Here is a 57,671-nt window from a genome sequence, read left to right as displayed (position 1 = left end):
GTTTAAGCCTTAAAGCAATCGTTGTTCGTAAATCATCGGATGGTGACTTGGCGAAACGTGCTTCATTATTACGTCGTGACTCTATTCACGGTACCTTTGATGGTACGATTTCTGTAGATGAAGAAAACGAAGCAATCATTGCAAACGGTCAGTTCATCAAAGTGATTTATGCGTCAAGCCCAAGCGAAGTGGACTACACCGCTTATGGTATTGAAAATGCACTTTTGATCGACAACACAGGTAAATGGCGTGATGCTGAAGGCTTGAGCCAACACTTGAAATGTGCAGGCGTTGCACGTGTGGTATTAACTGCGCCAAGTAAAGGCGAAATGAAGAACGTTGTATTTGGTGTGAACAACACTGATATTTTAGATGAAGACAAAATCATCTCGGCTGCAAGTTGTACAACGAACGCAATTACACCTGTATTAAAAGTTTTAGACGACAAATACAAAGTATTAAATGGTCATGTTGAAACAGTTCACTCTTTCACCAATGACCAAAACTTGATTGATAACTACCATAAAGCTGATCGTCGTGGCCGTGCTGCAACGTTGAACATGGTAATTACAGAAACTGGTGCTGCAAAAGCAGTTGCTAAAGCTTTACCTGGCCTTAAAGGCAAGTTAACAGGTAACTCTGTACGTGTTCCAACACCAAACGTTTCGCTTGCAATCTTGAACTTAAACCTAGAGAAAGAAGTTGATCGTGAAGAAGTGAACGAATATATTCGTCAAATCTCAATCAACTCTAGCTTACAAGGTCAGATTGGTTATACAAACTCGACTGAAGTTGTATCAAGTGACTTTATTGGTTCTCGTACAGCGGGTGTGTTTGATGCGCAAGCAACAATCACTTCAGGTACTCGTTTAACCGCTTATGTTTGGTACGATAACGAAGTGGGTTATAGCTGCCAAGTATTACGTATCGCTGAACAAATGTGTGGCGTAAGCTATACAAAAATTCCTGCTGAAACAAATGCATAATTTGTTTGTAGCACGATAAATAAAAAAGCCCAGTTTGACTGGGCTTTTTTATTGACTGTACAGAATATATGCTGAATAAAACATAAAAATCGATGAGAATGATGGAAAAGGGACATAATTAATCAAGGAATCATTCATTGTTGCAGTTTAGACGTTTATTTATCGTATTTGCTTTAATTGTGGTGGCCAACTTGTGTGGTGTGTATATCGCAATGTGGGTATTCAAGCATTTTAATATTTATATTCCGTTGAAAAATCAAGATGTCGCCATCGATTTGCAAGAGCCTTTACAGGTGCGGGTAAAAATCAAAGATGCTTTAAATGTTGATGTAAATGGGCGTGTTGATGCAAAAATTCCAATCAATGAACACTTGAATGTTCCACTGACTCAAACACTCACACCACGGGTTTATTTTGATAATGTAGTTCCAATTAGTACCACGATTCCTGTTAAAGAAACGATTAAGGTGAATCAAAGTTTGCCAATCGATACCAAAGTTCAGGTCAAGATTTTAGGTAAAGATGTGACGTTGCCTTTGAAGGGCTCGATTCCTCTACAGCTTGATGTTCCAATCGATATTCAAGTGCCGTTACAGCAAAAAGTACATTTAAAATTTGATGCGCCTGTGCGTACCGTACTCAAGGAAAATTTAAATATTCCGTTGAAAGCGCAACTGAATGCCAATATTCCAATTCAAGGTAATTTAAATGTCCCGATTACCTCTGAACTCAATGCCACAGTGGATGTAAAAAATACCTTACCTGTCAAAATCGCACAGGGTGAATTAAAGATTCCGTTATCCACGATGTATTTAGATCGTGTCAAAGCTCAGCCTGTTGACGTACAAGCAACTCAACATGATGTAAAAGCAGGTGAGTAATGGAGATGCCCAAGACACTGAAAAGCCTGCTGATTAGTTTTGTGATTGTCACAACTCTGGTGGCGATCCTATTTTGGTTTTATTTAAATATTCAGGCATCTTTAATTGTTTCTGCGCAACAGGCAGATATTCGTTTACCTGAATCCTTGGGAACCAAGATCCAAGTAGGTGATCATTTAAGCGTGAAGTCGGAAGGTCAACTGAATACGGTATTGGACATCGATCGCACTCTACAGTTACCTTTAAGAGGGAAGTATTTGGCTGATCTAAGCTTTGAAGTCGAAACACCGATTACGGTGGATATCAATTATGAAACCACGCTGAAAGTGGATGAAGTTATGCCGATTGAAACCAGTACAGATTTGATCTATCAAAATAAACTATTACCCAAGTTTCCTTTGAGTCTGAATATTCCAGTGAAATTGGATATTCCTTTTCAACTCAAAAGAACCTATACCGTGCCAGTGAAAATTGTGTTTGACGGACCAGTATATTTTGCTTTTGATGAAACGGTCGATTTGCCAGTGAAGCATCAATTTAAGCCGAGTTTTTATATGAATGATGCGATTAATATGAGTAAAATTTCTTCCTTTGATGCGATCATGTATAACTCGGTACAGCAGACTACAGCCAATCTGGATATGCAAATGGAGTTGCCTTTGAAGAATGTGAGACCGTAGTTGCTTATATATTCCATCTACTGAATATTTTATGCTTGATATTGACGTTATTTTGCAGACCTTAAAATAGCGAAATGAAATGTTGAACGAATAATAAATTTAAAAAAATCAATTTGCTGATTTTTCTATTCGAGAATTTTATTAAAATGTGGCAAAATAGCCCGTTTTACAGAATTCAGAGGATTGGCACATGCGCTTTGTTGATGAAGCAGTCATTACCGTAGAGGCTGGCGACGGTGGCAATGGCGTAGCCAGTTTTCGCCGTGAAAAATTTGTCCCTTTTGGTGGTCCAGATGGTGGAGACGGGGGACGTGGTGGAAGTGTTTATATTCAAGCCGATGATGATACCAGCACGCTGGTAGATTATCGCTATACACGCCGATATCGTGCAGAGCGCGGTAAAAATGGTTCGGGTGCGAACTGTTCTGGCCGTGGCGGTGAAGACATTATTTTAAAAGTGCCAGTCGGTACAACCATTGTTGATACTGAATCAGGCGACATCATCGGTGACCTGGTTGCTGATGGGCAACGTGTAAAAGTTGCGCATGGTGGTGATGGTGGTTTAGGGAATACTCACTTTAAATCATCAACCAACCGTTCGCCGCGTAAATGTACACACGGTATCAAAGGTGAATATCGTGAAGTGCGTTTAGAGTTGAAAGTACTTGCCGATGTTGGCTTATTGGGTATGCCAAATGCCGGTAAATCGACCTTCATTCGTGCCGTGAGTGCGGCAAAACCAAAAGTTGCAGATTATCCATTTACCACAATGGTGCCTAACTTAGGTGTGGTCGATGCCGATCGTCATCGCTCGTTTGTTATGGCGGATATTCCTGGATTGATCGAAGGTGCGGCAGAAGGTGCAGGTTTGGGAATTCGCTTCCTGAAGCACTTGGCGCGTACCCGTATCCTGTTGCATATCGTTGATGTTCAACCGATTGATGGTTCAGATCCTGCGCATAATGCTAAAGCGATTTTGGGTGAGTTGGTAAAATTTTCACCAACTTTGGCAAAACTTCCAGTGGTTCTTGTACTAAACAAACTTGACCAACTCCCTGAAGAATCAAGAGAAGAGTGGTGTCAGCACATTCTTGATGAATTGCAATGGGAAGGTCCTGTATTTAAAACCTCTGGTCTTATGTCAGAAGGAACCAAAGAAGTTGTGTATTACTTGATGGATCAAATCGAACAACAACGTGAGCGCGAAGTTGAAGATCCAGAGTATGCAGCAGAAGTTAAAGCATTCCGTGAACAGCTTGAGTCTGAGACACGTGAGCAAACCATCGCAGCAAAAGAAGCGTATCGTGCTATGCGTAAGGCTCAGCGTGAAGAAGGCTTGGATGATGATGAAGACTTTGATGATGAAGACGATGGCGATGTAGAAAGCGTCTACATTCGTGACTAGTAAACCGAGGGAAAAATGATAGAAGTGGTCGATGGGCAACGTCAGCTCAATGCGTGTAAACGAATCGTTGTTAAAATCGGATCATCTTTACTCACTGCAAATGGGCAAGGTTTAGATTTAAGTGCAATTTCGCATTGGGCGAAACAAATTGCAGATCTACACAATGCTGGACATGAAATTATTCTCGTGTCTTCAGGTGCAGTTGCAGAAGGGATGGTACGCATGAAACTTGCGAGTCGACCCACTGATCTACCCAGTTTGCAAGCTTGTGCAGCCATTGGCCAAATGGGCCTGATCCATACTTGGTCAAGTGTACTTGATCAACATGGCATCCAGACAGCACAGGTTTTACTGACACATGATGATCTTGCTGATCGTCGTCGTTATCTCAACTCATGCGATGCTTTGCAGAACTTGATCGATTGGCGTGTGATTCCAGTCATTAATGAAAATGACACGGTTTCAACCGATGAAATCCGTTTTGGCGATAACGATACTTTGGCCGCGATGGTTGCAGGGCAGGTTCAAGCAGAATTGCTGATTATCCTCACGGATCAGCAAGGCATGTTTGATTCAGATCCACGCAGCAATCCAAATGCAAAACTGTTTTCAGCCGTTCGAGCGCTCGATGACAGCTTGTTTGAAATGGCTGGTGGCGGTGGTGTGCTTGGTCGTGGTGGTATGGTCACGAAAGTTCGTGCGGCACGTCTTGCGGCACGCTCAGGTTGTCCAACTTTAATTGCCAGTGGTGAAAGTGACCATGTGCTTGCTCGTTTAATGGCGGGTGAGATGTTGGGTACCTTATTTACCACTGATAATGATCGTGTCACAGCGCATCAGCAATGGCTAGCAGCACACTTACAAACTGCGGGCCGTTTAGTGATTGATGATGGTGCTGTTGAAGCCATTAAGCTTAAGCATCGTAGTTTGTTACCTGTCGGTGTGAAAGCGATTGAAGGGCATTTTGATCGTGGCGATGTGGTGGAGTGTGTTGATAAACATGGCGGTCGTATCGCGGTTGGGCGAGTGAATTTCAGTTCGCGTTCTGCGGAAATGATCAAAGGTTTATCTTCGGAAAAAGTCTATCAAGTTCTCGGTGAAGCACGTTCGTTAGAAATGATTCATCGTGATCATATGGCGATTTATTAAATTACCATCAATAAAAAAGCTCGCATCAAGCGGGCTTTTTTATATCTATTGTTTTTAAGTGGCTGGGTTCTAATGGGGGCAATGCTTTTTCTTCACCCATCATATAGGCATAATCTGCCAGTGAAAGCATATCCAGATCTTCTTCACTATTTCCATAGGCATAAATAGCGTGATAGTCATCTAAATTGTAGTTTTGCAAAATACGTATTTTCTTTTGTTCACAACTGCAATCTTCTGAGTTGTAACTGCCTGTCAAAAGTCCGTCTTGGGCTTCAGTTTGCGTGCAAATTAAATCAATATTCAGAAATTCACAGATTGGCGTCAGATAGAGATCGACTGAGGCAGACACTAAAACAATATGGTCACCACGTTGTTGGTGTTGTTGCAGTTGGCTCAATAAATCCTGATCCAATTTTTTTAACAGTTTTTGCGCATATTCTTGGGCTAGTTTTTCAACCACGTCAGCAGGAATATCTTTAAACATGGTTTCAAATAAACGTGGCCGCATGGCATGTGCAGGGTAGAGACGTAAATAATAGGCTTGAATCCATGGTAGGATTTTCAAGCCTCTTTTAATAATGTGACGCTTTGAAAGCGCAAAGAAAATAAATCCAGTGAAACTGTCTCTTGGATAAAGTGTCCCATCGAAATCAAATAAAGCAAGGTTTAGAGTTTTATGCGTTTCGCTCTTTGCATGCATGTTTCATATCGTCCATTTACGCGACTGGCGAACCAATTGGTATTGTAATCGCGGCTAAGTTTAGGGCCAGAAATAACGACTTCAGGCATAATTGCATAAATCGGTTCTTTATTGGTTTTATTTTGATACAACTTTTGAGCGGCTAAGTAAGTTTGCGTATCTTCGAACTTCTTCTCTTTTTCTTTCTTTAAATCTGCTCGAATTTGGCGCGGAGTAACCAGAATTTTATTGTTGGTAAATGCTGAGATTACTTCTTTTTCGGATTGGCTTAGTGCAGATTGTACATTCCCATCTTTATTGTAAAGTAATAAATCACCATCTAAATCAAGGTCTTTACCTTGTATAACTTCAAGCATTTTTTGAAAAGCAGCATTACGACTTGAATACATACCTGAGTTGTAATCAGCAAAACGATAGATGGCTTTGTCATAATCAGCAGAATATTCCATCAAACGGTGAATGCCATAATACAAACCACCATATTGGGTATACAGGTCATCACGCAGTTCGGCAATATTCCCACTTTGACGCTTATGTTCTTTGGCATAATTGATATGCACTTGCATTGAACCCAAAGTGGTAATTGGATTCATTTTCTCGCCAATGTCTTGTCCCACCAGTTTTGCAGCACCCGTTAACGCACTGACATGATAATGTTTCGACATATAGTCAAAAATTTCACGGTAGAGCAGGTCGAGTTCACGCTCAGTTCTGACTTTGCGCATTTGGCTCATGTAGTTATTTTCTGGTGAAGGTTGGTTTTTGAGTACATCCTCAAAATAACCTGCCACTGTGCCGCCAATGGTTTCACCCAGCTTGGCTTCAAATTTCTCTTTGAGTCGGGTATTGATTTCTTGAACGGCTTTTTCACCCAAGCCTGGTACAGCAGGATCAGCGACAAAGTTAGACTCTTGATCGACCACAGCCACAATACTGCATACATTTTGCTTGGTTTTTGGAATACTCAGTTGTTGCATGATATCAAAAATATCTTGCGACCAAGACTGACGATCATTTACGCGTGGTGGCAGCACTTTTGTAATTTGCTCAGCCTTCATTTCAGGTTCTTTATTATTTGACCACCAAGCATTATCACCACAAGCCGCTAAGCTTATGCTGATTGCCAATAGGCTAAATGTTTTGAATAGAGGACGAGTCGAAAACGATTGGTTCATAATGAAGACAACACCGCACAAAAAGATGAGCCGAACGGGCGAATGAAGTATACTATGTTGATCAGAAATTGTAAGAAAATATATGTATATTGGTCCATATCAACTGTCAAATAATTTGATCGTTGCCCCAATGGCTGGCGTAACAGACCGACCATTTAGAACACTCTGTAAGTACTTTGGTGCAGGACATGCGGTCAGTGAAATGATGACTGCGGATAAGACACTCCGTATGAGCAAAAAGAGTCTCTATCGGGCCAATTTTGATGGTGAGCTTGCACCTATCTCCGCACAAATCGCAGGTTCTGATCCTGAACAGCTTGCAGAAGCGGCACGCTATCAGGTGGCGAATGGTGCACAAATTGTTGATATCAATATGGGTTGCCCAGCTAAAAAGGTGTGTAACAAACTTGCGGGTTCAGCGTTATTACAAGATGAAGATCTTGTTGCGCGTATTCTTGATGCCGTAGTTTCCGCAGTGGATGTGCCAGTCACTTTAAAAACCCGATTGGGTTTTTTAAATGGCCATGAAAATATCTTGCGTGTTGCGAAACGTGCTGAAGAGGCGGGGATAGCAGCCTTAGCTTTGCATGGTCGTACCCGTGAAGACATGTATTTAAATACAGCACGCTATGAATTGATTAAGCAGGTTAAAGAATTGATTGATATTCCATTGATTGCCAATGGGGATATTGATAGCCCTGAAAAAGCCAAATATGTGCTGGACTATACTGGCGCAGATGCCATTATGATTGGTCGTGCTGCTCAAGGCCGACCTTGGATATTCCGAGAAATTGCCCATTATTTAGAAACAGGTGAGCATTTGGCTGCACCCGATATTGCGGAAGTCAAAGCTGTATTATTGGGACATTTGGCTGAACTGTACCAGTTCTATGGTGAATACTCAGGCTGTCGTATTGCGCGTAAGCATATTGCTTGGTACACCAAGGGTTTACGTTCAAGTAATGAATTTCGCCAGAATATGTATAAAGTTGAAAATACGGCTGATCAAGCCAAAGTGGTTGAAGGGTATTTTAATCAGTTGCTGGATCAAGGTTTACGTATGAGCGATGTACAAGTTGAACAAGTGAATTTATTAGAGATTCAATAATTATTGTTATTGATTAAAAAAAGCCTGTAATTCAAGTTGAATTACAGGCTTTTTTATTAAGATAAGTGAGCCGTGATTTTTTGCAGAATTTGCAAGATCACATCAAATTCACTTTGTAACGGTGTGCTTTTACGAGTCACTAAAGCCAAGGTGCGGCTTGGTGCAGCCTCAATCGCTTTCACATCAATCTCTTCATTGAAGTGAATCATGCTGTTTTTGAGTGCGATTTCAGGTAAAAGCGTAAAGCCAAGATCTGAAGAGACCATTTCAACCAGTGTTGGTAATGAACTGGCTTTTAAGCGATGATCATTCTTGCGCTCACCCACAGGGCAGGCACTTAAAGCATGATCACGTAAGCAATGTCCTTCCTCAAGCAACATTAAACGAGATAAATCTAAGTCATCTAATGAGTTGGCATTGGCAGCATTGGTGTCTTTCTTGTTGTATACAAGGAAGAGGTTCTCTTTTGCAATTTCAGCAACTTTTAGACTGCGCGTATCAAACGGAAGCGCAAGCACAATCATGTCTAAATTACCGTGTTCTAACTTCTCTACAATCTTCTCACTTTGAGCTTCATGCAAGTGTAGTTGGATTTTCGGCAATTGCTGATGAACTTCATCTAAGAGTTGAGTCAGAATAAAAGGTGCAATTGTTGGAATAATACCGAGATGTAAATCGCCCGTTAATGGTTCGCTCATCTCTCGACTTAAACGCATCAGGTCTTGGGCATCGGCAAGCAACACTCGCGCTCGCGCCACCACTTGCTCACCTAATGGGGTTAAACGGACGTTTTGACGATCACGCTCAACTAAGACGCCACCTAATAAACGCTCTAATTCCATGATGCCACCAGACAGTGTTGACTGGGTGACAAAGGAACGACGCGCTGCTTCAGTAAAATGTAAAGTTTCTGACAACGTAACTAAATATGATAGCTGTCTTAATGAGGGTAATGCAGCCATAGTGTCCTAGTGTGATGATCTAAAGTGGTGAGTAAACAAACCACTAAGTTGCGGAATGAAATGTGCAGGAATATCATGCCCCATTCCTTGAATTAATTCAAACTTAGCACCAGAAATTGCTTTTGCAACAGCTTTCCCGTGACTTGGCGGTAACAGGCGATCTTTTGATCCGTGTACAACCAAGGTCGGCTGAGTAATCGTCTTGTTCAATGGTAACAAAGAACCTGTACATAATATTGCTAAAAATTGTTGAAGTACACCCGCTGGATAAAAACTACGTCTATATAATTTGCGAATCGTTTGAATTGATTCGACTGGATTGACATAACCAGGTGAGCCGATAATACGGAAAACATTTAAACTATGATTAATAATTGTTTCTTCATCATGCCCTTCAGGTTTACCCAATAAGCTAAAAAGCTGCTTTGGAAAAGGGGGAGGCAAAAACGGTTGATTATTACTGGTAAAGAGTAAACCTATTTTTTCTACTTTTTCTGGATATTTCGCAGCAACAATCTGTGAAATCATTCCGCCCATTGAGGCACCAATAATGTAGGCTTTCTCTATGCCTAATTGATCAATCAGCATCGCTACATCGTCGGCCATATCATATAAGGTATAAGGTGCACCTTCATTGCTCAGACCAAACATGAAGCGGCTCATCAGTTTCATGGTATTTAGTCGTTTGCCTTTATTGCGAATTTTAGAAGATAGACCGATATCACGATTATCAAAACGAACCACGCGGAAACCTTGGTCGATTAATGCCTTACAGAAGAAATCAGGCCAAAACAGCATTTGTGCGCCTAAGCCCATGATCAGTAAGATCGTTGGATGCTCTGGATTACCGCCCATTTCAACATGTAGTTCAATGCCATTGCCCAAAGTAACTTTGGTTTCCTGCATAAAAGAAGCATAGGGCGACACGTTAAATTGGAGGGCACTGTTCATGATCTTCGTTCCAAATAGTATTCTTCTTATTGCTCAGAGAGTTTGAAGGAAATTCTATTCTCAACAAACTCTCGTATTTAAACCTTAAACTTGCGCTGGAATCAAGTCTGGAACCAGCTTGGTGAGCGTTAAACGTTGTTTGCCTGCCGTTGCGCCTAACAGAACAAAACCTCTCAAGGTTCCTTCACCATCAGCTGCTTTGGCAAGCATACCATCATCAAACTCTTCAGTTTCCCAGTTCACATCCACATTAAGCGGTGCAGGTAAAACCGTCAATGGCGCAGCAGGTGTTTTTACTGCAACTGGCATAGCAGGGTAATGTACCGCTGTACTTTGCCCACTCAGGGTTTTTGCTAAAGCACGCGCTTGTTGCATGATTGGCATCACATATGGCAATAACGTACCATTTACTTCTGCACAGTCACCCACAGCATAGATATCAGCTTGATTGGTTTCTAGCAATGTGTTGGTAATAATGCCGCGACTGGTTTGAATGTCTGCTGCTTTTGCTAACGAGATATTCGGTTGTAAGCCAATTGCAGAAAGAACAATATCAGCGACCAGTGTTTTACCATTGGCTAAAGTGACTTCGTAGTCTTCGCCATTATTAATTTTGGTGACTTTTTCAACCGTGGTAGAGAGTGCAAACTTAATGCCTGCTTGTTCTAAATTGGTCTTAAAAGCTTCAGCGACATGGTTTGGTAATAAGCGACCCAGTGGCTGAGGAGCTAAGTCAATTACAGTAACATCATATTGGCTATGCAATAAGTCATTGGCAAATTCACAGCCAATCAGACCTGCACCAAGAATAACCACGCGTTTGTCTTTACGGTTTGCAAGGTTTTCACGGAAGATACGATAGTCTACCAATGAGTTCACAACATGAATGTCATCACTGCCATCACCCGCAATCGCTAATCGAATTGGATTTGCACCGACAGCCAATACTAACTTTGAATAGGGTTGGGTAATGGTTTGCCCATTTTTTTCTAATGTAAGCTCATGGTTTTCAGCATCAATGGCTTTTACCCAAGTATCTGCTTCAATACGCATATTCAATTGGGTTGCCATTTTAGTCGCATCGCCTAAAGCGATTTGTTCTGGTGCTTTGTTACCCGCAAAGGCATTGGATAATGTTGGTTTTGCATAATTTACCGCATCATCTGCACAGATCATAACCAGTTCTTGTTCAGGACTTAGTTTACGAAACTCTCGCGCTACGGTGTAACCTGCCATGCCCGATCCGATGATAACGATAGGATGCATTCTATTCTCCAATATTTTCTTATTTAAAAACAAATGATAGGAAAAAAAAGACCATGATCATTGTCATGGCCTTTTAGATCTATTTAGATTTCAACCATTTCAAAATCAGCTTTTGAAACGCCGCAATCTGGGCAAGTCCAATCATCAGGGATATCTTCCCATTTGGTACCTGCTGCAATGCCGTCTTGTGGCCAACCTTCTGCTTCGTCGTAAATCCAACCACAAACGATACATTGATATTTTTTCATGTGACTCTCCAAACTGATAGGTATGTTCAAGTTGCCTTTCAGTAAAACTATTCCGTAATGTCGCTATGATCGCTGCAATAGGAACTAACTTATGCTAATCGGGAGTTAGATTTTTACGCAGAACGACATTTAAGTAAAGTAAATGCAAGAGTTTAATCATTTATTCAAAAAGTGATATGGCAATTCTATCTGAAACTCTTGTTATTTGAGCAATTACTCTAATTTTTTGTAAAAATATAACGCCTATACCATTAAAAAAAGCCGAAATGTATAAATATAGTGTGTATAAAAAACAAACATTCAGAATCAAGATATGATGATGAAAACAATGATCAAGGAGAATAAAACATGGAAACCTTATCTTATAATATAAAAATTTATGCGACCCCTGAGAAAGTTTGGGAAGTGCTTTGGACTCCAGAAAGTTATCAAGCGTGGACAAAATTCTTTGCATGCGATTCAACCATGACCACGGATTGGAAAGTCGGTGGTAAAACCTATTTTGGTGATGGTAAAGGCAATGGCATGATCTCTACCATTGAAAGTATTGATGAGCCTAAAGAGATTGTTTTTAAACATCTAGGAATGATCGAGAACGGCAAAGAAGATCTGGAAAGTGAGGCTGTGAAGTCTTGGGCCGGTGCTTTAGAAAAATATATGCTGTTTGATTTTAATGGTGAAACGCAACTGCATGTAGAAGTCGATATTCAACCAGAGCATGCAGAATTTATGAATAAAGGTTTTGATCAGGGACTTGCCATGGTCAAGCATCTGGCTGAAAAATAAGTTGTAATTGTGATCGTCAAGAGAGGGCGGTAGTTGTGTTATCTACATTCAAAAATTGATAAATCTTCATTTTTTTGAATTGTCTAGTTGAAATAATACGAAAATGAGTTGTGATCTGCTATTCTATGTCACTTCATTTTTTACTTAATCGAGGCAGAGATGACGCAACAAAACGCTCAATCGACTTCTGAACAAACACTTTCCGAAAACGATTTAATCGCACAGCGTCATGCCAAATTAAAGCAAATCCAAGAGACTGCAAAACAAACGGGTAAGAGCCCGTGGCCAAATACGTTTAAACGTGAGCACTATTCAGCTGATTTGCAAGAACAGTTTAAAGATCAAGACAAAGCGCAAATTGAAGGCGCTGAAAAAGTGTATGTAAAAGTTGCGGGTCGTGTGATGCTTAACCGTGGATCATTTATGGTGATCCAAGACATGACAGGTCGTATCCAACTTTATGTAGACCGTAAAGGTTTGCCAGATGACATTTTAGAAACCATTAAAAGTTTAGACCTTGGCGATATTATCGCTGCTGAAGGTTATATTGGTCGTTCGGGTAAAGGTGACTTATATGTCCACCTTGAAGGTTTCGAATTACTGACCAAATCACTGCGTCCGCTGCCAGATAAATTCCATGGTTTAACAGATACAGAAGCTAAATATCGTAAACGTTATTTAGATTTGATCGTAAATGAAGAAACACGTAAAACTTTCGAAATTCGTGCCCAAGTGGTTGCAGGTATTCGTGCATTCTTAACCAATGAACGCTTCATGGAAGTTGAAACGCCAATGATGCATGTCATTCCTGGCGGTGCATCTGCAAAACCATTTGTAACGCATCATAATGCTTTGGATATGGAGCTTTATTTACGTGTCGCACCAGAACTCTATTTAAAACGCCTTGTGGTCGGTGGTTTTGAGCGTGTGTTTGAAATTAACCGTAACTTCCGTAATGAAGGGGTTTCGACACGCCACAACCCAGAATTCACTATGATTGAATTCTATCAAGCATATGCAGATTATAAAGACTTGATGGTATTGACTGAAAACATGCTTGAAAAATTGGCAGTCGATATCTTGGGTTCTACTGATGTGCCTTATGGTGAAGAAGTTTATAGCTTCAAAGGACCATTCAAAAAGATCTCAATGTTTGATGCAATTCTTGAGAATAACCCTGATTTCACACCCGAAAATGTGAATGATCGCGAGTTCTTGGCGATATTTACCAAAGATGTTTTAAAAGAGCAGGTGAAACCTGGTTTTGGTTTAGGTAAATTGCAAACTATCGTATTTGAAGAAACGGTAGAAACGAAACTCCGTCAGCCGACTTTCATTACTGAATATCCAGCTGAAACTTCACCACTTGCGCGTCGTAATGATGATAATCCACATATTACCGATCGTTTCGAGTTCTTTATTGGTGGTCGTGAATTGGCAAATGGTTTCTCTGAGTTAAATGATCCAATCGACCAAGCTGAGCGTTTCCAAGCACAAGTTGCTGAGAAAGATGCTGGTGATGATGAAGCAATGCATTACGATGCTGACTTTATCGAAGCATTGGAATATGGTTTACCACCGACAGCAGGTCAGGGGATCGGTATTGATCGTTTGGTGATGTTATTCGCGAATGCAGCGAGTATCCGTGACGTGTTGTTGTTCCCGCATATGCGCCGTAAAGATTAATTAACTGTTCAATAAAAAAGCCACTTTAAAGAAGTGGCTTTTTTATGCTTGATTGAATTATTCCGCTTGCATATCTTTTGCTAGTTTATCAGCCGCTTGCATAATTTTGGGTGTAATGGCATCCATTTGTTTGTAACCGACTTGCATGCTTTTTTGCATGACAATTGGCATTTTATCAATAGTCGATTGCCCCACGGGCGTTTTATAAAATTTAATCATGCCGTCGATTTCTTCTTGGTTAAACTCTTCTGCATAGATTTTAATCATTTCAGGTTCTAATTTTGCCCATGTTAATTCTTCTTGCATAATTTTGCCGAGTTCCTGAGTGTAGTTAACAACGGCAAGCTCCTGTTTGGTCGTTAATTTTCTTCCTTGAGTGATCTTTTCTATACTTGAATGCATCATGCTATTGATCTGCTGACTCATTTGACCGAGGAATTGTTCTGACTTGGTTATCTTTAACAATTCTTTCACAGATTCTTTCGTTGTGGGTTGAGCAAAAGCAGGGGTAGAAATTGCTGTCATAATGACAAATGTCGCAATCATCTTTTTCATTATTTGATTTCAGTTGTGTTATAGATGAATTAAATGTTACTGACTGGCATCAATTATTGTCAATTTATGTTGCATGTTAAAAAATGTAATTGTTTCGTTTGACGATTGAAAACTACTCATAAACCAACGATCATGTCACCATAAATAAATTTGAGAACAGTTTGGATATGTTTTTAAAAAAATCGCTTTATATCGCATTATTCGCTTCTCTTTCTTTCCCAGTATTTGCACAGGGTATTGTGCTCAATGATGAAAATTTAAGAACTGATCTGAATTGGTTAAACCAACAAGGTGTCATTCAAATCAGTACATCAACTTGGCCGATGAGCGGTGATGAAATTCAACGTGCATTGTCTCAAGCAAAGATCAGCAATAATACGCAGCAAAAGGTTGTGAATTCTATTGTAAACGCCTTACAAGCAGACAATGCAACTGTGAAAGTTGGTTTGCATGCCGGAACAGATATGAAGACTGTTCCGCAAGCATTTGGTGATAATCAGAAATCTCAATACCAAGCTGCAGTTGAATTCAATGCTGGTGGTGAAAATTGGGATGCCAAGCTTCGTGTCAATGGTGAGAAAGATCCATTGATTGATAATGGCAATGATGCGAATGTTGAAGGTTCATACATCGCAGGCAAGCTGTGGAATCAGTGGGTTATCGCTGGTCAGATTCCGACCTATTGGGGGCCTGGGCATGATGGCAGTTTGATCCGTGGTGATGCGAGTCGCCCTGTTTATGGTGTGACTGCGCAACGTGCAGTGCAAAATGCATTTGATACAAAATGGTTATCTTGGATTGGTCCTTGGCAATACCAAGCTTTTGCAGGGCAACTGGATGATTATAAAGCGGTGCCAGACACTAAATTGATTGGTCTGCGTTTAACAGCTCGTCCATTCCAAGCCTTAGAAATTGGTGCTTCACGTGCAATTCAATGGGGTGGTGAAGGACGACCAGAAAGTCTAAGTTCGCTTTGGGATGCTTTCACTGGAACCAAAGATAATGGTGGTACAGGAAAAGCAGATCCATCTAACCAGATTGCAGGATTTGATGGACGATTGTTCTTACAGCCCTTATTTAATGTGCCTGTGAGCTTATATGGACAGTTTGTTGGTGAAGATGAAGCAGGCGGCTTACCTGCAAAATATATGTACCTTGGTGGTGCTGATTTTTCATCTAGCTATAAAAATATGCCATACCAGCTTTATGCTGAATGGGCGGATACGCGTACCAATGGCGAAGTAAGAAAAATCTCTTATACCCACACGACCTATAAAGATGGTTATTACCAACATGGTTTCCCATTAGGACATGCAATAGGTGGTGATGGTCAGATGTATTCGGTGGGTGGTGACATTCGTTTTGATGTCATGAATCGTTTAAATGGTCGCGTGATTTATGCCAAAGTGAATCAATCTGACTTGGCAATCAATGCAGCATTTCCAAAACAAGATACCGTAAAAGGTCTTGATCTTACTTGGACGCATTATTTAAAACCAACAATTCCATTAAAAGTGAATGGTTGGGTCAGTGACTCAGATTTAAATGGAAGTGATGGCGGTGTTTCAGTAGGTGTTGAAATTCCATTAGAACGCAATATGTTCCGCTTCTAAGCTAAAAATTCTCATTAAAAAAGAAGTCTTTATAGGCTTCTTTTTTAATTCAATTCATGTGAAATTGATTGTATTGTTATTCCTGAATCTTATTTTCATATCATAATTTTGCATATTGATATGAAAAAACAAGCTAAAGAACTGAATCTAAATTATTATAATGAATAACCTTTATTGAGTGGCTGTTCTGCCATCAGTAAGAATATCGATATCATGAAAAATTGGAGTTGTTATGGCACTCGTTCCTCCACACAGTCTTCAAAGTGGTGGTTTAATACCGCTTATAGATTTTATGGATAGCATGGATAAGGAGGAAATTGTACATGACTGAAAATAGATTAACTCACCTCAAGCAACTTGAGGCAGAAAGTATTCATATTATTCGTGAAGTTGCAGCTGAATTTGAAAATCCTGTGATGCTTTACTCGATTGGTAAAGACTCAGCAGTGATGTTGCATTTGGCATTAAAAGCATTCTATCCAGCTAAACTTCCATTCCCACTACTGCATGTAGATACGGGTTGGAAATTTAAAGACATGATTGCTTTCCGTGACAACATGGCAAAAACCCATGGCTTCGATTTGATCGTGCATCAAAATGTAGAAGGTCGTGAAGCAGGAATTAACCCGTTCGATCATGGCAGTTCAAAATATACGGACATCATGAAAACCCAAGGTTTAAAACAAGCTTTGGATAAGTATCAGTTTGATGCTGCTTTTGGTGGTGCACGCCGTGATGAAGAAAAATCGCGTGCTAAAGAGCGTGTGTATTCATTCCGTGATAATAAACATCGTTGGGATCCAAAAAACCAACGTCCAGAACTTTGGAATCTTTACAACGGTAAAGTGAACAAAGGCGAAAGTATTCGTGTATTCCCATTGTCGAACTGGACTGAGTTAGACATTTGGCAATATATCTATTTGGAAAATATTCAACTTGTTCCTCTTTATTTCTCTGCGGTTCGACCTGTGGTTGAACGTAGTGGTACGTTAATCATGGTGGATGATGAACGCATGCGTTTAAAAGAGGGTGAAGTTCCACAAATGAAATCGGTACGTTTCCGTACGCTTGGTTGTTATCCGCTAACAGGTGCAGTTGAGTCTGAAGCAGATACCTTGCCTGAAATTATCCAAGAAATGCTTTTAGCGACCAGCTCAGAGCGTCAGGGTCGTATGATTGACCACGACGAAGCAGGTTCGATGGAAAAGAAAAAGCAAGAAGGTTATTTCTAATTTCCTCAAGCAAGTCCCTCTTTTTAAAGAGGGGTTTAGGGAGATTAAAACCGATTTCTAAAGAATATGTGGAGTTTTGAGCAATGTCTCATCAATCAGATCTTATTAGCCAAGACATCTTGGGATATTTAAAACAGCATGAACAAAAAGATTTATTACGCTTTTTGACGTGCGGTAACGTCGATGATGGTAAAAGTACCTTAATTGGTCGTTTACTTTACGATTCAAAATTGATTTATGAAGATCAATTGCAAGCGGTAACACGTGACAGTAAGAAAGTGGGAACAACAGGTGATGCACCTGACCTTGCCTTACTGGTCGATGGTTTACAGGCTGAACGTGAGCAGGGTATTACCATTGACGTGGCTTATCGCTATTTCTCTACCGAAAAGCGTAAGTTCATCATTGCTGATACACCTGGACATGAACAATACACGCGTAACATGGCAACGGGTGCATCAACGGCCGATCTTGCGATTATCTTGATTGACGCGCGTTATGGTGTGCAAACACAAACTCGCCGCCATTCATTTATTGCAAGCTTATTGGGTATTAAAAATATCGTTGTTGCAATTAACAAGATGGACTTGGTTGAGTTTTCGGAAGCACGTTTCAATGAAATCCAAGTTGAATATGATGCGTTCGTAAGTCAACTCGGTGATCGTCGCCCTGAAAATATTGTGTTTGTACCGATCTCGGCATTGAATGGCGATAACGTTGTTAATTCATCTGCAAGTACGCCATGGTACAAGGGTCAAACCTTGATGAGCCTTCTTGAGTCAGTGGAAATTAAACGTGAATCAAATAAGCGTGAATTCCGTTTCCCTGTTCAATATGTGAATCGTCCAAACCTCGATTTCCGTGGTTTCGCAGGTACGATTGCACTGGGTGAAATTAATGTTGGTGATGAAATTATTGCATTGCCATCAGGGAAAAAATCAACAGTTAAAGAGATTGTAACTTTTGATGGAAATCTTGAACAAGCGGTTGCAGGCCAAGCTGTTACTTTAACCTTAAATGATGAAATTGATATTTCACGTGGCAACGTAATGGTACGTGCAGGTGAACAGCCATTAATTTCACGTAGTGTGCGTGCATCTGTCGTTTGGATGAATGAACATCCTTTGGTGAAAGGGAAGCTGTACAACGTCAAAATTGGTACGCAAACTGTTCCTGCTAAAGTGACTGCAATTAACTTCCGTGTCAATGTGAATACATTGGAGCACACGCAAGTTGAAGAACTAGAGTTGAATGCAATTGCGGATGTTGTAGTCGAATTTGATGCACCAGTAGTCTTTGACCAATACCAAGACAGCCGTTACACAGGTTCATTTATCTTTATTGACCGTCTAAGCAATGTGACGGTGGGTGCGGGTATGGTTGAAGCTGCAGTTGAATGGACAGCGCATAGCAATCCTGTGACTGCAGAAGATCGTGCTGCTCGTTTAGGTCAGAAACCTGCTGTGATTGGTGTTTCTGTAGAACTAATCGGCAAGGCTCAGGCTTTAGAGAGTTTATTGATTCAACAAGGTGTAGTTGCAATTGCAAAAGCAAATTTAACGGCTGAGCAAATTGCATTATTACGTGAAACTGGTGTAGTGATTATTACTACAGTTGTTGAAGGTACGGATACAGAGATTGCGGCTGAAACGGTTGAAGAAGCAGCTGAAAAAATTGTGGAATTGGTTCGTCTTTAATAGATCGAGTGAATTTAAGAAAACCCGCGCAAGCGGGTTTTTTATTGTACTGAAGATTGATGGTTTCACCTTTTATAAGTGGAACAACCATAATTAAAAAATATTTTTGGTTTTTATAATTAAATATTCTTTTAAATCAATTGGACATTCTTTTATGTTCTTCAAAAATTTCGCTTGATCACCTTGATATAAAGCACGGGTCGCTTCTTCGTAATTCGGCATATTGCCCAACATGGCAGACATAAAACGGTCGGTAGATTGTTTGGCGAGCATGATATTACTTTCAGAACTAGGGTTATTTAGCTCTTTATCAATTAATTTGCGAATCACAGCAGACGAACTGGAACTCTGTTGATCTAACCAATCCCAATGTTTTTTCTGTAAGGTAATTTCACGAGAAATGACCCCGAGTTTTGGTCGTCCAACTTTTTTCTCAGGTTGAGGTTCGCTATAACGCTGCTGAATTTCTAGCTCTGAACCAGAGAGATCAAGATCGATTTGTTGTCCAGTTTGATCATTAAAAATTAGAATATTGTCAGTGGTTGTTGAAATCCGTTTAATTTCTATTGCAAGTTCAGCAGCTTGGCCATTTGCTAGAAATGTATTGCCTGAAAAAGCGGTATAGGTTGGTTGAGTATTCATTTTCTTTAAATTATTTTATACGGGTAAAAATATATTATCAGGGTAAAAATAATTATGCAAATATATAAATCAATATTCTGGTAGCACTTAATTTCATTGGCGCAAGTGTTGGAATTGACCATATAAAAAATAATGAAGATAGAATGCCATTTTTAATTTTTATTCAGCTTTGAAATCGCTTTTATGAGACAATACTTCTTTATTTATGTGTATAAGGACTCCCATGATTGAGCAATCTCCTGAATCTTTAAGCGATATCGAAATTTTAGACATTTTACAGTCTATGAAAAAAGATAAGCTGGATACGGAAGCAAATGAGATAATCCGTAATGGGGGGAAAGCAGGTCGTCAGGAAGCACATAAACAAGCTTTGGTTGTACTAAATACCAGTTTTGAAGAAAAATTTGTTGAAGCAGTCACTTTGGCATTGGGTCTGAACGCTGGTCAAGCGAAAAAAATCCGCTATAAAAAAGACCGTATCCGTATTTTAAAAGTGCGTGGTATTGATTACTTAGCCATTGATGGTGCGGAAACTGCACAGGTTTTAGCTCAGGTTGCTCAAGCGATTACTCGTGAAGATGCGATTGTGACTGAAGGTTTGCACAATATTTTCCCATTTTGGAAAGAAGGTTGGCCAATGGTTCAGTTTGATAATGCTTATAAGATATTGGCAGAAGACATTGGTATTCACTATCAAGCGACGCTAGATGAACTCATTTCATTGTATGGCGGGAATTAAGGCATTATAAAACCTGTTCTGAGCACTGCGGTTGCCAATAGAAAATAACAAGGATTGTTAATTTTATGAATTTACCACCGACGATTCCGCCAGAAGCTTTGGATGTGCTCCGCGCAGGGCAGTTGATTGATGCGATCAAGATCACGCGAGAAAAAACAGGTTTAGGCCTAAAGGAATCTAAAGATTTAATAGATCAGTATTTGCAGGATCATCCGCAAGAGCAGGCGCAGATTCAAGAGCAATTGGCACAGCGTAGCCGTGGTGGAATTAAAATCTTTATTTTGATTTTATTGATATTGGCCGCGTTTATCTGGTTTGTTGTGAAATAAAAAAAGCCCATCTATGGGCTTTTTTTATTGATTAAGATTAATCATCTTGGGATGTTGGAGATTCACCTTCCAAATTTGGTAAAACTTGAGTCACCAGTAATTGGTCAATTTTATAATGATCGATATCGACAACTTCAAACTTAAAACCTGCATATTCTACTGCATCGGCAGGACGTGGGATTTTGCGTAAACGATACATGATAAAGCCTGCAATCGTTTCGTAATTTTCATTCTCTGGGAATTCTTCGATGGTCAAAGCATGTTTCACATCTTCAATTGGCGTGCTGCCATCAATCAACCAAGAATGATTATCTCGTTTGATAATCTGCTTTTCCTCATCCATTGGTGTGACCCAATCTCCCATGACTGTGATCATAATATCACTGAGCGTGATCACCCCAACAACCAGAGCATATTCGTTGATTACAACAGCAAACTTCTCTTTGGTTGAGCGGAAACGATCGAGTAATTCGGATAAGGTTAAAGAGTCTGGAATAATCAACACATTACGGATGGTCGATTCATTAAGTTGTGTAAAGGATTGATTGTTTAAGATACGCACCAAAATATCTTTGGCATCGACATAACCAATCACTTGGTCGATGTGCTCACTACACACTAAGAATTTTGAATAGGGGTGGTCAGCCAGTTTTTGACGAATACTTTGTTCTGCTTCATTTAAGGTGAAATAAACAATGTTTTCCCGTGCTGTCATGCTTGATGGGACAGTTCGTTCTTCGAGTTCAAACACATTTTCAATGAAATGATGTTCTTGTTTTTGCAAAACCCCTGCTTGCGCACCTGCATTGACGATGGCTGAAATGTCGTCAAAGGTCATGCTGTCATCACGCTTGGTATCAATTTTAAAGATTCTAAAAATTGAATTTGCAATGATATTAATAAACCAAGCTAATGGTCTGCAGATTTTAATAAAAATAGTAATTGGATTAATGACTGAGATTGCCAGTTTTTCTGGGAAAATCATAGCCAAGCGTTTTGGCATTAAATCCGCAAATAAGATGAAAAGCGAGGTGACTGTTAAAAACGATAAACTAAAGCCGATGGTGTCTGCCCATGGACCAGGATAAAGTTCAGTGGCAAGGTTTTGAAAGTAAGGGCGAAGTGATGATTCACCAACGATACCACCCAAGATAGCAACAGCATTTACACCGATTTGGGTTGATGCAAAGAAGTCTGCTGAATTTTCTTGTAGCTCAATGACTTTGTTTGCGCGCTCTTCACCGCTTTCAGCAATCAGTTTGAGTTTGAGTTTTCGTGATCCAGCAATCGCGATTTCAGATAAGGATAAAAAGAATGAACATGCGACTAAGATCACTAGAATCGTCATGCTTTGGAAAACATCCATACTTCACCTATATTGGTAGGACACAGCCTATAAAATCGCTTATGCAAATAATCGTTCTAACCTATTATTTCACTCGCTAATCTATAAGAGAATATAATGTATCAGTAAGTAAAAGAAATAAGTTTTTATTGATATTGTTATTAAAACAGTCAGCCATAGCGGTGGTATGGCTGAAATTTAATCTTGCTCATTTGTTCAGTTAGAAAAAGCTGTGCGGTAATTGTGAATTGCCATTATTCAACAAATACTCGCGGTTTTCTTCCTCAATCATTTGGCGTGCAACAAACAGAATAAGTTGTCTGAGCCAGCGATGTGCAGGGTGGTGATGCAATAATGGACACCAAGCCATTTTTAGTTCAAATTCTGGGATATAGAACGGAGGATCCTTTATAACCAGTCTAGGGTTCTGTGTTTGTAGGCGCGCCATACGCGTTGGTAGCGTTGCGATTAAATCTACATTTTGAGCCAAGAGTGCTGGCATTTGGTAATGACGGGTAAATACAGAGATCTTACGACGTTGACCGATACGCTCTAAAGCTTGATCAATCCAACCCAATCCAGCCTGTTTCTCTGGATTGACACCAAAACCGACCCCCATACCTGTTTTAGATACCCAAATATGTTGTGCATCTAAATAGCTTTTTAAATTGAGATGGGTAACCGCAGGATGTTTATCATTCAGAATACAGCTAAAACTGTCACGCCATACCAAAACCTGATGGAAGCTTTGAGGGATTTCATTGAAGCGGTTGATTGCTAAATCAACTTTACCTTGTTCCATATCACGATATGACACATCACTTGGGGTTAAGAAGTCCAAGACAACATTGGGTGCTTCTGAACGTAATGCTTTGACTAAACGTGGAACTAGCGTTGCTTCGGCATAATCGGATGTCATGATCCGGAACACACGATTACTGGTATAAGGACGGAATTCGGTACGTGGCTCAAGGATCATTGAAAGGTCTGACAATGCATCACGAATACGCGGTTGTAATTCCAATGCACGTTCAGTCGGAGTCATACCTTCAGAAGAGCGAATGAGTAAAGGGTCATTAAATAAATTACGCAAACGACGTAAAATATTACTCATTGCCGGTTGGGTAACGCCCAATTGCTCTGCCGCACGCGTGACATTTTTTTCACGAAGCAATACGTCAAGATAAATTAATAAATTAAGATCGACGCGCTCCAGATTCATAAAAAAAATACCGAAAATAAAATCCTTGAATTGTCTTGAATTATGACATATCCCAAGCTATTTGTGTAACTTAATCCTACATAAAAACAACAGCGAACAGGCTGCTTCGTTAACTTGGCATGTTTTGTCAATTTATTTAATTTTGATGGCTTTTTATGGCGTGATTTTTTATTCAAATTGAGAGAAAACACAGATAGAAACTCTCATTTTCTGTAGGCTGTATAACTTAATCTTAGCTTTTTCTGAACTGATGAGTCTAGAAAATAGGGCTAAAATTTGATGGTTGTTTCTATTTGTGTATTTGGAAAGAATAATTAAAACAATTATTTATGTTGTATTTTTTGCATTTTTGAAAAATGGTTATACATATATTTTTTTAGAAAATACTGAAGATTAAGCCAGAATATTGGATAAAACACTTGCCAAAGACTAAGCTGTGATACATGTTGATGACGTGCTTTAAATCTAGACTAAATAAAATCAGGATTTTTTAGCGATCATTCGATGCCAATCCGCAAAAGGAATATATCATGTCTACATATCAAACAGCGATTGATGCAATCCGCGAACTAAAAGCAAAATTCGGCGACACTTGGCGCGATATTAGCCCAGAAGATGCTGCGCGTATGCAAATGCAAAACCAATTCAAAACTGGTTTAGATATTGCTAAATATACAGCTGCGATTATGCGTCGTGATATGGCTGCTTATGATGCTGATTCTAGCAAATATACTCAATCATTAGGTTGCTGGCACGGTTTTATCGCGCAACAAAAAATGATTGCGAACAAAAAATACTTCGGTACAACTGAACGTCGCTATATCTACCTTTCTGGTTGGATGGTTGCTGCACTTCGTTCAGAATTTGGTCCACTTCCTGACCAATCTATGCATGAAAAAACTTCTGTACCTGCTTTGATTGAAGAAATCTACACTTTCTTACGTCAAGCTGATGCGAAAGAACTTAACGATTTATTCCGTGCGCTTAAAAAAGCAAACGAAGCAGGTGATACTGCTAAAGCTGCTGAAATTACTGCTCAAATCGACGGTTTCCAAACTCACATCGTACCAATTATTGCTGACATCGATGCTGGTTTCGGTAACGAAGAAGCGACTTATTTACTTGCACGTAAGATGATCGAAGCGGGTGCTTGTGCACTTCAAATCGAGAACCAAGTATCTGATGCGAAACAATGTGGTCACCAAGCTGGTAAAGTAACTGTTCCACATGAAGACTTCATCTCTAAAATCCATGCATTACGTTATGCATTCTTAGAAATGGGTCTTGATGACGGTATCATCGTTGCGCGTACTGACTCTGAAGGCGCTGACTTGACTCAAAAAATCCCAGTGGTTAAAGAGCCAGGTGACATCGCTTCTCAATACATCAGCTACTTAGATACAACTGAAATTGACATTGCTGATGCTCAAGAAGATGAAATCTTGATCAAACGTAATGGTAAATTACACCGTCCTAAGCGTTTAGCTTCTGGTTTATATCAGTTCCGTGCTGACACTCAAATTGACCGTGTTGTACTTGACTGTGTATCTAGCCTTCAAAATGGTGCTGACCTTCTTTGGATCGAAACTGCGACTCCAAACGTAGAAGAAATCGCTCACATGGTTAACCGTGTACGTGAAACAGTTCCAAATGCGAAGCTTGTTTATAACAACAGCCCATCATTCAACTGGACTTTAAACTTCCGTCAACAAGCTTACGACCGTTGGGTTGCTGAAGGTAAAGACGTTTCTGCTTACGACCGTGCTAAATTAATGAGCGCTGAGTACGATGCTACTGAATTAGCTGCTGATGCAGACGCTAAGATCCGTACATTCCAAGCAGATGCTGCTCGTGAAGCGGGTGTGTTCCATCACTTGATCACACTTCCGACTTACCACACTGCTGCTCTTTCTACGCATGAGCTTGCACAAGGTTACTTCGGTTCTGAAGGTATGTTGGCTTATGTTGCTGGCGTACAACGTAAAGAAATCCGCGGTGGTATCGCTTGTGTTAAACACCAAGCAATGGCGGGTTCTGACATCGGTGATGATCACAAAGAAATCTTCTCTGGTGACAACGCTCTTAAAGCGCACGATGATGCTAAAAACACAATGAACCAATTCGCTGCTCACTAAGCACTGAACTGATTCAAAAGAAACCCTGCGAAAGCAGGGTTTTTTATTGCCTTAAAATAAATACTTAAGACTGAATCTTTGTTTCAAGAAAACTAATTATGGCCTTTCTGATTATTAGTGATGAGACGCTTTCTATTGAAAGCACTTATTCAATGAGAGTAGGTCTATCTTTATTAATCTAAGGACAATGTAAAAGAGACTTTATTTTAATAAGAGCAAGTGAATTGGATGGCTGAGTCGAATGATTCCATCAAAATATAGACATAAAAAAACTGCCCATGAAGAGCAGTTTTTTTATTCAAGAAATAATCACTTATTTCTCAACACCTGCTGGTTGACCTGCAAGTTTTGCATTTGCATAGTCCCAGTTTACTAGGCTTTCTAAGAAAGTTGCGATGTACTTAGGACGTAAGTTACGGAAGTCGATGTAGTAAGCGTGTTCCCATACGTCGATAGTTAATACTGCAACTTGACCATGTGCAAGTGGAGTGTCTGCATTGGCAGTTTTAGTAATCGATAATGTACCGTTTACTTCGTCAGCAACTAACCAAGCCCAACCTGAACCGAATTGAGTTGTTGCAGCAGCAGTGAATTGTTCTGCAAACTTTTCGTAGCTACCAAAAGCTTCGTCAATTTTCGCTGCAATCGCGCCTGTAGGTTTACCACCACCATTTGGCTTCATGCTGTTCCAGTAGAACGTGTGGTTCCATACTTGCGCAGCATTGTTAAAGATACCTGCTTTAGACGCATCACCAGCAGAAGCCTTGATGATTTCTTCTAAAGTTTTGCCTTCAAGGTCAGTACCTTTGATTAAGTTGTTTAAGTTAACAACATAAGTATTGTGGTGTTTGTCGTGATGGTATTCTAAAGTTTCGCGAGTGATGTGTGGCGCTAAATCATCATAGCCATATGGAAGTTCAGGTAAAGTAATGGTTGTCATGTGTCATTCCTTGCAAATTGCTGGGTTTTACATTAAGTGCCTTTATTGTAAATGATTCTATAGGCAATAGGGCAGTCTTTTAATACACAAAATATGCAAAAAATTTCGCTATGAGACATATACGATACACAACTTATGGTTAGAGTCGGTCGCTCATGGATTGAACTTTTAGATGACTCTAACCAAGTTTGAAGATCAAGGAAGATTGATATTTAAATGAGAGAAATGCTTAAGCTTTGCTTTGTAAAGCTGCATGATAACGACGATTCACTTCATCCCAATCCACCACATTATAAAATGCAGCAATATATTCAGGGCGACGGTTTTGGTATTTGAGATAGTAGGCATGTTCCCAGACATCCAGACCTAAAATAGGTGTGTTGCCATGCATGAGAGGTGAGTCTTGATTGGCACTACTTTCCACAACAATTTTAGCTTCGGGAGTGACGCTGAGCCATGCCCAACCACTTCCAAAACGACTAATCGCTGCTTTGGTGAATGCATCTTTAAAAGCATCGAAGCCACCGAGTTGTTGATCAATGGCTTTAGCAATATCACCTGTCGGTTCTCCACCACCTTGTGGACTCATGACTGTCCAGAACAGTGAGTGATTGGCGTGTCCACCACCATTATTGATCACCATATTTTTAAGATCTGCGGGGACTTCATTCACTTTGGCAACCAGTTCTTCTACTGATAGTTTTTCCCATTCTGTGCCTTCAATTGCGCCATTAATATTATTGATATATGTCTGATGGTGTTTGCTATGATGAATTTCCATCGTTTTGGTATCAATGTTGGGTTCGAGTGCATCATATGCATAAGGAAGCGCAGGTAAAGAATAAGCCATGGGTTTGATTCCTTTTGTAATCAATGTGGTTTTATTACGATAAATTAAAAGCGCTTTCATTATTTATATAATTGCAAATGATAATCAATATGTTTTTCATTTACTTTAATATTGGTAAAACTGGATAAAGAATAAATTTTATTTATCATTTGCTGGTTGGGTCTTGAATTGATTTGCCAACGAAAGAAGGGGATTTGTTCTGAGTTGGGCTTTATGAGCCCAAAGATGCGGTAAAGACATTGTGATAATGGTAAGGCTAGCGCAAACTTGAAGTTGAAAATGGACTGATTAAAAAACTACGATAGATTGTGAAGGGAAGGAGCGAAAAATAATTCCACTCCTTCAAAGGATTGAATCGAATTAGATCGGGTTGTTTAGTTCAAAATATGCTGTTTCGATCGAAAACTGCTTTGCAATTGCCTGTGCTAAGCGCTGTACACCATAACGTTCAGTTGCATGGTGACCACATGCGAAATAATGTACCCCAAGTTCTTTGGCTTCGTAAAAAGTACGTTCACTGACTTCACCTGAAATATAGGCATCACAATTTTCTTGGGCTGCTTTATTGATAAAATCTTGCGCGCCACCCGTGCAGAAGCCTACTTTTTTGATTGCTGTTTTGTCACTCGGTAAATGAATCACGTTAAAATCAAAAATAGCCTGTAACTTCGCTTTAAATTGTTCAGGGCTAAGTGAATCGTCTAAATAGCCAATATTGCCAATCGGGTGTTTTTCGGTTGCATCTAAAGCTTCCAGATTTTGTAAACCAATTAAATCTGCAATGGCGATATTATTTCCGAGTGTCGGGTGTGCATCCAAAGGTAGATGGTAGGCAATCAAGGAAATATTATGTTGAATGAGTTTCTTGATGCGATTACCGCGCATGCCTGTAATTGGGTAGGCTTCACCTTTCCAGAAATAACCATGATGTACCAGCAAAGCATCGGCTTGTTGTGCAATTGCGGCATCAATGGCATCTTCAGATGCAGTGACAGCACACACAATTTTATTCACTTCAAGCTTGCCCTCAATTTGTAAGCCGTTTGGTGCGTAGTCTTTAAATTCGTTGGCCTTTAAAGTTTGATTACACCATTGCACAATTTCATGCAAATTTGCCATGCGATTCCTCAAATGATTTACATCTTGTCTCAGCATTCATGAGAACATATTTTTAAATGTAACTAAAGCTAGACAAAACTTTTTTAACTTTTGCATTGATTTTAAGCAATTTACTTTACAATGGTGGAAACTTCCAGTTCTTCAATAAATTACGTTCATAACATAATTTCGCCTAGAGGATTATAGACGTGCGCCGTGCATTTACATGGTTACCTTGGGTATTACTCATTCTTGTTATATTTAGTTTTCTGGCTTGGCAGAAATCACATCAACCAAAGCCGACAGTGGCTGCTGATGGCGTAAAAATGCCAGCAGAAAAGGTTGAACCATTGATTGATACATCACGTACCGGTGGTGTGGTTTCCTATAGTGCTGCAGTCAAAGTGGCTGCACCTGCCGTGGTGAATATTTTTACCACTCAGAAAGTTAAACAGATGAATCATCCATTACTGAATGATCCTGTATTTCGTGAGTTCTTTGGCAACCAAATGCCACAGCAACCTCAAAATGAAAACAGTCTGGGTTCAGGTGTAATTGTGCGCGCTGATGGTTATATCTTGACGAATAACCATGTGATTGCACAGGCTGAACATATTGTTGTGGCACTGCATGATGGTCGTCGTGCTGAAGCGACGGTTATTGGGACTGACCCTGATACAGATTTGGCTGTGATCAAGATTGAGCTAGACAAATTGCCAGTATTGCCATTTAAGTTGAGTGGTAATGAAGTGGGGGATGTTGTTCTCGCGATTGGTAATCCATTTGGTGTGGGCCAAACGGTCACGCAAGGCATTATCTCAGCGACAGGTCGTTCTGACTTGGGGATCAATACTTACGAAGACTTTATTCAAACCGATGCGGCAATTAACCCGGGTAATTCTGGTGGTGCATTGATTGATGTTGCAGGGAATCTGATAGGTGTAAACACCGCAATCTTCTCTCAATCTGGTGGTTCACTAGGGATTGGTTTTGCAATACCAGCGAAAGTTTGTCAGCAAGTATTGAATTCAATTTTGAAAGATGGGCGTGTGGTCCGTGGATGGTTAGGCATTAGCTTAATTCCAAATAATTTGGATGAAGATGTACTAGCCGCGAAACCGATTGGCGTCACAGTTGCAGATGTATTACGTGGCGGACCATCTGATTCTGCAGGGATTAAACGTGGTGATAAGATCATTCAAGTCAACAATGAGCAAATTTCTTCTGCCTCGCATTTAATTAATTATGTGGCATTGCAAGCACCAGAAAGTTTGATTGATGTGATTATTGAGCGTGAAGGAAAGCAGCAAACAGTCCAAGTGAAAGTGGGTGAGCGTAAAGTGCAGCAAAATGCGCAATCGCAATATATTCCACTACCTAAACGCCAACAATAAGTTGATTTATTTGTAAGTAAATAAGGGTTGCTGATGAGCAGCCCTTATTTATTTTAGGTAATAAAAAAGCGTGTTGATTCATTGGATCAACACGCTTTTTGCATTTTATAGACTTTTTTATTTTTCATTACACCATCGAAATTTGATGGTTTGATGACAGTTTTTTTGTCTTTATATGACAAATAATAATGATTGAAATATTTGCTCAATGTGCACAAAAGGCTTGATTAAAGTATTCAAATAAATCTGGTGTTTGAAACCAGATGGCAATTGAAACACTAATCAGACCAAAAATAAAGATGACCAAGATCAGCTTAAAGTTTCGTTCAATACTCGTCATGGATCACAGCCTCTTCATTCACGAAAAGATGGATAATTACACCAAAGATACTCAGGACTAAACAGGTCAGCCAGATCAAATTGTAGTTACCTGTTAAGTCATGATTTACACCACCTAACCAACCGCCAAAGAATGAGCCGATTTGATGGGTAAAGAACACGATCCCACTGAGCATGGATAAATATTTGACACCAAACATGTTGGCGACAATTCCATTGGTCAGAGGCACTGTTGATAACCACAGTAATCCCATGATGATCCCAAAGCCATAAACGGTCAATGTGCTTAACGGGAGGAGTAAAAAGGCAATAATTGCAATACCTCGTAAGCCATATAACAACATGAGGAGCTTTGGTTTGGAATAGCGATCACCTAACCAGCCTGCACCATAGGTTCCGACAATATTAAATAAGCCAACCAGTGCTAAAAATATCGTGCCAGTGGTGGCATCAAAACCATGATCAATCAAATAACCAGGAAGATGTACCCCTAAAAAGACCACTTGGAAACCACAGACTAAAAAGCCAAGTGATAGCCACCAGAAAGGTTTGTGATCTCTTGCAATTTTTAAAACCTGTTTAAAGCTTAAGCTGGGCTGAGCAATTGCTTTTGGTACAGTCGAGGTTGGAGCTTTTAATAGCCAAGCCAAGGGAACAATAAACGCAATGGCGAAAGCACTGACCAATAATGCAGATGACCAGCCGATGTTTTTGAGTAAAAGCAACGTCGATGGCAGCATGATAAATTGTCCAAATGAACCTGCTGCACTGGCAATTCCCATCACCATACTACGTTTCTCGGGTGGCGCAGCGCGACCAACAGCGGAGAGAAGGACTGTGAATGAAGTCGCGGACAAGGCAAGTCCAATGACAAGACCTAAGCTGAGGTTGAGTAATAGTCCTGTGGAGCTAAATGCCATCAGAACTAAGCCAATGGCATAGAGTAAACCACCCGCTGCAACGACTTTCTTGGTTCCGTATTTATCTGCAATCGCACCTGTAAAGGGTTGTGCTGCGCCCCAGATTAAGTTTTGCATGGCAATTGCGAAACTGAAAATATGGTGTCCCCAACCAAATGCATCACTCATTGGGACCAGATATAGCCCAAAACCATGACGCACACCTAAGGAAAGTGCGAGTACCAGTGCACTTCCAATGAGCATGTAGATTAACTGTTTGGAAAATTGTGGGTTGGACATTGTTGTTATGATCTTAGAATAAGTGAAAAGTATTCTAAAATACTTCGAGTCATATTTCGATTCTTAACAGAAATAATTGTGGGTTGTCTCAAAGGCATAAAAGCGGAACAAACTCAATTTGCCCGCTTTTTATTAAAAGGTATTGAGCAGATTGCTAAAACTTAAATTCTAGACCGACTCCAACGACGGGTTGTTTATCTTTTTTATCTGCTTGTTTTAGCATTAAATAACCCCCATAGGCATAGCTTTTCACTTGTTTGCTGAAAACATAGTCAGCACCAGCCATGATTTGTTTGGCTTTAAAATCAGCCATATTATTTTTAAAGCTCGTATCATTTTGGCTGTATTGTGCTTTGAGTATCCATTTTTTTGCATTGGGAAGCATGTATTCGGCACCCACTAACCAACCTTCAGCGTCATCAATATTATTCGCCTTCGTTGCCCATTTGGTTGCTTCAGCTGGATCTGCATATGTGGTTTCTTCAACTTCGGAGCGTTGGTACAAGGTTTTGATGGATAGACCTTCAATTGGATTTAAACGTCCAATGGCGCGAAGGGTATTGGCGGCAGCAAAAGCTTGTGTGTCGGCAGTATAAGACTGTCCTGTAGCAACATTGAGAAAACCACGTCCTGCAAAAGTACTTGGAATGGCTTTGTCGTAACCAAGACCTGCCACAAAAAATGGATGCTCATAGACCAGACTGGCAGACCATGCATCACCTAAGCCTCGACCTGCAACCTTTGCACCACCACTGGAAGTTTTGATGCCAGAGGATTCTCCGCTAGCGAGTAGGGCATTGAATTTAACCACGCCTTTATCGAGGCTAATGGTAGGGGATTCATATGCAACAATATTGTCGATTCGGTTCTCTCCGACCAATATACCGCCGATATCCGCTTTATTTGCCACATAGTTATTAAAGATATCAACTGTACTTGAAAGCTGTTTGACAGGTGTGTCATGTTTACCCACTTTGATCGTTCCCAATTGAGTATCTTTTAAACCAACGAAGCGGTTACGCTGTACCCAGTCATTACTATCGCCATCAGCGCTAAATCCCCATTCGATACCGTAGACAGCACTTAGCCTTTCAGTGAGTTTTTCATCCCCTTTAATACCGAGATATGAACTATTTGAGCTGATTTCCCATACATCTTTATTTGAGCTGTTGGTATTTTTTTCTGGTAAATAATCGATGCTGGCATCAATTTCGCCGTATAGCGTTGGTGCTGCATAAATAGCACTGCTAAAAAAACTGAGCATAGCGAAGCTAAGAAGATTCAATTTCATATTGAGACCCCTGAAAATGGTGTTGAAGTATTTAATTTGAAAATCGTGTGGGATGTGCTGTCCCACACCAAATGTGTTGTGATTAAGCGAGAGAGTTACGTTCTAAGACGGCTTGCTCAAACAATTGTTGTTCTTTGGCTTTATGTTCGACCGAAAAGCGAATGAGGACGACGCTGAACGCAGCCACGGTGACCAGTGCACCTAAAATCATCAGGCAGGTTTGCACGTCAAGTAAACCTTTGAGTAAGAAACCAGCGGCAACCGCACCAACATTGCCACCCGCGCCGATGATACCTGCGACACCACCTAAAGCATTACGATCAATAAAAGGCACAAGTGCATAGGTTGCACCACAAGACATATGTGTAAAGAGCGCAAAAACGGTCATACTGATAATCGCAAGTGCGACTGTATTCATTTGAGAGAAAAGTATCAGGAATAAACCTTCACATAGGATCATGATAAATAAAACTTTAGTTCGACCATCTAAGCCTTTTGAGATCGCAACCTTATCTGAGAGATAACCTCCGAGTGCACGAGCAAATAGGGCAAGCAGACCGAAAATACCCGCAGTCAAACCTGCTTCTTTAAGTCCCATGTTGAAGTGATCGACATAGTACATCGCTGCAATGTTATGAATGAAAATTTCAATACCAAAGCATGCAGCATAAGAGACAAAAAGAATCCAAACACGGTAATTACGGGCAGCTTGCATCAAGATGGCAACACCACCTTTTTTGCCACTACCAACGTCAATGCCTTGCTCGCGAAGCTCTTTAAAGTTTCCTTGAGGGCAATCTTGAGTAAATTTCCAGTACAGCACACCTACAATCAGCATCATGATCCCAGGTACGAGCAGTGCAATTCTCCAGCCCATGGTTTGTTCAACACCAAACATGACAATCGCACCCAAGATAAGCGGCATAATTGCTTGAGTCGCACCACCACCCGCATTTCCCCAACCTGCAGAAGCCGCATTGGCAGTACCAACGACGTTCGGTGCAAACATTACACTGGTGTGGTATTGGGTAATGACAAAGCTCGCGCCAATTGCACCAATCAATAAGCGGAAGAATAGGAAGGATTCATAGGTGTTCGCAGCAGCAACGCCGAATACGGGAATACTGCCAAGCAGTAAAAGTGCAGTGTAGGTCTTGCGTGGACCGTATTTGTCACAGAGTGGACCTACAATGAGGCGAATTAGAATGGTAATCGCAACCGCTGCAATGTTGATATTGGCGATTTGATCTTTGGTTAAATTGAATTCACCTTTAATGACAGGCATAAGTGGTGCGCAGGCAAACCATGCAAAGAAACAGACAAAGAATGCCAGCCATGTCATATGAAAGGCACGCATGGCAGGTGTTGAAAAGCTGAATAATTTTATTTCGGTGGCTTTTTTTGCATCTATATTCATTGGTGAAGACATAACTTTCTCCTGAACTGCACGTTATTTATTTTTGCTTGGCAGTTACGCTGCCAAGGCAAATCGAACAGAACGGACGTCATTGGCCGTCATCAAATTAGTTTATGAATCGTCGTTGATTCATTTTGTTTGATATGTAGCAAGTGTCATGCCAGAAAAATAAATTAACCAAATGAATAATTTAAAATGTTAATCATCAAGGGGTTTGTGGGAATACTAGATGGGGCAAGCTACTTATTTATAAGAAATAGCAAGATGATTTTGTAGATTGATGTGAGACAAGCGTCTGAAAATTGATTTCTCTTGGTGCATGATTTTTGATCATGGTGTTTTAAAAGATCACAAAAAAAGCAGCGAATGCTGCTTTTTAAGGGGAATGGGATTTAGAAGCGATAGCCAACACCTGCGTAACCTAAAATAGGATTGATTTCGATATCAGTTTTTGCGCGAATAAGTTCTCCATATTTATCATCATTCACTGTTATTGTTGCTTCACCTGTAAGGTGCGCATATGAAACAGAACCAACAGCAAACCAGCGATCATTAAAATCATAAGTAAAACCAGCAGTAGCAACAGGAGCAAATGCGTCCGATGCTTCTAATTTAACTTTTGGATCACCAGAGCTGGTTTTTTTATCCAATGCCGCACCTGCTTTGCCGTCTTTAATATTGACGATCATATGTCCAGCATTGATAAGATCATTTTCGATTGCGGAGTTGATTTTTAGCTCATTAAAATAAGCATACATTAGACCTAATCCAACATAAGGTCTGAATTTATTCACACCTGTTTTACCGAAATGATATTGGAATTCAAAGGCAGGCGTCCATGCGCGTGCGGTAGCTGCTGTACCATGTGATTCAAGGTCAGTAATAAAAATATCTTTTTTTAATGGGAGATCACCAATAACTGAACCCAATCCTTCAGGTGACGCTAAACCTGTTAATGGTGCGTAAATTTCTCCTTTTCCTTGAATATCTACTTTAGGGGGAATACCAGCTTTCACTTCTAAGGAGACATTATCTGTGAAGAAGTAGTTAGTCATAATACCTAAAGTTAGAACATCATCTGCTTCTAATCCAGTACCTGCATTATCCCAAGATGATAGTCCGTTAATCTCTGCTGATCCTGCAGTCTTAGCTTTTAGATATTGCTCTCCATCTTCGCCTTTATAGGAAATTACTCCAGGTAATCCTAAGTTGAGAAGTGTATTTTTTTCTAGATCAAGCACACCCTTTAGTATTGTTTTTTTTGCTGTAGCATTTTGTTTAGATTCATCAATAGCATTCAAGACTGAGTCGGCTTTAACATCTCCAACACGCGTTTTAGTGCCTTCTGCAATAGCTGTATTAACATTTACAGGTTGAGCTTTGCCTGTTGGTTTCACATATAAAGCACCTACAGAAACAGAAAAGCGCTTAAAGCCATCTCCGTCTTTTAGACTGAAATAAGGTGAGTCTGCGAAAGCAACTGTAGGTAGGGCACATAAACCTGTAAGCAGGCAAGCGAATGACTTCTTCATCATCGTGGGACTCCATGTCCAGAAAGTTTGTTAGGATTTTTCTTGCGCCCACCATAACGCTATTTTTAGACAGGGTTTGTTTAGTTAGGATTTATAATTGTTATGCTTATGAATATTTTTGTTTGATTTAAATAAATTGATGAAGAAATTGTGAATATATAAAAAAAGCCACCGAAGTGACTTCTTAAAAATAATTTAAATCAAATGAATTACATAAAACGAGACAAGTCTTCTTCAGGACGAGCAGTCAAAACTTCGATGCCTGTTTTTGTTACCAAAATCGTATGTTCATATTGGGCCGACAATTTGTGATCTTTTGTGACGACCGTCCACTTATCACCTAAAAGCTTGGTTTGCCAAACACCTGCATTTACCATTGGTTCAATGGTAAAGGTCATGCCAGCTTCTAGGCGCATACCTGTACCTTTTTGCCCATAGTGTAAAACTTGTGGTTCATCATGGAAAACATTGCCGATACCATGGCCACAATATTCACGGACAACACTGAAACGCTCAGATTCAACATATTGCTGAATTGCATAACCTACATCACCAAGGTATGAACCATCTTTAACGGTTGCCATACCGCGATACATCGCTTCTTGAGCCACTGAGCACAGACGATTTGCAAGAATAGAGGTTTCACCACCAATCACATACATCATGTTGGTATCGCCGTGATAACCATCTTTAATGACCGTTACATCAATATTCAGAATATCGCCGTTTTTTAATGTTTTATTTTCAGATGGAATACCATGACAAACCACATGGTTCACCGAAGTACAAATCGAGTGTTGAAAAGCAGGGCGGCCTGGCGCCGCACCATACCCTACACAGGCAGGAATCGCGTGTTGAACATTTTCAATATGATTGCGACAGATTGTATCGAGTTCTAGTGTGCTCACACCCGCTTTAATATGCGGTTTAATCATGTCTAGAACTTCAGCCGCCAATTTCCCTGCAACACGCATCTTTTCAATTTCTTCAGGTGTTTTGATTAATCGGCGTGGGGCTGTATAAGTTGTATTCATGATCTCTAAAAACTTTTGGTAATTTGCAAGTGTCTATGGTATAAATAGCCGCCTATTTTATCAAATGCTTTTCGTGAATATATTTTACGAAAATATCTGATAATGATAGTCGTACAAAATCCGCACATATATCGACACATTACTCTGGGTGCCTAGCAATAGGTGGAGAATGCGGATATATGGAGGCCTAACCCAAACTTTAAGGTAAAGAAAATGGCAGATTACAACGTAAGCATGCGCGACCTTCTTCAAGCAGGCGCACACTTTGGTCACCAAACTCGTTTCTGGAACCCAAAAATGCGTCAATACATTTTTGGCGCGCGTAACAAAATTCACATCATCAACCTTGAGCACACTGTTCCTGCGTTAAATGATGCTTTGAACTTTGTTAACAATCTTGCAAGCAAAAAGAACAAAGTATTGTTCGTTGGTACTAAACGTGCTGCTTCTAACATCATCCGTGAACAAGCTCAACGCGCTGGTCAACCATATGTAGATCACCGTTGGTTAGGTGGTATGTTGACGAACTGGAAAACACTTCGCCAATCTATCAACCGTTTAAAAGATCTTCAAACTCAATCTCAAGACGGTACTTTTGCTAAGCTTACTAAACGTGAAGCTTTAGAACGTACTCGTGAGATGGAAAAACTTGAACGTGCTTTAGGCGGCGTTAAGAACATGGGTGGTTTACCTGACGCATTATTTGTAATCGACGTTGATCACGAAGCGATTGCAATCAAAGAAGCGAAAAACTTAGGTATTCCTGTAATCGGTATCGTTGATACAAACTCTAACCCAGACAACGTTGATTACGTTATTCCGGGTAACGACGATGCGATTCGTGCAGTAACTTTGTATGCTTCAGCTATGGCTGATGCGATTCTTGCTGGTAAAGAATACGCTCAATCACAAGCTAATGCACAAGCAAAAGGCGATGATGCTGCGAAAGACGCATCTGAGGCTTAATGCGTTTTTTGACGCAAGCTTGTCATTTTTGCGACATGTAATGGTGGCAAATTAAAGCGTCGAGAGTGCAAACGGCCCAGAGTTTCTTTGGGCCGTTTTTGTTGAACAGATTTATTTTCTACCGATTTTAGGAGATCAACATGACTGCAGTTACTGCGAGCATGGTAAAAGAATTACGTGACCGTACTGGTCTTGCAATGATGGAATGCAAAAAAGCATTAACAGAAGCAGGCGGTGACATCGAACTTGCGATTGATAACCTTCGTAAATCAGGTCAAGCAAAAGCTGCTAAAAAAGCAGGTAACATTGCTGCTGATGGTGCGATCACTATTATTCAAAACGGTAACAAAGCAATTCTTGTTGAAGTTAACTGTCAAACTGACTTTGTTGCTAAAGACGAAAACTTCAAAAACTTCTCTGATAAAGTTGCTGCTGCTGCACTTGCTGCTGGCGAAACTGATGCTGCAAAAATTGCTGAACTTAAACTTGAAGACGGCGCAACTGTAGAAGAAGCGCGTGTTGCACTTGTTCAAAAAATCGGTGAAAACATTCAAGTTCGTCGTGCTCAAATCGTTGAAGGCGAAAACTTGGCTGTTTACAAACACGGTTTAAAAATCGGTGTTGTTGTTTCTTACACAGGTGATGCAGACACTGGTAAAGGTATTGCAATGCACGTTGCTGCGTTCAACCCAGTTGCTGTAAATGCAGAAGCTGTTCCAGCTGACTTGATCGCTAAAGAGAAAGAAATTGCTGAAGCGAAAGCGTTAGAATCTGGTAAGCCAGCGAACATCGTTGAGAAAATGGTAACTGGTTCAGTTGAAAAATACTTGAACGAAGTTGCTCTTGATCGTCAAATGTATGTAATCGACAACGACAAGAAAGTTGCTGACGTATTGAAAGCAACGGGTACTGTTGTTGCTCAATTCACTCGTTTTGAAGTGGGTGAAGGTATTGAGAAGAAAGCTGAAATGAGCTTTGCAGAAGAAGTTGCTGCTGCTCAAGCTGCTGCGAAGTAATTCGTATCTTCTAAAAAAACCCAGTCATTGTGACTGGGTTTTTTTATTGCCTGCTAAAATCTCATTTTGACTTATGGATTTTTAAGGCACCACTGATTATTCAGCTTCTTTTTTAAGTTCGTATTTCTCTGCTAATTCGCCTGTGATCTCTTTGCCTTCAGTATCTAAAGCTTTTAAGTAGCCTTCGGCAACAAAGTATTTACGGCCATCACCAGCTTTGTCTAGCTCAATAATTGAGGTGTTTTGGCTATCGAAGTTAAAGCTACCTTTGCTTTCAAATGCTTTGCCATCACCTTTGCCCAGATAAGTCTCTTTTAACTCAAATGTTTTATCTTGGTTGAGTTCAAGCTCGGTTTTGATCCCTTCACAATCTGCGCATGGAACTACACCTGTATATGTACCATTCCAGTCTAATGAGTTTTCTGCAGTATGTGCGCTATCTACAACTTCAGAAGTGGCTGGAGGCGTTTGCTCATCTGTTTTTGGGGTTTCTGCTTTATTACATGCAACTAAAAAAATAGATGCCAAAGAAATTGCGATTAGTGATTTTTTCATCTTAGATATAACCTCATGAAAACAGTAATATCTAAGTTATGAAATTTAAAGGAGAAATGGTAGTAAGGGAATGTAAGGGTTGTTTAATCTTTGGTAAAGCAAGACAAGTTAACCTTGTCTTGCTTTGAAGCGAGGGTTGGATTTGCAAATAACAAATAGCTTGCCGCGACGTTTTACAATCTGGCAATCAGGGCTACGACGCTTTGCGCTTTTAAGGGATGAACATACTTTCATTTTTAAGTCTCTGTTGCTGATGTAATGTTATAATATTACATTAGATAGGCCGTGTAAAGTTTGTCTGATTTTTGGGTGGGGTTGGATAGGGTGGATGTATATAAGAAAAAAGCCCTCATCTTTCGATGAGAGCTTTTTTTGAATCTGGAGCGGGAAAGGAGACTCGAACTCCCGACCCCAACCTTGGCAAGGTTATGCTCTACCAACTGAGCTATTCCCGCAATAGGACGCATTATAGAGAGTTTCATTCAAGTGTCAACTCTTTATCATGCCAAGTGTTGAATTAATCAGCACGTCGCCAAATTGTACCTTGACGCGTATCTTCCAAAACAACACCTTGATCTAATAAAGACTGACGAATGCCATCTGCTTGAGCAAAGTCTTTGGCCTTTTTCGCATCAACACGCTGTTGGATAAAATTTTCAATTTCAGCATCAGAAAGGGTAAGTGCTTCTTGACCAATATCTGATTTGAGGAATTCATCAACGTCATGTTGAACTAAACCAAGAATGTTGGTTAAGTGGCGTAGGGTAGAATAAAGCACAGTAGCTTGCTCAGCTTGTTCGTCTTTAACCGCACGATTCAGTTCTTTGTTGAGCTCAAAAAGTACCGCCATGGCTTCAGCAGTATTAAAGTCATCACACATGGCATTGTTAAAACGTTCAACAAAGCTCTGTTCTAAGCTATCAACAGTTTTTTGGCCATAAACCTGTTGATAGGCTTTAAACGAATGATAGAAACGGCTCAGCGCTGTTTTAGCTTCTTTTAAGGCCACATCAGAGAAGTTTACTGGACTACGATAATGTGATGACACAATGAAGTAGCGAATCACTTCTGGATGGAATTTTTCCATTACATCGCGAATGGTAAAGAAGTTGCCTAAAGACTTAGACATTTTTTCACCATCGACATTGATGAAACCAACATGCATCCAATAGTTTACATATTGTTCACCCGTTGAAGCCTCACTTTGTGCGATTTCATTTTCATGGTGCGGGAACATCAAGTCTGAACCACCCCCATGAATATCAAAGTGATTGCCTAAGCAGCAAGTCGACATTGCAGAACATTCAATATGCCAACCTGGACGGCCATTGCCCCAAGGTGATGCCCAAGCGGGTTCATTTTCCTTGGCATGTTTCCAAAGTACAAAGTCAAATGGGTGTTTCTTCTCAACTTCAACATCAACGCGTTCTGAAGCTCCCGCTTGCATGTCATCCAATTTACGGCCAGATAGACGACCGTATTTATCGAATTTGGTGACTTCAAAATAGACATCGCCATTGGCAGCAGGGTAAGCAGCACCTTTATCAACTAATGTATTGATCATGCTTTGCATCTGATCGATATACTCAGTTGCCTTTGGTGCCTCATCTGGTGCAGCACAGCCTAAGTTAGCTGCATCTTCATTCATGGCATCGATAAAACGTGCAGTGAGTTGCTGGATGCTTTCACCATTTTCATTAGCACGCGCAATAATTTTGTCATCAATGTCAGTGATGTTGCGGATATAGCGAACTTTCCAGCCTTGGCTACGTAAGAAGCGAATGATGTAATCAAATGCAACCATAACTCGAGCGTGTCCGATATGACAGTAGTCATAGACTGTCATACCACAGACATACATATCGATTTGACCTTCTTTGCGTGGGACAAATTCAACTTTTTTACGTTGCTCAGAATTATATAGAACAAAAGGTTGCATAAGGGTTTTCAAACACTCTACAAAAATCGTTATTCATCATAACGTATGCACCATATTTCATAAAGTTATCAGGAGAAAAAAGATGGTTTTGGTTCGCAATATTTTTCTTTATTCAAAACTGAATTTACTGGTCGCTCGAAGCTGGGCCTTTTTGGCAAAGTAATAATAAATCACCGCTGTTGCTAAAATACCGACCAGCCAAGATATATCTATACCACCTAAAGCTGTGGCGATTGTACCCGTAAAAAACTTACTGTGAATAAAGGGGAGTTGTAACAAAACACCCATCACATAGCAGCCAATACCAATACTATTCCAGCGGCCATACTTTCCGTTCGGATCATATAATGCGGCCACATCGCATTCTTCTTTAGAAATAAAATAGTAATCGACTAAATTGATTGCACTCCATGGGATAAAGAAGGTGAGCAAGAACAGGATAAATGCTTTAAAGGTATTTAAGAAGGTATGTTCACCCAAGATGGCGATCATGGTGGAAATAGCAACCATACTGAGTACGATACATAACCGCGTGAGTTTGGAAATTTGATATTTGGGTTTGAAGCTATTCCAAATGGTTGCAATACACATGAAGCAACCATAAGCATTCAGCGTCGATAGAGTGACTTTTCCAAAAGCAATGCTGAAATATAAAAAAGTAATCACCAGAGCAGCTGCATTCATACCCACCACATATTGCACTTCATTTCCGACAAAGCCACCTTGTGAAATCTGTGCAATAAATACCCCTAAAGTCATGGAGATTTGCGAACTGAGGAGTGAACCTAAACCAACAGCCAGAAAGACACGAGTGGAGGAGGTATTTGATGGTAGATATCTGGAATAATCAGCCACATAAGGGCCGAATGAAATTTGCCAAGAGGCTGAAAGCGAAATTGCCAATAAAAATGATGGCCAGCTAAATTTTTGAACTGCCATTAATGCTGAAAAATTTGAATGAGTCAAAATTTGGCTCAAAATAATCAAAAATGCAATGATGCCAATCACACTGGCAACTTTTCCGACCCAGTGGATTAAGCGATAACCAATGGTTGCAAAGATCACAATAAAAGATGCGTAAATTAAAATGCCTGTTGTGCTACTGACATTGATCAATTGTGCGATGGCTTTTCCCGCCAAAACTTCACCTGTGGCTGTAAACCCGATGTACATCAGGCAAACCAAGAGAATTGGAATACAAGCACCATATACCCCAAATTGCACACGGCTTGAAATCATTTGTGGAAGGCCAAGCTTTGGACCTTGTGCCGCGTGTAAAGCCATCACAATAGCGCCAAAACATTGTCCAATAAACAATCCAATAATGGACCAAAACACATCGCCGCCAAGCACAACGGCCAAAGCGCCAGTAACGATCGCGGTTATTTGTAAATTGGCGCCAAACCATAGGGTAAATTGACCAAATACACTGCCATGTCGTTCATGTTCTGGAATGAAGTCAATACTTCGGTTTTCAACAAACTGGTGCTTTTCTTTCTCATCCAATGAGCTCATCTTTTACTCCTGATCCATGAAGCATTGATTGTTATGGAAAATACATGATTTGGTTTTGGTATACTCATGTATGACCTAATCTGTATATGTATATACAACTTGTTTTAAATCCGAGCAAATTTATTTGTGTTAAGAAAGGTAAGCCTTCTGTCCATGGTTAAGCCGTAAATCCTATACGGATGAAAATGACGCAAATTTTGTATTTAACACACATTCGTGATGGTCGATTGACCCTGAAACGCTCTCCATTTTTCATGAAAACTTATACATTTAGAAACGTGTATGATGTGCAAATATGCTAGAATCTCCACCATTCTTTTGATTAAAATCATCTACCATCAGGTGGATAGAGTATTATTTTGAGTCAAACTCATATGTCACAAGCCATAGATTTCCAGAAAAGCGCATTAGAAACATTGCGTGTCGAACAACAAGCAATCGAAGTCCTTGCTGCCCAAATTGATGAACGTTTTGATGTTGCATGTGAAATACTTTTGCAATGCAAAGGGCGTGTTGTGATTACGGGTATGGGCAAATCTGGTCATATTGGCCGTAAAATGGCGGCTACTTTCGCATCAACAGGCACACCCTCATTCTTTATGCACCCTGGTGAAGCTGGGCATGGTGACCTCGGAATGCTAGTACGTGGTGATGTACTGATTGCGATTTCTAACTCGGGTAAGAGTGATGAAATCATGATGTTGATGCCATTAATTAAACATTTAGAAGTGCCATTAATCACCATCAGCCGTGATGATAAAGGGCCGATGCCACAAAATGCAGATGTTGCCCTGACCTTAGGCGAGGCAAATGAAGCGTGTCCTCTCGGTTTGGCACCCACCTCAAGTACGACTGCGACTTTAGTTTTGGGTGACGCCCTTGCTGTTGCATTGTTGGAAGCGCGTGGATTTACCGCGGATGATTTTGCACGCTCGCACCCAGCGGGAGCATTAGGCAAACGTTTGCTTTTGCATGTAAAGCATTTGATGCATACAGGTGATGAACTGCCTAAAGTTCGACCTGATACACCAATGAACAAAGTGTTATATGAAATTTCTGATAAGCGCTTAGGTTTAACCACCATTGTTGATGAAAATGACACATTATTGGGTATTTTCACAGACGGTGATTTACGTCGCATGATTGATCAGCAACAAGGTTTTGACGTCAATCTACCTGTTTCTGAAGTCATGACCAAAAGCCCTTTAACAATTTCTCAGGAAGCCCGTGCGGTCAAAGCATTGGAAAAAATGCATGAGAAAAAAGTGAATCAATTTGTCGTTGTTGACGATACCAATAAAGTGATTGGTGTGATTAGTATGCATGACCTTATTCAGGCAGGAGTAAATTAAGCCATGGCATCTTATGCTTTACAAGAACAAGCACGTCATTTACAGGCACTCGTGCTTGATGTGGATGGAATCTTAAGCGATGGCTTTGTTACTTTAACCAATTCAGGTGATGAGCTTAAATCATTTGATATCCGTGATGGCTTGGGAATGAAACTGGTCCAAAAAGCCGGTATGAAAGTGATTATCATCACAGGACGCAAAAGTCAGATTGTTGAAAAACGTATGTCTGATCTCGGTGTTGATCTGATCTTTCAAGGACGTGAGGACAAAGGCGTTGCATTGCGTGAAGCTTGTGCTCAATTGGGTTTATTGCCTGAAGAGTGTATTTATATGGGCGATGACTGGCCTGATTTATCTGCATTTGCTATCGCGGGTATGAAAGTGACTGTGCCAAATGGACATGAGGAAGTACGCCGTCGTGCTAACTTGGTGACCCAAGCAATGGGTGGCCGTGGTGCGGTTCGCGAAGTATGCGATATGTTGTTGATGGCAAAAGGTGTTTACCAAGAACTGCTTGAAAAATATCTTGCGGTACCACATTAATATAGTGTTGATTTGCTCAAAGGTTAGGTAACCCTGTTTATGGATACCAAAATTTTATATGTTGTTGCTGTTGCCGTCGCTGCTGTCAGTGGTGGTTATTATTATTACAGTGGCAAAGCAAAAAAGCTGGATGTTGATTCTGCAAAGAATATGACTTATTCAGCACAGGGTGTTCATTTAACCCAAACGGATGAGCAGGGTAATTTGTATATCCGAGCAGAAGTCAAACAGTTGCAGCAAAATATGCAATTGAAAACGTCTACGCTTGATCAACTGAATGCAGTGATGTACAAACAGGGCAAACCGGACGCAACGTTTTATGCAAAAAAAGCCAATGGCTATGATGACAATAGTAAAGTCATACTAATTGGCGATGTTGTTGCGACAAAGTTGTCCGATCAGGGAAACAAAATGGAGTTTCATACTGATGAACTCACAGGTTACCCAAAAACCAGAGAGCTTGAAACGCAACATCCAGTCACGGTTCAATCACCGTCAGCTGAGTTTGTGAGTCAAGGCCTCAAGGCTAATTTAAATAATGGTCAATATGAATTTTATAAAATTCGAGGAAAGTATGCGCCAAGTTCTTAATTCTAAATCTCGTTCTACTTTCCTGAAACAAGTCACTTGTGTTGCCGTTGTTGCACTTTCTTCTGCGGCAAGCTTTGCATTGCCATCAGACCGTAATCAACAGCTTTCTTTGGTCGCTGATCGTGCAACATATAACGATAAAAGTGGTGTGACCACTTATACCGGCAATGTTGTGATCGAGCAAGGTACGATGAAGCTTCAGGCTGACTCGATTGTGGCAAATTTAAATAGCAAAAAAGAGATTCAAATTATCACCGCGAAAGGTCAGCCTGCGAAGTTTCAGCAGCAAATGGATGCGAATAAGGGTTTAGCGCGTGGCGAAGCACAGACTATCGTCTATAACGCTGATACAGGTATTCTTACCTTGACGGGTAAGGCTTACCTGTTGCAGGATGGCTCAAGTATTCGTGGTAATAGTTTAAAATACAGCATGAACAAAGGTGATGTTGAAGCACAAGGTTCTTCAAGCAATCGTGTGCAAATTATTATTCCACCTTCAAGTTCAAAAAGTTTTCCAGGGGCGCGTGATTAATGGAACAATCGGTGCAGCAACCACAAACGCTTTGTATTAAGCACTTAGCCAAAAACTACAGTAAACGTTGGGTGGTAAAAGATGTATCTTTTACCATGCAAAGTGGGCAGATTGTGGGTTTGCTTGGACCAAATGGTGCTGGTAAAACCACGAGCTTCTATATGGTGGTCGGTCTTGTTCGTATGGACAAAGGCGAGATTCATTTAGATAACCTTGACTTGTCTGATCTCGCGATGCATGAACGTGCGCGTAAGGGTATTGGTTATTTGCCGCAAGAAGCTTCTATCTTTAGGAAGTTGACGATTGCTGAAAACATTATGGCAATTTTAGAAACCCGTAAAGATTTGAACAAACAGCAGCGCCAACAACGTCTGAATGAATTATTAAGTGACTTTAAAATCAATCATATTAAAGATTCATTGGGAATGAGCGTGTCAGGCGGTGAACGTCGTCGTGCGGAAATTGCACGCGCTTTGGCTGCTGATCCAAAGTTCATGCTGTTGGATGAGCCCTTTGCTGGTGTCGATCCTATCTCTGTGGGTGATATCAAAGATATTATCCAGACGCTTAAAGATCGTGGCATTGGTGTGCTGATTACCGATCATAACGTGCGTGAAACTTTAGCGATTTGTGAGAAAGCTTATATTGTGAGTGAGGGTTCTGTGATTGCAGAGGGCACACCACAAGAAATTCTAGATAATGAGCAAGTGCGTAAAGTGTATTTAGGTGATGACTTCGTCGTTTAAATCAACCGATTGTCACTTTTTAAAGAAGAACCGCGAGGTTCTTTTTTTATGCCGAAATTTTTAAAAGCTTGGCTTGTCTAAATGGAAATATGAAAGTTTTTAAATAATCTATTGATAGATAAATATTTTATAAATTTAATTATCTAGGCATAATCTATAAAAATGTGAACTGATTTACAAAAATATACACATATCTAGCGACGAAATTGTGTGTCGAACGTAGTGTTTTTTATAAAAAAATGCTTAAAATGAAAATGCTGAAATGATAACAATACGAAAAAAATATGAACTTGCAGAACGATATAAAAGTGAATAATGGATCATGGAAAAAAAGTATGGATTTTAAGTGGTTACTTTATGTAGCAACGCTATCTGTACCAATGACACATGCAACAACACCGAGTGAACAGTATCACACTTTAAAGAACAATATTTCTAAGCTTTTTGTCCCCAAAAGTAGTGATGAGTTTAAAGTGGCTCAAATGCAGAAATTGAGTAATTTTTCTGTAGATGCTTCTCTGGGTAGTGATTTGCCTGTTGTTGGTTCTGGGCGTCCGCAAGATATGGTTCCTGCTGCTTTTTGGCAGAATCAAAGGAAAGTATTGAAAGATGCGGTGCAGATTGCAGTACAACGTAATCCTGAAATTTCTCAAGGGATTGCGGCATTGGCTTCGCAAAATGCCAATATTGATGTTGCAAAAGCGGGTTACTACCCACAAGTGGGTGGTGGAGTAAGCACAGGTGACTTGGGTAAAAAAAGTACGCGTGGTCAGCAGTTACTCACCCTAAGTGCCACTCAAATGATCTATGACTTTGGTAAAGTTAAGTCAGGGGTTGATGTCGAAAAAGCTAAAGTTTTGGTTGGGCAAGCCAATGTACTGGTGAAAATTGACGACATTTCCTTAGATGCTGCACAAACCATTATTAATATTCAGCGTTATCAAAAGTTAATCCAAATTGCCAATCAACAGATTGCGGGGATTAAACGTATTCAAGAAATGGCAAACCTGCGAGCAAATGCAGGGATCAGCAGTCAGGCTGATCCAATACAAGCACAATCCTACTTGCAATCGGCACAATCCGCGATGATCGCGCAGCAATCCTTATTGGGCCAATACCAGCAGCATTTATATACTTTGTTAGGTTTTGATGCCCGTAATACACAATGGGCAATTTCAGATGAGTTTGTGAAACAGTCCGATTTATATGCGGCACCGCAGTTTAATACCATTCCACAAATGATTGCAGCACAGGCTGGAATTGAAGTTGCACGTAATCAAAAATTACAGACACAGGTGAGTAATTATCCAACACTCGCTTTAAAAGGTGAGCTGAGTCAGGCATTGCATGGACGAAATCCAGGCAATGATAAAGAGGGTGGCTTTGATAGTGCCATTATGTTTGAGGCCAGCAGTCAGTTCTATCAAGGGGGAGCAACAGCCTCAAAAACAAGAGCTGCCAGTTTTGCTGAAGAGGCAGCAAAAGCACAGGTGAATGCAGTTTATTTAAAAGTACTGGATCAGATCAGAACCAGTCGAGAACAAATTGAAAATAAGCAACGCCAAATGCAGGTGTTGGCAGGACAACAAGCAACAACAATACGAACCCGAGAACTTTATCAAGAACAATATAAATTGGGAACCCGAACTCTGGTCGATCTGCTCAATGCAGAACAAGCGATTCATAGTGCGAATTCAGAGGCAGAAACAGCACGTTACGACATTTACAGCAGTATTGCACAATACATCGCTGCGACAGGACGTTCTCGACAAGCCTATGACCTCAATAATATAAAAATTCAAGGATTTGAGGTACAGCCATGATTACAAAAATAACTTATCAGCCATGGTTACAAGCAATTTTAACCATTGCCAAGCATTATCGAATTGAACCCTCTGAGGAACGGATTCGTTTGCAACTTGACTGGAACCAAAACCAGAATTTGGATGAAGTTCTGGTGCTCATTAGTCGACAAATTGGCTTAAACCTCAGAAAGGTTGCTTTTACCAATGACGTGATCAACCCTTGGAGATTACCTGTTCTTGTCGAACTGGCTGATGGGCAGGTGGGTGTCATTGATAAGGCTGACGGAGCGGGTCATGTCAGTATCCAGCTCAGTGGTGATCAAGGCCTATCACAGAAATTTGCTGTTGGTGCGTTAAAACATATTATCAAGAATGTGTATGTCCTTCGTCCTGAACAGTCTGTTCCTGATGCGCGTGTTGACGAATATATCAAGCCTTTTGAGCAGAGTTGGTTCTGGTCCATTGTGTTGCAAGACTGGAAACGTTATATCGATATCATGTTGGCATCCATGATTGCCAATATCTTGGCATTGGCAACCATCATTTTTTCCATGCAAGTCTATGACCGTGTGGTGCCATCGCAATCCATTCCTACGCTTTGGGTACTGGCGGGTGGTGTACTGATTGCTGCCATTTTCGAGTTTGTACTCAGACTATCCCGTGTTTACATTTCCGATATTATTGGTAAACGTGCGGATTTACGCATTTCAGATCGAGTTTTTGGTCATGCGTTGAGAATTAAAAATAGTGAACGCTCTAAATCGACAGGGACCTTTATTTCACAAATTCGTGAATTAGAAGGTGTACGTGAGTTGGTGACCTCAACAACGATGGGGGCAATTGCAGATCTACCATTCTTCTTCTTATTCCTTGTGATTTTTGCAGTGATTGGTGGCAACTTATTCTGGGTCATGCTGTTGGTGGTTCCTTTAATGATCTTACCTGCGATTTTGGCTCAAAAGAAATTGGCACAGTTGGCACAAGAAGGGATGCGTGAATCTTCGATTCGTAATGCGATCTTGGTCGAAGCTGTACAAGGGATTGAAGATATTAAGCTATTACGCGCTGAGTCTCGTTTCCAAAACCAATGGAACCATATGAATGAGGTGTCGGCTGATATCAGTATGCAGCAGCGGAAAATTGTGGGCATCCTCACGGCTTGGACACAAAAAATTCAAGGTTTAACTTATGCTGCCGTAATTTTAGTCGGCTGTTTTGCGGTGATGAAAGGTGATATGACGACGGGTGCATTGGTTGCTTGTTCGATTTTATCTTCTCGTATGTTGGCGCCGATTTCACAAATCACAGGTATTTTAGGTCGTTTACAACAGGCAAAAGTAGCGAAAAAAGGCCTTGATGAATTGATGAAGAAACCTGTTGATCAGGCCGATCAAGCACATCTTGTCCATAAAGAAGTACTACATGGTGACTACGAACTGAAAAACGTTGCATTTCAATATACGGAAGATGATCCACGACCAAGCCTTGCGATTCCTCACCTTAAAATTCGTGCAGGTGAGCGTATTGCGATCTTGGGACGAAATGGTGCTGGTAAATCAACACTTCTACAAATTTTGTCTGCGATGCAGTTTCCGAATGCAGGTTCGGTGCATTTAGATGATCTAGATATTAGTTTGATTGATCCTGCTGATGTCCGTCGTGATATGGGATTGCTCAATCAAAATTCGCATTTATTTTATGGCACCATTCGTGAAAACTTGACTCTTGGCGCACCTTTAGCGCGTGATGAAGATATCTTGAAAGCCTTAAAAGTCACTGGGGCACTCAGCTTTGTTCATGAGAAGAAAGAAGGTTTGGATCATTTAGTTTTAGAAGGAGGCGTTGGTTTTTCTGGCGGGCAACGACAAGCTTTATTGTTAGCACGGTTATTGATTCGTCAACCGAACATCTTGTTGTTAGATGAGCCTACCGCTTCGATTGATGATGTGGCTGAGAAACAGTTGATTGATCATTTAAGAACGTGGTTAGGTTATCGAACTTTAGTTGTTGCGACACATCGACGTGCTGTTTTGGAGTTGGTCGACCGAATTATTGTCATGAATGAAGGCAAGATTGTCATGGATGGGCCAGTAGACCAAGTTTTACAACAATCATCAATAAAACAAAAAATAGTTTAATATTTAGAGGAAAATTTATGAGTGAACAACAACAAAACAGCAGCCGTTCAATGAATGTAACTTATAAGGAACCTAAGTTACCTCGTTCGACGCTCGTTGTTTGGATGATTGGGATTGGCTTATTTTCACTCTTAATCTGGGCGTGGCTATTTAATCTAGAAGAAGTTTCGACAGGTACGGGCAAAGTCATTCCATCTTCAAAAGAACAAATTATTCAATCGCTTGAAGGAGGAATTCTAACCAAGCTCGATGTGAACGAAGGAGATGTGGTTGAAAAAGGGCAAATCCTGGCACAGCTTGATCCAACGCGTCTTGCATCAAATGTGGGTGAATCGAAATCTTTACTGATTTCTGCGCAGGCAACCGCAGCGCGTTTACGCGCTGAAGTAAATGGCACAGCATTGAGTTTTCCAGAAGAAGTTCAAAAAAATCCTAAACTTGTTCAAGAAGAGACGGCACTGTATTTGTCTCGCCGTGCCAATTTAGACCAATCAATTGAAGGCTATGAACAAGCGTCTAAACTGGTACGCCAAGAACTTGCGATGACTGAGCCATTGGTCGCGAAAGGCGCAGCCAGTGAAGTTGAAGTATTACGTTTAAAGCGAGAAGCTAACGATTTAAACAATAAAATCAATGACACACGCAATCAATATTATGTAAAGGCCAGAGAGGAATTGTCTAAGGCCAATACCGATATCCAAACTCAGCAACAAGTGGTGAATGGTCGAAATGACAGCTTGTCACGTGCAGTGTTTAAAGCACCTGTACGTGGTGTGGTGAAAGAAATTGACGTTACCACATTGGGAGGTGTCATTCCTCAAAATGGCAAGCTCATGACGATTGTACCTTTGGAAGATAAATTGTTGATTGAAGCGCGTATTTCACCACGAGATATTGCATTTATCCATCCAGGGCAAGAAGCTTTAGTTAAAATTACAGCTTATGATTATTCTATTTATGGTGGTCTAAACGGAAAGGTCACGGTGATTTCACCAGATACCATTCGTGATGAGGTGAAGCAGGATCAATTCTATTATCGTGTATACATCCGTACCGATTCAGACCGTTTATATAACAAAGCAGGTAAAACTTTTAGCATTACCCCAGGTATGGTGGCAACCGTTGATATTCGTACGGGACAAAAAACCATTATGGATTACTTGTTGAAACCGTTTAATAAAGCCAAAGAAGCTTTACGCGAACGCTAATTTCTATGGATCAAAAACCTCGCTCAATGCGAGGTTTTTTTGCGCTCGATAAAGATGAATTTTGAAGTGAAGGCATTTCAAATAACAAGATTACACCATTCAAATATTGATCAGTTCTGATAAAGTAAATTGAATTAATAGAAAAGTAACGTAATTAGAACGGAATTGAAAAGATAAAAAGGGATGGTTATGCAAAATAATTGGATTATTGATGAACTTAAAGGTGTATTGAAAGCCTATCAGATTCTCACCACAGCAATCGCGAAGGCACCTTATTTAAAAGGGTTTAGGGTTGGAAAGGGTGAAGCCCTAGCAGTGATTATTCCTGACAGTTTATTAGAGCTCTGGAAAATATTGGAGTGTTGTGTCAAACATGATGTGATTATGATTTTACAGGCCGCGAATACGGGTGTCACAGGTGGTTCAACGCCAGATTCTAATCATTATGACCGTGATGTTTTAGTCATCAGTACACGAAAATTAAAAGGCTTACAGTTATTGGAACAAGCAACTCAAGTGATTGCGTTCCCTGGAACCACATTAACCGAATTGGAAAATGCGCTCAAACCTTATCAGCGTGAACCGCATTCAGTGATTGGCTCTTCATGTATTGGTGCGTCCGTAATCGGTGGTGTCTGTAATAATTCAGGTGGTTCTTTGATTCATCGTGGGCCTACTTATACTGAAAAATCTTTATTCGCCCAGATTGATGACACGGGCAAGCTCACTCTAGTCAATCATCTAGGCATTGATTTAGGTGAAACACCTGAAGAAATTTTTGGCAATTTAGAACAGCAAAAGTATGTTACGGGCCAAGCGGCTACATGGTCAGGACGAATCTGGGCAGACAATTATGCGGAAAGTTTGCGTGATACCACTTCTCCAACGCCCACCCGATTTAATGGTAATCCTGAATATTTACACGAGAGTGCAGGCTGTTCGGGTAAATTAGCGGTTTTTGCTGTTCGATTACCGACGTTTGAAGCTGCGAGGCAAACCAGCACCTATTTTATCGGAAGTCATGATGCGTCAGAACTGATTCAGCTACGCAAATATTTATTGCAACATTTGTCTGTACTTCCCAGCCAAGCTGAATATATGCATAGACAGAGCTTCGAACATACACAACGCTATGCCAAGCATATGTACAAGGCGATTGAGATCTGGGGAGCTGAAAAAATTCCGATGCTCTTGTCGTTGAAATCACGCGTAGATGCGCTTTTTAAACGCGTGCCGATACTGCCAAGCAATATGACAGATCGTTTGATTCAGTTGTTTAATCGTCTCACACCAACATGGGTTGAGCCGAGATTACAGGCATTTCAGCAAAAATATCAGCATCTACTGATGCTGAAAATCGATATGCAGCAAAATGAAGAGTTAAAGCATTTATTCATGGATTTTTTTCAGGGGAAAACAGAGCAATTTTTTCAATGTAATGAAAAAGAAGAGAAAAATGTTTTTCTGATCCGTTTTGCTGTGGGCGGCTGCATGGTTTATTACTGTGATCGTGCAGCAATTGATCCCAATGAACGCTTGGTCTCATTTGATGTTGCCTTCAGACGCAATGACCAGCAATGGTTGATCGAGTTGCCTGAGCATCTTCAGCAACAGGTGATTATGGAAATTAGTGCAGGTCACTTTTTTTGTTTTGTCTTGCATCAAGACTATCTGCTCAAAGAAGGTGTGAATGCTCAGCAGTTTAAGGATGAAGTACTGAGCTATTTGCAGCAACGCGGTGCCAAATATCCCGCTGAACATAATATCGGTCATCTTTATCAAGCGTCTCCTGAATATGCTACGCATTTAAAACAATTGGATCCAACCAATAGTTTTAATCCAGGGATAGGCAAAACCAGTAAATATAAGTATTGGCGTTAAGGCTTAACACAATCAGGCTGTTTTTAAAGCTGAGTGATATCTCGGATCAGCCTTCATCTCGTTATTTGCTGACCACCTCTTACAATGTGAGGTTTTTTATTTAGGTGGTAAAAAGCTATAATCTTGTTTTAAATTTTATATTTATGTTTTATGCCATTCACCATTGCCAGTTCAGTCACTTTTGAAGAAGACATTAAGAAAAGTCGTTTCCAAGCGATTGCGGCAGTTGTTGAAAATGAACAGCAAGTGAAGACCTTTTTAGAAGAAAGTAAAGATTTATCCACGACCCATCAATGTTGGGCATGGAAGATAGGTCATCATGTTCGTTTTAATGATGATGGCGAACCTTCGGGAACAGCAGGGCGGCCCATACTCGCCACCATTGAAGGTAATGATCTGACCAATATCATTGTATTGGTAAATCGTTGGTATGGCGGTATTAAATTGGGTACTGGCGGTTTAGTACGTGCCTATGGCGGATGTGCAGGACAATGTTTGCTTCTCGCTGAGAAAATTGAGCTGATTGAAAAAAAACAAATCCGCTTCAGCTGTTGGTTTAATGAATGGGCCATTATTCAATATGAATTAATGCAACAACAGATTGAGTACCAAGAAAATTATACTGAAACAGGTGTTGTTGTTGATGCACGTATTCAAGTCCATCAGATTGAGCCGTTAAAACTCAAACTTCAAGATGTCACGAGAGGCCGTGAGCAATTGCGATTGGTTGATGAGGAGCAAGATAAAAATGAGTGATCCTTTATTAAAATACCGAGAGCAACATAAGCAACGCTTGAACTATATGCCTTGGCTGTATTGGTCTTTGAAACCGAAACATCGGGAATGGGCTGAAGCATGGCAGGCAGAATATCAGGCTTATTTGATGGAAATGGAAACTGTTGAAATTGGTCTGAACTGCTTTATTTCACCTTTGGCTCATATTTTTGCAGAGCGTGGTCGCAAAATCAGTATTGGAGACAATACTTTTATCGCCGCAGATTGTACCTTGCATGGCCCCTTAGAGATTGGCAATGAAGTAGCGATTAATCATCATTGTATTTTAGATGGAGGACGTGCGGGGATTAAGCTACATGATCAGGTTCGGATAGCAGCCTATAGCCATTTGTATGCGTTTGATCATGGGATGGAAATGGATCGTCCAATCTATCAACAAGCTGTGACTTCCAAAGGCATTGAGATTGGCCGTGATGTTTGGCTTGGGGCACATGTGGGGATTAAGGATGGAATCAAGATTGGCGATCATGCAGTGGTGGGTATGAACAGTATGGTAACCAAGAATGTTGAGGATTATGCAGTTGTTGCAGGGAATCCTGCAAAATTAATTCGTTATCGAACTGAATAAAAAAGCGTATGAGATTCGATACATAAATTTAACCTACCATGCTTTCATCTATGTTAAGTTAAAAATAAGTAGAAGACCTAAGGTATATACCTAGAGAGAGGCGAAAATGAACCGTGTAATTGCATGTATTGATTCTTCACCCTGTATTGATGCTGTTGCAGAAGCTGCAGTGTGGGTTGCGAAACAAACGCAAAGAGAGTTGGTACTGTTGCAAATCTTGGACTATTACCCAGCTAGTTACCATTTAGGTGAAATCAGTGGCGTGATTGGCTTTGAAAGTAATGCCATGCTACTCAAAGAACTTGCGGAGTTGGAACAAAAACAAAGTGAGTTGGCACTCGATTATAGTAATAATTTACTTAAACACATTTCCGAACTGATCGAAAAGCAATACGGTTTAACCAGTACCAAGATTCAGGAAAAAGGTGATTTTCTTGAACAGAGTTTCAATATCCTCAATGAAAATGATGTTGTCATCATGGGACGGGTAGGAGAACGTGCTGCCGAAAAGAACAAGCCGATTGGAAGTAATGTTGAAAACTTTATTCGTGGTGCAAATTGTACGGTGATTACCGTTGGGGAACATTTCCAGCCACCGAAACGCTTTATTTTTGCGTATGAATATTCGCCAACCTGCCAGAAAATGCTGCAACGTATTGCGCAAAGTGATCTGTTGAAAAAACTGCAATGTCACTTACTGTATGTCGGTGATCATCCTGAGATGTTGACTGAGCCTGAGAAGTATCTGAAGGATGCCGGATTAGAAGTCGTTTCAGTGTATCGTTATGGTGATGTGGCCCAAAATATCCTTGAATATCAAAGAGAACATGATATCCAATTGATTGTATTGGGTGCATTTAGCCACAGTAAAATTCATCAATTTTTCTTGGGTAGTATCACTACAACTATTTTCCGGAATGCCAATGTTCCACTATTAGTTGCTAAGTGATTCATTTTATTCCATATAGTTATCCGCAATTCCTGTGGATAACTGTATGGAAAAGCACTGGAGATAAATATAATTTGTTGATATTGCACAACTAAATTAAATAGGTTGTTTTTTAATCTCTATTTTACGATCGCAATGGCAAAACCATCATGACCTTTTGAGCCTACGGTTTGCAAAGCTGTGCAAGAAAGTAGTTGAGGATGATCTTTCAACGCGGTGAATGCTTCGCGGATCCCTTCAATACTTGGCTTCTTGTTATTCTCATCCAAAATATCTCCTGCACGAATCACATTATCCAGTACGATAATAGTCCCTGAATGAGCAAGTTTTAAGCTTAATTCAAAATACTCACGGTAACTTTGTTTATCCGCATCAATGAAAATCAAATCAAAGGGCTCACTGCCTTCTGCGATCAACTGGTTCATGATATCTGCACCACGACCTTTTTTGAGCTCGATTGTGGTTGGCATATTGGCAAAATCAATATTTTCCTGCGCAATGATGACATGAGTATCACGGCCTTCAACGGTGAGTAGATAACCATCTTCAGGAAGGGCCTTGGCAAGCCAAATGGTACTGTAGGCTCCAAAAGTACCGAGTTCCAATACACGTTTGCATTGATTCATCTGAATCAACATTTGCAAAAACATGCCTTGATTTGGTGCAACAGCCAAATGATTAGAAAATCCCTGAGTATCAGTATTGTCTAATGCATGTTGAAGTCTTGGGTCTGTGGGAATTAAATGTGAATTGATATAGTCATCAATCTCGGTCCACATCTGTTGCATAATCAAGTTTACCTATGAATCTGTTAGCTGCATTTTAAACATTTATGCTCAGAGTGCAATTTGATTGGCGTATGAAACATCATCATGAAACAAAAAAGAGATCATTTAGATCTCTTTTTATTGTGATATCTGATTTAGAAATTACACATTGAACTGTTTCGAGTAAGGTCTGGCCCCCAAGTACGATAACCTTGGGTATCGATATGGATTTGACCTGAACTATATAAACCAATGCCTAAATCAAGACTTTGACCATGCTGAGCCCAGAATTGGCAGAGCTTGAATTTAGTTTGCTCAATAAAAGCATAATCTTGTGGCTGTGGGTATTCTGGCCCAATACGGAAATCGATTGCTGAGTTGAATAAATGTTTTGAAGAACCTGCACCGCCAGCACACTGGTTCAGTGGCAAATCACGATAGACCGAAGTGACTTCAAAATCCGTTAAGACTTTTGCTGCGACCAGATATTTAAAGGCACGTAAGGTTGGAAGGGCATTGCTCCATAACTCGCGGTTAGGCACCATATATTCTGAACGACCGCATTTTTGCCAGTCTCGTGCAGTACGGAGTAACTCAAAACTTGGAACAATATGAGCCACATTATTACGGTTTAGGAATTGCTCGTATTCTCGGACACGTGCGTAGTTATCGCCTTGATTGAGCCATTGGCGGTAAGAGGCTGGTTCAACTTTATTGGGAATCGGGCGTGTAAAAGTGACTTGTTCTTGTGGGATATAAATTCTTTTACCTTGGTTTTGATTTACTTTTGTTGTGGAGCTGGTACAACCCACCATCATCACAGGGATGATAAATAATGATAATAGACCCTGTAATTTATTTCGCATCATAAAAAGGCAGTTCAAATCTGTAGGCGTATTATTTTAATGCAAAATAGCGCATGAATAATGATGTAATTGCAAAGAAATGTGTGCTTCAGGTACAAAAAAGGCCAGTATTTCTGGCCTTTTCAGTTATTTTTCTAAATATTGTAGTTTGTCTGGTTTGCCATTCCAATCTTCACGGTCAGCCGGTTGTTCACCAATTTGCGTGATGTTATTGCCTGCCCATTTTTCTGACAATTCAGCATTGAGCTCAATAAAGACTTCTTGACCTTCTGGCAACTCATCTTCAGAGAAGATTGCATTTGCAGGACATTCAGGCTCACACAGCGCACAATCAATACATTCATCTGGATTGA

At 40.4% G+C, this 57,671-nt stretch carries 55 protein-coding genes and 1 tRNA gene (2 of these 56 running past the window's edge); 29 read left to right on the top strand and 27 right to left on the bottom strand.

All coding sequences use genetic code 11. The features are described 5' to 3' along the window. The 5 genes from F887_RS05345 to proB all read left to right on the top strand — a co-directional run. Positions 1 to 986, top strand: the 3' portion of a protein-coding gene (locus F887_RS05345; protein ID WP_005295749.1) for a glyceraldehyde-3-phosphate dehydrogenase. Its footprint begins 472 nt before the window's first position; the window shows 986 of its 1,458 coding nt (coding positions 473-1,458); its start codon lies off the left edge, out of view; it ends in the stop codon at positions 984 to 986. Positions 987 to 1,123: 137 nt separating this feature from the next. Next, complete coding sequence (locus F887_RS05350; protein ID WP_005295747.1) at positions 1,124 to 1,867, top strand: hypothetical protein; 744 nt, start codon at positions 1,124 to 1,126, stop codon at positions 1,865 to 1,867. Next, on the top strand, positions 1,867 to 2,547 hold the full coding sequence (locus F887_RS05355) for a hypothetical protein (RefSeq protein WP_005295745.1): 681 nt from the start codon (positions 1,867 to 1,869) through the stop codon (positions 2,545 to 2,547). Before F887_RS05350 ends, F887_RS05355 begins: the two co-directional genes overlap by 1 nt. 190 nt (positions 2,548 to 2,737) lie before the next feature. Beyond that, the gene (gene cgtA / locus F887_RS05360; protein WP_005295744.1) at positions 2,738 to 3,952 is read left to right on the top strand and encodes an Obg family GTPase CgtA; all 1,215 of its coding nucleotides are present in this window, start codon (positions 2,738 to 2,740) and stop codon (positions 3,950 to 3,952) included. A 15-nt stretch (positions 3,953 to 3,967) separates the two neighbouring features. Next, complete coding sequence (gene proB, locus F887_RS05365) at positions 3,968 to 5,101, top strand: glutamate 5-kinase (RefSeq protein ID WP_005295742.1); 1,134 nt, start codon at positions 3,968 to 3,970, stop codon at positions 5,099 to 5,101. A 25-nt stretch (positions 5,102 to 5,126) separates the two neighbouring features. Here proB and F887_RS05370 read toward each other — a convergent pair whose 3' ends face one another. Beyond that, a complete protein-coding gene (locus F887_RS05370) occupies positions 5,127 to 5,801 on the bottom strand; it encodes an HAD-IB family hydrolase (protein WP_005295741.1) in 675 nt (224 codons plus the stop codon). After that, positions 5,768 to 6,976: a DUF1615 family protein gene (locus tag F887_RS05375; RefSeq protein WP_005295739.1), complete on the bottom strand. Its 1,209-nt coding sequence runs from the start codon at positions 6,974 to 6,976 to the stop codon at positions 5,768 to 5,770. The genes F887_RS05370 and F887_RS05375 overlap by 34 nt, the downstream gene beginning before the upstream one ends. Positions 6,977 to 7,058: 82 nt before the next feature. Here F887_RS05375 and dusB point away from each other — a divergent pair, with 82 nt between their 5' ends. Continuing rightward, positions 7,059 to 8,084, top strand: a complete 1,026-nt coding sequence (gene dusB, locus F887_RS05380; protein ID WP_005295737.1) for a tRNA dihydrouridine synthase DusB — start codon at positions 7,059 to 7,061, stop codon at positions 8,082 to 8,084. 56 nt (positions 8,085 to 8,140) lie between these two features. Here dusB and oxyR read toward each other — a convergent pair whose 3' ends face one another. The 4 genes from oxyR to rubA all read right to left on the bottom strand — a co-directional run bounded on the left by oxyR (position 8,141) and on the right by rubA (position 11,511). Next, entirely contained in the window at positions 8,141 to 9,046 is a 906-nt protein-coding gene (gene oxyR, locus F887_RS05385; protein WP_005295735.1) for a LysR family transcriptional regulator OxyR, read from the bottom strand. 6 nt (positions 9,047 to 9,052) lie between these two features. Further along, positions 9,053 to 9,997, bottom strand: a complete 945-nt coding sequence (estB, locus tag F887_RS05390; protein WP_005295733.1) for an esterase EstB — start codon at positions 9,995 to 9,997, stop codon at positions 9,053 to 9,055. A gap of 84 nt (positions 9,998 to 10,081) precedes the next feature. Beyond that, positions 10,082 to 11,263: a rubredoxin reductase RubB gene (gene rubB, locus F887_RS05395; protein WP_005295732.1), complete on the bottom strand. Its 1,182-nt coding sequence runs from the start codon at positions 11,261 to 11,263 to the stop codon at positions 10,082 to 10,084. Positions 11,264 to 11,346: 83 nt separating this feature from the next. Next, a complete protein-coding gene (rubA, locus tag F887_RS05400) occupies positions 11,347 to 11,511 on the bottom strand; it encodes a rubredoxin RubA (protein WP_004678010.1) in 165 nt (54 codons plus the stop codon). Positions 11,512 to 11,859: 348 nt separating this feature from the next. Between rubA and F887_RS05405 the strand changes: the two genes are divergently transcribed. Further along, positions 11,860 to 12,297 carry an SRPBCC family protein gene (locus F887_RS05405; protein WP_005202469.1) on the top strand — a complete coding sequence of 146 codons (438 nt, stop codon included), beginning with the start codon at positions 11,860 to 11,862 and terminating at the stop codon, positions 12,295 to 12,297. 159 nt (positions 12,298 to 12,456) lie between these two features. Beyond that, positions 12,457 to 13,983 carry a lysine--tRNA ligase gene (lysS, locus tag F887_RS05410; protein WP_005295730.1) on the top strand — a complete coding sequence of 509 codons (1,527 nt, stop codon included), beginning with the start codon at positions 12,457 to 12,459 and terminating at the stop codon, positions 13,981 to 13,983. 57 nt (positions 13,984 to 14,040) lie between these two features. Here the strand turns inward: lysS and F887_RS05415 are convergent, their stop codons facing one another. Then, positions 14,041 to 14,538 (bottom strand): DUF2059 domain-containing protein, encoded by a 498-nt coding sequence (locus F887_RS05415; RefSeq protein ID WP_005295727.1) that lies wholly within the window; start codon positions 14,536 to 14,538, stop codon positions 14,041 to 14,043. A 167-nt stretch (positions 14,539 to 14,705) separates the two neighbouring features. Here F887_RS05415 and F887_RS05420 point away from each other — a divergent pair, with 167 nt between their 5' ends. From F887_RS05420 to cysN, 3 genes are all read left to right on the top strand, one after another. Next, positions 14,706 to 16,151 (top strand): capsule assembly Wzi family protein, encoded by a 1,446-nt coding sequence (locus tag F887_RS05420; protein ID WP_005295725.1) that lies wholly within the window; start codon positions 14,706 to 14,708, stop codon positions 16,149 to 16,151. A 323-nt stretch (positions 16,152 to 16,474) separates the two neighbouring features. Continuing rightward, the gene (gene cysD, locus F887_RS05425) at positions 16,475 to 17,383 is read left to right on the top strand and encodes a sulfate adenylyltransferase subunit CysD (protein WP_004808480.1); all 909 of its coding nucleotides are present in this window, start codon (positions 16,475 to 16,477) and stop codon (positions 17,381 to 17,383) included. Positions 17,384 to 17,466: 83 nt separating this feature from the next. Next, positions 17,467 to 19,080 (top strand): sulfate adenylyltransferase subunit CysN, encoded by a 1,614-nt coding sequence (cysN, locus tag F887_RS05430; protein ID WP_005295723.1) that lies wholly within the window; start codon positions 17,467 to 17,469, stop codon positions 19,078 to 19,080. A 93-nt stretch (positions 19,081 to 19,173) separates the two neighbouring features. Here the strand turns inward: cysN and F887_RS05435 are convergent, their stop codons facing one another. After that, on the bottom strand, positions 19,174 to 19,722 hold the full coding sequence (locus F887_RS05435; protein WP_005295720.1) for a DUF2239 family protein: 549 nt from the start codon (positions 19,720 to 19,722) through the stop codon (positions 19,174 to 19,176). Between the two features lie 223 nt (positions 19,723 to 19,945). On the opposite strand from F887_RS05435, the gene F887_RS05440 reads away from it, so the two are divergent. Continuing rightward, on the top strand, positions 19,946 to 20,461 hold the full coding sequence (locus F887_RS05440) for a hypothetical protein (protein WP_005295717.1): 516 nt from the start codon (positions 19,946 to 19,948) through the stop codon (positions 20,459 to 20,461). 65 nt (positions 20,462 to 20,526) lie between these two features. Then, positions 20,527 to 20,790 carry a hypothetical protein gene (locus tag F887_RS05445; RefSeq protein WP_005295716.1) on the top strand — a complete coding sequence of 88 codons (264 nt, stop codon included), beginning with the start codon at positions 20,527 to 20,529 and terminating at the stop codon, positions 20,788 to 20,790. A gap of 37 nt (positions 20,791 to 20,827) precedes the next feature. Here F887_RS05445 and F887_RS05450 read toward each other — a convergent pair whose 3' ends face one another. Further along, positions 20,828 to 22,156 (bottom strand): polyamine export protein PaeA, encoded by a 1,329-nt coding sequence (locus F887_RS05450; RefSeq protein ID WP_005295713.1) that lies wholly within the window; start codon positions 22,154 to 22,156, stop codon positions 20,828 to 20,830. Positions 22,157 to 22,355: 199 nt separating this feature from the next. Beyond that, complete coding sequence (locus F887_RS05455) at positions 22,356 to 23,357, bottom strand: LysR family transcriptional regulator (RefSeq protein ID WP_004652708.1); 1,002 nt, start codon at positions 23,355 to 23,357, stop codon at positions 22,356 to 22,358. Between the two features lie 530 nt (positions 23,358 to 23,887). Here F887_RS05455 and F887_RS05460 point away from each other — a divergent pair. Then, positions 23,888 to 25,492, top strand: a complete 1,605-nt coding sequence (locus tag F887_RS05460; RefSeq protein ID WP_005145450.1) for an isocitrate lyase — start codon at positions 23,888 to 23,890, stop codon at positions 25,490 to 25,492. Positions 25,493 to 25,805: 313 nt separating this feature from the next. Here the strand turns inward: F887_RS05460 and F887_RS05465 are convergent, their stop codons facing one another. The 3 genes from F887_RS05465 to F887_RS05475 all read right to left on the bottom strand — a co-directional run bounded on the left by F887_RS05465 (position 25,806) and on the right by F887_RS05475 (position 28,401). Beyond that, positions 25,806 to 26,432: a superoxide dismutase gene (locus F887_RS05465; protein WP_005295711.1), complete on the bottom strand. Its 627-nt coding sequence runs from the start codon at positions 26,430 to 26,432 to the stop codon at positions 25,806 to 25,808. 229 nt (positions 26,433 to 26,661) lie between these two features. After that, positions 26,662 to 27,282 carry a superoxide dismutase gene (locus F887_RS05470; protein ID WP_005295709.1) on the bottom strand — a complete coding sequence of 207 codons (621 nt, stop codon included), beginning with the start codon at positions 27,280 to 27,282 and terminating at the stop codon, positions 26,662 to 26,664. A 360-nt stretch (positions 27,283 to 27,642) separates the two neighbouring features. Continuing rightward, positions 27,643 to 28,401, bottom strand: coding sequence for a Nif3-like dinuclear metal center hexameric protein (locus tag F887_RS05475; protein ID WP_005295707.1), 759 nt, complete (start codon positions 28,399 to 28,401; stop codon positions 27,643 to 27,645). Positions 28,402 to 28,589: 188 nt separating this feature from the next. Here F887_RS05475 and F887_RS05480 point away from each other — a divergent pair, with 188 nt between their 5' ends. Continuing rightward, a complete protein-coding gene (locus tag F887_RS05480) occupies positions 28,590 to 29,774 on the top strand; it encodes a trypsin-like peptidase domain-containing protein (protein WP_005295704.1) in 1,185 nt (394 codons plus the stop codon). A gap of 205 nt (positions 29,775 to 29,979) precedes the next feature. Here F887_RS05480 and F887_RS18890 read toward each other — a convergent pair whose 3' ends face one another. The 6 genes from F887_RS18890 to map form a co-directional block, all read right to left on the bottom strand. Continuing rightward, complete coding sequence (locus tag F887_RS18890) at positions 29,980 to 30,114, bottom strand: hypothetical protein (RefSeq protein WP_005295701.1); 135 nt, start codon at positions 30,112 to 30,114, stop codon at positions 29,980 to 29,982. Beyond that, complete coding sequence (locus F887_RS05485; RefSeq protein ID WP_005295699.1) at positions 30,101 to 31,312, bottom strand: MFS transporter; 1,212 nt, start codon at positions 31,310 to 31,312, stop codon at positions 30,101 to 30,103. The genes F887_RS18890 and F887_RS05485 overlap by 14 nt, the downstream gene beginning before the upstream one ends. A 154-nt stretch (positions 31,313 to 31,466) precedes the next feature. Beyond that, positions 31,467 to 32,603: a porin gene (locus F887_RS05490; protein WP_005295695.1), complete on the bottom strand. Its 1,137-nt coding sequence runs from the start codon at positions 32,601 to 32,603 to the stop codon at positions 31,467 to 31,469. A gap of 82 nt (positions 32,604 to 32,685) precedes the next feature. Next, entirely contained in the window at positions 32,686 to 34,032 is a 1,347-nt protein-coding gene (locus F887_RS05495; protein WP_005295693.1) for an MFS transporter, read from the bottom strand. Positions 34,033 to 34,412: 380 nt separating this feature from the next. Beyond that, positions 34,413 to 35,555 (bottom strand): OmpW/AlkL family protein, encoded by a 1,143-nt coding sequence (locus tag F887_RS05500; protein WP_032862946.1) that lies wholly within the window; start codon positions 35,553 to 35,555, stop codon positions 34,413 to 34,415. A 206-nt stretch (positions 35,556 to 35,761) separates the two neighbouring features. Further along, positions 35,762 to 36,586, bottom strand: coding sequence for a type I methionyl aminopeptidase (gene map, locus F887_RS05505; RefSeq protein ID WP_005295689.1), 825 nt, complete (start codon positions 36,584 to 36,586; stop codon positions 35,762 to 35,764). A 213-nt stretch (positions 36,587 to 36,799) separates the two neighbouring features. Here map and rpsB point away from each other — a divergent pair, with 213 nt between their 5' ends. After that, the gene (gene rpsB, locus F887_RS05510) at positions 36,800 to 37,552 is read left to right on the top strand and encodes a 30S ribosomal protein S2 (protein ID WP_004652723.1); all 753 of its coding nucleotides are present in this window, start codon (positions 36,800 to 36,802) and stop codon (positions 37,550 to 37,552) included. Between the two features lie 140 nt (positions 37,553 to 37,692). Then, positions 37,693 to 38,568: a translation elongation factor Ts gene (gene tsf / locus F887_RS05515; protein WP_005145469.1), complete on the top strand. Its 876-nt coding sequence runs from the start codon at positions 37,693 to 37,695 to the stop codon at positions 38,566 to 38,568. A 96-nt stretch (positions 38,569 to 38,664) separates the two neighbouring features. Here the strand turns inward: tsf and F887_RS05520 are convergent, their stop codons facing one another. From F887_RS05520 to F887_RS05535, 5 genes are all read right to left on the bottom strand, one after another. Beyond that, entirely contained in the window at positions 38,665 to 39,123 is a 459-nt protein-coding gene (locus F887_RS05520; protein WP_005295686.1) for a copper resistance protein NlpE, read from the bottom strand. A 108-nt stretch (positions 39,124 to 39,231) separates the two neighbouring features. Continuing rightward, on the bottom strand, positions 39,232 to 39,357 hold the full coding sequence (ykgO, locus tag F887_RS18345) for a type B 50S ribosomal protein L36 (protein WP_081401646.1): 126 nt from the start codon (positions 39,355 to 39,357) through the stop codon (positions 39,232 to 39,234). Between the two features lie 145 nt (positions 39,358 to 39,502). Continuing rightward, positions 39,503 to 39,578 (bottom strand) — tRNA-Gly (locus F887_RS05525). 62 nt (positions 39,579 to 39,640) lie between these two features. Beyond that, a complete protein-coding gene (gene cysS / locus F887_RS05530; RefSeq protein ID WP_005295683.1) occupies positions 39,641 to 41,062 on the bottom strand; it encodes a cysteine--tRNA ligase in 1,422 nt (473 codons plus the stop codon). A gap of 108 nt (positions 41,063 to 41,170) precedes the next feature. After that, the gene (locus F887_RS05535) at positions 41,171 to 42,577 is read right to left on the bottom strand and encodes a purine-cytosine permease family protein (RefSeq protein WP_005295681.1); all 1,407 of its coding nucleotides are present in this window, start codon (positions 42,575 to 42,577) and stop codon (positions 41,171 to 41,173) included. 374 nt (positions 42,578 to 42,951) lie between these two features. Between F887_RS05535 and F887_RS05540 the strand changes: the two genes are divergently transcribed. From F887_RS05540 to F887_RS05595, 12 genes are all read left to right on the top strand, one after another. After that, entirely contained in the window at positions 42,952 to 43,929 is a 978-nt protein-coding gene (locus tag F887_RS05540) for a KpsF/GutQ family sugar-phosphate isomerase (protein WP_005295678.1), read from the top strand. A 3-nt stretch (positions 43,930 to 43,932) separates the two neighbouring features. Further along, complete coding sequence (locus tag F887_RS05545) at positions 43,933 to 44,472, top strand: KdsC family phosphatase (RefSeq protein ID WP_005295676.1); 540 nt, start codon at positions 43,933 to 43,935, stop codon at positions 44,470 to 44,472. A 39-nt stretch (positions 44,473 to 44,511) separates the two neighbouring features. Beyond that, on the top strand, positions 44,512 to 45,063 hold the full coding sequence (lptC, locus tag F887_RS05550; RefSeq protein ID WP_005295674.1) for an LPS export ABC transporter periplasmic protein LptC: 552 nt from the start codon (positions 44,512 to 44,514) through the stop codon (positions 45,061 to 45,063). Then, on the top strand, positions 45,047 to 45,595 hold the full coding sequence (gene lptA / locus F887_RS05555; protein WP_005145580.1) for a lipopolysaccharide transport periplasmic protein LptA: 549 nt from the start codon (positions 45,047 to 45,049) through the stop codon (positions 45,593 to 45,595). The genes lptC and lptA overlap by 17 nt, the downstream gene beginning before the upstream one ends. Further along, a complete protein-coding gene (gene lptB, locus F887_RS05560; protein ID WP_004652734.1) occupies positions 45,595 to 46,341 on the top strand; it encodes an LPS export ABC transporter ATP-binding protein in 747 nt (248 codons plus the stop codon). Before lptA ends, lptB begins: the two co-directional genes overlap by 1 nt. A gap of 335 nt (positions 46,342 to 46,676) precedes the next feature. Next, complete coding sequence (locus F887_RS05565) at positions 46,677 to 48,164, top strand: TolC family protein (protein WP_005295672.1); 1,488 nt, start codon at positions 46,677 to 46,679, stop codon at positions 48,162 to 48,164. Then, positions 48,161 to 50,284: a type I secretion system permease/ATPase gene (locus F887_RS05570; protein WP_005295671.1), complete on the top strand. Its 2,124-nt coding sequence runs from the start codon at positions 48,161 to 48,163 to the stop codon at positions 50,282 to 50,284. Before F887_RS05565 ends, F887_RS05570 begins: the two co-directional genes overlap by 4 nt. Positions 50,285 to 50,301: 17 nt before the next feature. Continuing rightward, positions 50,302 to 51,492 carry an HlyD family type I secretion periplasmic adaptor subunit gene (locus tag F887_RS05575; RefSeq protein WP_005295670.1) on the top strand — a complete coding sequence of 397 codons (1,191 nt, stop codon included), beginning with the start codon at positions 50,302 to 50,304 and terminating at the stop codon, positions 51,490 to 51,492. A gap of 189 nt (positions 51,493 to 51,681) precedes the next feature. Then, positions 51,682 to 53,373, top strand: coding sequence for a D-lactate dehydrogenase (gene dld / locus F887_RS05580; protein WP_005295668.1), 1,692 nt, complete (start codon positions 51,682 to 51,684; stop codon positions 53,371 to 53,373). Positions 53,374 to 53,523: 150 nt separating this feature from the next. Next, a complete protein-coding gene (locus tag F887_RS05585) occupies positions 53,524 to 54,129 on the top strand; it encodes an IMPACT family protein (RefSeq protein WP_005295666.1) in 606 nt (201 codons plus the stop codon). Then, complete coding sequence (locus F887_RS05590) at positions 54,122 to 54,736, top strand: acyltransferase (RefSeq protein WP_005295665.1); 615 nt, start codon at positions 54,122 to 54,124, stop codon at positions 54,734 to 54,736. The genes F887_RS05585 and F887_RS05590 overlap by 8 nt, the downstream gene beginning before the upstream one ends. Positions 54,737 to 54,842: 106 nt before the next feature. Next, complete coding sequence (locus tag F887_RS05595) at positions 54,843 to 55,685, top strand: universal stress protein (protein ID WP_005295664.1); 843 nt, start codon at positions 54,843 to 54,845, stop codon at positions 55,683 to 55,685. 119 nt (positions 55,686 to 55,804) lie between these two features. Here the strand turns inward: F887_RS05595 and F887_RS05600 are convergent, their stop codons facing one another. The 3 genes from F887_RS05600 to fdxA all read right to left on the bottom strand — a co-directional run. Then, the gene (locus F887_RS05600) at positions 55,805 to 56,473 is read right to left on the bottom strand and encodes an O-methyltransferase (protein ID WP_005145593.1); all 669 of its coding nucleotides are present in this window, start codon (positions 56,471 to 56,473) and stop codon (positions 55,805 to 55,807) included. Between the two features lie 134 nt (positions 56,474 to 56,607). Beyond that, on the bottom strand, positions 56,608 to 57,321 hold the full coding sequence (locus F887_RS05605; protein ID WP_005295663.1) for a D-Ala-D-Ala carboxypeptidase family metallohydrolase: 714 nt from the start codon (positions 57,319 to 57,321) through the stop codon (positions 56,608 to 56,610). Between the two features lie 123 nt (positions 57,322 to 57,444). Further along, positions 57,445 to 57,671: the 3' portion of a ferredoxin FdxA gene (gene fdxA / locus F887_RS05610; protein ID WP_005145598.1), read on the bottom strand. Its footprint extends 103 nt past the window's final position; 227 of the gene's 330 nt are visible here — the last part of the coding sequence; the start codon falls outside the window, past its right edge; its stop codon occupies positions 57,445 to 57,447.

Source organism: Acinetobacter sp. NIPH 2100 (assembly GCF_000369805.1).
GTDB lineage: Bacteria > Pseudomonadota > Gammaproteobacteria > Pseudomonadales > Moraxellaceae > Acinetobacter.
This window is presented reverse-complemented; position numbering and strand designations above follow the sequence as displayed.

What these genes read in the sequence shown, in the direction of transcription:
- rubB (WP_005295732.1), bottom strand. Translation starts at nt 11,263, where the DNA reads ATGCATCCTATCGTTATCATCGGATCGGGCATGGCAGGTTACACCGTA.
- F887_RS05440 (WP_005295717.1), top strand. Translation starts at nt 19,946, where the DNA reads ATGATTGAGCAATCTCCTGAATCTTTAAGCGATATCGAAATTTTAGAC.
- lptB (WP_004652734.1), top strand. Translation starts at nt 45,595, where the DNA reads ATGGAACAATCGGTGCAGCAACCACAAACGCTTTGTATTAAGCACTTA.
- tsf (WP_005145469.1), top strand. Translation starts at nt 37,693, where the DNA reads ATGACTGCAGTTACTGCGAGCATGGTAAAAGAATTACGTGACCGTACT.
- F887_RS05540 (WP_005295678.1), top strand. Translation starts at nt 42,952, where the DNA reads ATGTCACAAGCCATAGATTTCCAGAAAAGCGCATTAGAAACATTGCGT.
- F887_RS05470 (WP_005295709.1), bottom strand. Translation starts at nt 27,282, where the DNA reads ATGGCTTATTCTTTACCTGCGCTTCCTTATGCATATGATGCACTCGAA.
- cysS (WP_005295683.1), bottom strand. Translation starts at nt 41,062, where the DNA reads ATGCAACCTTTTGTTCTATATAATTCTGAGCAACGTAAAAAAGTTGAA.
- F887_RS05475 (WP_005295707.1), bottom strand. Translation starts at nt 28,401, where the DNA reads ATGGCAAATTTGCATGAAATTGTGCAATGGTGTAATCAAACTTTAAAG.
- F887_RS05545 (WP_005295676.1), top strand. Translation starts at nt 43,933, where the DNA reads ATGGCATCTTATGCTTTACAAGAACAAGCACGTCATTTACAGGCACTC.
- F887_RS05600 (WP_005145593.1), bottom strand. Translation starts at nt 56,473, where the DNA reads ATGCAACAGATGTGGACCGAGATTGATGACTATATCAATTCACATTTA.
- lptC (WP_005295674.1), top strand. Translation starts at nt 44,512, where the DNA reads ATGGATACCAAAATTTTATATGTTGTTGCTGTTGCCGTCGCTGCTGTC.
- F887_RS05445 (WP_005295716.1), top strand. Translation starts at nt 20,527, where the DNA reads ATGAATTTACCACCGACGATTCCGCCAGAAGCTTTGGATGTGCTCCGC.
- cysD (WP_004808480.1), top strand. Translation starts at nt 16,475, where the DNA reads ATGACTGAAAATAGATTAACTCACCTCAAGCAACTTGAGGCAGAAAGT.
- F887_RS05535 (WP_005295681.1), bottom strand. Translation starts at nt 42,577, where the DNA reads ATGAGCTCATTGGATGAGAAAGAAAAGCACCAGTTTGTTGAAAACCGA.
- F887_RS05570 (WP_005295671.1), top strand. Translation starts at nt 48,161, where the DNA reads ATGATTACAAAAATAACTTATCAGCCATGGTTACAAGCAATTTTAACC.
- lptA (WP_005145580.1), top strand. Translation starts at nt 45,047, where the DNA reads ATGCGCCAAGTTCTTAATTCTAAATCTCGTTCTACTTTCCTGAAACAA.
- F887_RS05455 (WP_004652708.1), bottom strand. Translation starts at nt 23,357, where the DNA reads ATGAATCTGGAGCGCGTCGATCTTAATTTATTAATTTATCTTGACGTA.
- dusB (WP_005295737.1), top strand. Translation starts at nt 7,059, where the DNA reads ATGTATATTGGTCCATATCAACTGTCAAATAATTTGATCGTTGCCCCA.
- F887_RS05575 (WP_005295670.1), top strand. Translation starts at nt 50,302, where the DNA reads ATGAGTGAACAACAACAAAACAGCAGCCGTTCAATGAATGTAACTTAT.
- F887_RS05585 (WP_005295666.1), top strand. Translation starts at nt 53,524, where the DNA reads ATGCCATTCACCATTGCCAGTTCAGTCACTTTTGAAGAAGACATTAAG.
- F887_RS18890 (WP_005295701.1), bottom strand. Translation starts at nt 30,114, where the DNA reads ATGACGAGTATTGAACGAAACTTTAAGCTGATCTTGGTCATCTTTATT.
- ykgO (WP_081401646.1), bottom strand. Translation starts at nt 39,357, where the DNA reads ATGAAAGTATGTTCATCCCTTAAAAGCGCAAAGCGTCGTAGCCCTGAT.
- F887_RS05520 (WP_005295686.1), bottom strand. Translation starts at nt 39,123, where the DNA reads ATGAAAAAATCACTAATCGCAATTTCTTTGGCATCTATTTTTTTAGTT.
- F887_RS05500 (WP_032862946.1), bottom strand. Translation starts at nt 35,555, where the DNA reads ATGATGAAGAAGTCATTCGCTTGCCTGCTTACAGGTTTATGTGCCCTA.
- F887_RS05605 (WP_005295663.1), bottom strand. Translation starts at nt 57,321, where the DNA reads ATGATGCGAAATAAATTACAGGGTCTATTATCATTATTTATCATCCCT.
- estB (WP_005295733.1), bottom strand. Translation starts at nt 9,997, where the DNA reads ATGAACAGTGCCCTCCAATTTAACGTGTCGCCCTATGCTTCTTTTATG.
- F887_RS05590 (WP_005295665.1), top strand. Translation starts at nt 54,122, where the DNA reads ATGAGTGATCCTTTATTAAAATACCGAGAGCAACATAAGCAACGCTTG.
- cysN (WP_005295723.1), top strand. Translation starts at nt 17,467, where the DNA reads ATGTCTCATCAATCAGATCTTATTAGCCAAGACATCTTGGGATATTTA.
- F887_RS05415 (WP_005295727.1), bottom strand. Translation starts at nt 14,538, where the DNA reads ATGAAAAAGATGATTGCGACATTTGTCATTATGACAGCAATTTCTACC.
- F887_RS05450 (WP_005295713.1), bottom strand. Translation starts at nt 22,156, where the DNA reads ATGGATGTTTTCCAAAGCATGACGATTCTAGTGATCTTAGTCGCATGT.
- F887_RS05460 (WP_005145450.1), top strand. Translation starts at nt 23,888, where the DNA reads ATGTCTACATATCAAACAGCGATTGATGCAATCCGCGAACTAAAAGCA.
- cgtA (WP_005295744.1), top strand. Translation starts at nt 2,738, where the DNA reads ATGCGCTTTGTTGATGAAGCAGTCATTACCGTAGAGGCTGGCGACGGT.
- F887_RS05490 (WP_005295695.1), bottom strand. Translation starts at nt 32,603, where the DNA reads ATGAAATTGAATCTTCTTAGCTTCGCTATGCTCAGTTTTTTTAGCAGT.
- F887_RS05465 (WP_005295711.1), bottom strand. Translation starts at nt 26,432, where the DNA reads ATGACAACCATTACTTTACCTGAACTTCCATATGGCTATGATGATTTA.
- dld (WP_005295668.1), top strand. Translation starts at nt 51,682, where the DNA reads ATGCAAAATAATTGGATTATTGATGAACTTAAAGGTGTATTGAAAGCC.
- F887_RS05595 (WP_005295664.1), top strand. Translation starts at nt 54,843, where the DNA reads ATGAACCGTGTAATTGCATGTATTGATTCTTCACCCTGTATTGATGCT.
- map (WP_005295689.1), bottom strand. Translation starts at nt 36,586, where the DNA reads ATGAATACAACTTATACAGCCCCACGCCGATTAATCAAAACACCTGAA.
- F887_RS05420 (WP_005295725.1), top strand. Translation starts at nt 14,706, where the DNA reads ATGTTTTTAAAAAAATCGCTTTATATCGCATTATTCGCTTCTCTTTCT.
- proB (WP_005295742.1), top strand. Translation starts at nt 3,968, where the DNA reads ATGATAGAAGTGGTCGATGGGCAACGTCAGCTCAATGCGTGTAAACGA.
- F887_RS05375 (WP_005295739.1), bottom strand. Translation starts at nt 6,976, where the DNA reads ATGAACCAATCGTTTTCGACTCGTCCTCTATTCAAAACATTTAGCCTA.
- lysS (WP_005295730.1), top strand. Translation starts at nt 12,457, where the DNA reads ATGACGCAACAAAACGCTCAATCGACTTCTGAACAAACACTTTCCGAA.
- F887_RS05565 (WP_005295672.1), top strand. Translation starts at nt 46,677, where the DNA reads ATGGATTTTAAGTGGTTACTTTATGTAGCAACGCTATCTGTACCAATG.
- rubA (WP_004678010.1), bottom strand. Translation starts at nt 11,511, where the DNA reads ATGAAAAAATATCAATGTATCGTTTGTGGTTGGATTTACGACGAAGCA.
- F887_RS05495 (WP_005295693.1), bottom strand. Translation starts at nt 34,032, where the DNA reads ATGTCTTCACCAATGAATATAGATGCAAAAAAAGCCACCGAAATAAAA.
- F887_RS05370 (WP_005295741.1), bottom strand. Translation starts at nt 5,801, where the DNA reads ATGCATGCAAAGAGCGAAACGCATAAAACTCTAAACCTTGCTTTATTT.
- F887_RS05355 (WP_005295745.1), top strand. Translation starts at nt 1,867, where the DNA reads ATGGAGATGCCCAAGACACTGAAAAGCCTGCTGATTAGTTTTGTGATT.
- F887_RS05405 (WP_005202469.1), top strand. Translation starts at nt 11,860, where the DNA reads ATGGAAACCTTATCTTATAATATAAAAATTTATGCGACCCCTGAGAAA.
- F887_RS05485 (WP_005295699.1), bottom strand. Translation starts at nt 31,312, where the DNA reads ATGTCCAACCCACAATTTTCCAAACAGTTAATCTACATGCTCATTGGA.
- oxyR (WP_005295735.1), bottom strand. Translation starts at nt 9,046, where the DNA reads ATGGCTGCATTACCCTCATTAAGACAGCTATCATATTTAGTTACGTTG.
- rpsB (WP_004652723.1), top strand. Translation starts at nt 36,800, where the DNA reads ATGGCAGATTACAACGTAAGCATGCGCGACCTTCTTCAAGCAGGCGCA.
- F887_RS05435 (WP_005295720.1), bottom strand. Translation starts at nt 19,722, where the DNA reads ATGAATACTCAACCAACCTATACCGCTTTTTCAGGCAATACATTTCTA.